Origin of the sequence: Microcoleus sp. D2_18a_D3 (assembly GCF_036702455.1) — a bacterium.
Taxonomy (GTDB): domain Bacteria; phylum Cyanobacteriota; class Cyanobacteriia; order Cyanobacteriales; family Microcoleaceae; genus Microcoleus.
This window is the reverse complement of the sequence record NZ_JAUBTK010000048.1, coordinates 1-55,933: the sequence shown is the minus strand read 5'-3', so window position 1 is coordinate 55,933 and position 55,933 is coordinate 1. Positions and strand designations below refer to the sequence as shown.

Below are 55,933 nucleotides of genomic sequence, written 5' to 3'. Positions count from 1 at the left end.
CTGGTGCTGGTGCTGGTGCTGGTGCTGGTGCTGGTGCTGGTGCTGGTGCTGGTGCTGGTGCTGGTGCTGGTGCTGGTTCCGGTGCTGGTGCTGGTGCTGGTGCTGGTGCTGGTGCTGGCGTTAGTGTTTGTAAAGGTGCTGGTGTTGGCGCGGGTGCGGGTGCTGGTGCCGGTGCGGGTGCTGGCGCGGGTGCGGGTGTTGGCGCGGGTGCGGGTGCTGGCGCGGGTGCTGGTGTTGGCGCGGGTGTCGGTGCTGGTGCCGGTGCTGGTGTTGGCGCGGGTGCGGGTGCTGGCGCGGGTGTCGGTGCTGGTGCCGGTGCGGGTGCTGGCGCGGGTGCTGGTGTTGGCGCGGGTGCTGGTGCTGGTGCGGGTGTTGGTGCGGGTGCGGGTGTTGGTGTTGGTGCGGGTGTTGGTGCGGGTGCGGGTGCAGGTGCGGGTGCAGGTGTTGGCGCGGGTGTTGGCGCGGGTGTTGGCGCGGGTGTTGGCGCGGGTGCTGGTGCTGGTGTTGGCGCGGGTGTTGGCGCGGGTGCTGGTGCTGGTGTCGGTGCTGGTGTCGGCGCGGGTGCTGGTGCTGGTGTCGGTGCTGGTGTCGGTGCTGGTGTCGGTGCTGGTGTCGGTGCTGGTGTCGGCGCGGGTGCTGGTGCTGGTGTCGGTGCTGGTGTCGGTGCTGGTGATACTGAAGAAGCCGTAATGTTAATTTGGGTCGGCTGTACTATCTGAGGGGTGGGGCTGAAATAACTTCCCTGTGTAATCACATTTTCCTTCTTTGGACCCCCAGTGGCAATGCTGCCAGCAGTACCGTTGAGTCTGTTATAGTCTGGCCCGACGGTGAAAGGAGTGTTCGAGGCTTCGCCACCCTGGCCAATGGTGATATTTCCACCATTAGCGCTACCAGTAGTGGATGCGGAAATGCTGCAAGCTTGCGACAAGCAGTTGTTATCGTTTGTGAAAGTGCCTGTAGCTCGGAAATGACGGCCGGCTGTAATGTAAATCTCTCCTCCGGCTGTTCGGCCTTCGGTGTTGATATGGGTTACTTCGATGTCGTTGCGGGCGTTGAGGGTGACTTCGCCGCCTTGTTTTTCTTCGGAGTTGGCGTCTATGAACCCTGTTTGAATGCTGCTTGAGGGTGCTGCAATACTAACGCCTCCGGCGTTGCTGGTTTTGTCGATCGAGCTGGCGTTGATATTGCCTGTTTCTACTTTTCCTGTACGGCTGGTGACGGTGATGTTGCCGCCTGCGGTGGTGTCGGAGTGAGAGTCGAGATCCGCAGTGCTAATGTCGCCACTAGCTTCTAGGGCGATTGGGCCACCTTGGGAAGTTGTCAGGTTTCCGCTGACTACAATGCTGTTGGCTGCTTGAATGTCGATAGCCCCAGCGTTTGCATCTTTTAGTGCCACGTCCCCGGCAGCTACTGCTTGGTTAGACGCCGTGAGTACCACTTCACCGCTGGCATTGACGCTGATGCCTGTAGCGTTTGTTTCACCGATGCCTGTGAGCAGTTCGGGTAAGGTTGCGATGGAGAATGTCGAAGCTGTGCTGGATGTTCCTGTGTTGCTAGTGGCTGAGGGCGCCTCGATTTCCAAACTCAGCAAATTGCCTCCCTGGCTGACACGCACTAATTTTGTCCCGGAGACTGATGCTACGGTAATTTGACCGCCTGGGGCCGAAAGGCTGCCGGTGCTGACAACGGTGCCGCCGAGCAAGGTTAAGTTCTGCCCTGACTTGACTGCTAAGTCTGCCGTGCTGATAATTGCCCCTGCTCGATCGGCCCCAAAAGCAAAGGAATTGGGCGCGCCTGTCAGAGATGTGTAAGTGCTACTACCGACAGCGTTAAACGAGTTTGAACCAAATCCAATAGCGGTGGCGGTGGTTGCTGTGAAAGAAGCCGGCACGTTTAAGCTGGCACTGTTGCCAAATATGATGCCGGATGGATTCATCAAAAACAAGTTAGAATTGCCGCCGGTTACTTGAATTAAGCCATTAATAATCGAGGGGTTGCCGCCGCCTATGCCCGCTAAAATGTTGCGAATGTTGGGGTTTGATATAAAGTTGGCAATCTGATTTTCCGACAAGCCGAATTCTGTAAACCTGTGGAATAGATTTTGTCGATCGCTCGATAATTGTCCGCCTTGAATATCGAAGCGACTTGGCTGGCCAGGAGTTCCGTTTTGCGCTGCGGGAGTGACGGTAGTGCCTGTTGCGTCCGCCGCTGGAACAATTGTTTGACCTGCGGCTTTGGCTTGCAGAAAGTAAATATTTATTAAGACTATTTGCAGAGCGAGTGTCAGTTTGCTGATTCTGGCTTTTGAGAGGAATTTAGACTTTTTTTGAATATTTTTGGCGGTTTTCATGGGTTTTTAATGGGTAAAATATATAAATCACAGAAATTAGGTAAAGAAACTGGCTTTATAGAAAGAAAAAACTTGATTGACGGCTGTGTGAATAAATATCTGCACATCCGTGCTATGTCTGGTCAATTTGCGTAGAAGATTGGAAATCTACCCCTCATTTGCCGAGGGGTATTTGTGAGCTATTCTGTCACTTTTATTACTAAGTAAGGCTTGCCTGGTAAATGTTCACGTTCCCTTGTTAGGAAAGCGATACCCTTGGCTATAAACCTGTTCACTCGTTCCTTAATCGCCTTCGACAGTGCATAATGCTGGCGTTTACATCAAGGTGTCATGACCTGATGAACGTAGTCAGTTAAGACGCTTGACTGCACGTTCCGATGTTGTACAGGTGCTGACTAGGAAGGCCAATATCTGCATAGGTTTTTCGGAACGGTTGAAGACGCTATATTTATGAAGCAACCGGGTTTCTGACTGCAAGTGCATTCAGGAGTCAATGGGTAGAATTTGCCTCTGCTTTGGCAATTGTCTCAGCGTATCTTTTCCACAATCTAAATATAACTCGAAATGCCTAGGCTCTGTATCTTCCGCATGACATATTAATAAAAAATAACAAAAACGACCTTCCTAGAGGTCCTCCGACGCCTAGAAACCCGGTTTTTTAACTATTATTGATAGTCTGAAGGAAGTATGGGGGTTCAAAAACTCGGTTTCTGCGTCCAATACTGACCGGGAAACATCCGAAAATATTTTATGCAAAACAAAAAAATCTATACACTTGCCGAAAATTCAAATTAGGGAAAGAAGAAATGAGAAGGAGTCAATCGATTTGAGATTTGAGATTTGAGATTTGAGATTTTAGGATTGAAGCATTGACCCCACGGATAAATTCGGGGGGCAAGTTTCATGGGATACAGGTTTTTTATTTCTGGACGGATGAATCCGGGGGCTTGTATCCTGGATGCTTTCGGTCAGAAGACAGAATTCTGAATTCAGAATCCCCCATGCCTGAAGTGAGGGTTAACGGTCACGGAAAGAATTTTTGGTGATCCACGATTAAAATCGGGGGCTTTAAACCTGGATTCTCGATCCTGTCGCACAGAATCCAGAATGGATTCTGGATTGTGAATGCTGAATTATTCTTCAGTAAGCCAAATTCTTAGGGTGTTCAGAAACCCGGTTTATTTAAAGAAAAAACCGGGTTTTTGGTTTTTTTTTGTGACTTTTTGTGAAGTAAAACTACTTGAATCCGGCTGTATTGCCCTCTTGTACTCAACTCCACTATTGCCGATTTCGATCGCCTGCTTTTCGGTTTTAATCGATCGCCCTGTTTGTGTTTAAGGGGGTGTGCAGGCGGATTTGTGGAAGGATTTAAGAGTTAATTGGGTGAAGTTTGGACAGTGGGCGAGGGACTGGGAGAAGCAGGGCGCGGTGAAGCAGGACGCGGTGAAGGATTTGCAGAAGGAGTGGATAGGGTGGATTTTTTGAGACCGACAAAAGCGTCATAACGGGTGGTACGATCGCCAATGACGGCAGCTGTAACGCCGATCGACCGCGTGGCGTCTATCCACATTTTTTGGTTGGGAGGAAACTCCGGCAAAGCTAGGTTTTTCGGGTTAAACGCACTCTCGGTGTCGATGAAGAAATTGCCATTGTGGGGTTGAAGTTGCGATCGGACAGTTTTCTGGAACAGTTCGCTGCTTAAAAGCGGACTTTTCGGTGCCGGAACGATCGCATCAACCACGGGAGCTCCTACTGTCATAAACACTACATCGTTCATCCAACCGCGAGTTACCGTAATCCCTCCAAACGGCGATGTCCATTTAATCGCCGGTTTGCCGCCGACTTGAATTTCCTCCACTCTAAACCCTTTAGTTTTCATCGTTTCATCAAGCTGTTTCAGGGATTTGTTAGCGGCGCCCTGGTTGTTTGTTTCCACCATAAATACAAATCCGGCAGCAAATTTGTCTCTGGGATTCTGGGCGGGGGCTGGTATTAATGATAGAGAAAATTCTCCCGCCATCCAGTTCATTAAGTCTTTATCTAAATCCATGCCGGTAGTGGATTTTAAACCTGTGCGTAAAACTTGAGGATTAATCGGGGAAATCGGGTTGGCATCGGCTCCCAATACGTAGTCTTGCCACAAACGCTGCAAGTTGCCGCCGGATACCATCATTATTGTATTGTTTGGGAGGCGGTTAACCATTTTTAGAGCATTGTTTTCTACTGCTATCCTTCTGGTAGAATCTGGTTTTAGCCAAGAGACTGATTTGAAGGCAATTCCTTCTTCTTCCAGCGTCGCTGTGGTGGCAAATCCCTGATTTTGTTGCAGTTTTTCGAGGTTTTCTGGCGAAATTTCACGGGCTGAGTTGGCGGCGGCATAGGCGGCGGCAACGGGCATATTGACGTAGATTTGACCGAAGGCGCCCGGACTTTTTATTTTGTCTATGGCGTCTGCATAGCCAGGGGTTTTTGCTAGGGAAGGTTCGCCTTTGTAGGTGTCGATTATTCTGTCTGTAGCGCTAGAATCTGTGGTGACTGCTAGATAGCTTGTGCCGAGTACCGCGACTGAGAAATTGCGATCGGGTACGCCTTGAGTTTCTGTGACTTGGACGCCTTTATAATTACGCTCAACTATTTTTCCTTGGCTGAGAGGCCTGGGTTTTGTTAATAATTCTTTGGCTTTGATCGGGTTGGCAATTGGCAGGATAATTGCCACTGACTGTTGAATTGGCGGAGATGGGGGCGCATTGGGTGCGGGCGGGGGGGCTGGTATAGCTATTTTGTTGCGGAGAAAAGCCACCATTGCGGTGTTACCCACCCAGGGTTGAATGTCTTGCTGGTAGGCGTAGCCGTTGCTTGTGAGGAGGCGATCGCGCATTTCGCTTAAAAACCTCTCAAACGAAGCTTTTGACTCCGGCGTGCCAAACTCTCGCAGTTTATTCCACTGCGATTCATCGGTGGTGATGGATAGGGCCATCATCGTATCTTGCGGGACAACGGTTGCCCCCGCCGGCAAATCTTTGGCGGGCCCACGGGAGAGGATGAGGTAGTAGGTGACAAAGCCTAAACCGATCAGAAGTGTGGCGGCTCCGATCGTAAACAGCAGGGAAGATTTATCTTTCTTAAACATTATTCGTAAGGTTCTGGTGCTCGCAACATGATAGATTATTTTCTTGACTCATGTAACAGATACATTAGCAGATACATATAACCGGGCCAATCTACGAAACTCGAATTTAGCCCTCCCGGCACAACCGGAAAAACAGTTTTTTTTTAAATCAGACAGCAGGTTAGGCTCGTGGAACGAAACCTAACACAAAAAATGTAGCAAGACTTTTCTGCCAGTTGACCTTAGTCCTGATTAATTGAATCAGTTTCTGGCCTTAAAGTCTTTAAAGATAGTTTGAAACGAGTACATCAGTCGATGGACATCGTTTGTGGCTGTAGGAAAAATGTTTAGTTCCCATTTTTTGCGAGCGGTAGTTAGCAGTTTGGCTACGGGTTGGGAGTAACTGTTAGAAATGAAATAGCTGCCACCTTCGTAGCGAATATCTGACGCTAAGCCGATAAAAGCACCAGCCATTTCTAGTTTAAGTTCTGAGGTGCTGTGTTCCGATTTTACTGCTAAAATTACCTGCGAGTGCCGGGGTTCGCGGTTGAGCAAGCGGCAGATATTTGCTTCTTTTTGGTACAAAATTAAAACGTTGCAGTTGTGCAGAACTCCGGCTCTACCTTGGACTTTTACTCCTAGGTGAACTTCCAGGGCGGGTTTGTCGGGAAATTCCACCACAGCATGAGTGTATGGATGTGCAGTGCCGTGGATTTTTCCCGCCGTTTTTCTAAATGTTAAATATTTCGGTGTTTCGTCGTCTAAAACATTGTTGTAATAAATAGTACCGCCTTCATTAGCCACTGCTTTTAGCAGAATAGTGAATAGGTAAGTGTCAAAAATTCTGGCTTGTTCTGCCGCTGTATTAAATTCGGGATCGATCGAGCTTTTTAATTTGCTTTTAATTTCGGAGTTGATGGCGTAGTTGCTGGGCCCGGAGGGGAGTTTTTCCAGCAAGTGCTTGAGGGCGATCGCCTGTTTGTGGCGGGGGGCTGTGACGCTGGAGGTAAACTCAATTGTTTTGGCAGTTTCGGCACCTGAATTGGCAAAGGTAATTTTTGTGCCGAGGGGAGAGGTTTCTGATTCTACTTTCAAGAAATAAGCAATTTCGTCTTCCATTTCGGAAGTGTTGACCGTCGCTTGTTCGACAGCATTAATTAACAGCAAAAGTTGTTCTTTTGCGGTATAATCTTCTATCTTGAGCAGGGGTGTTTTTCTTTTGAGCGATCGCTCTTCAATTACTTTGCCTATCTCGACAGTATCTGCTACTTGTTGAACTACCCAACCTAAATTAAACTCATTCAGAATTGCCGCCAGTTCCTGATAGAGTTTGGCGTACTCGATCTCGTCCATAATGGTTTCTGCACTGCACACTATTCTGATTATACAAGATAGTTTGATTTTTTGGTCAATGGCTGCTCAGCAACTGCGAATATTGCCTGTAATGGCTGAGTATCGGAGTGTTTGAGTGTCCGAGTGGGGAAAATCTTCCTCTTCCGTGAATCTCCTCGTCACATCGGTTAAATCCCTTACAGCATCGGTTGCCGAACTTGCTGCTGCTTGAGAGAGACAATTGGGAGTAAGCTATTCTACGACATTTGTAGCGATCGAACTATGGCAACTATCAACGACAATTACCTCAAACTCAAAGCCGGCTACCTGTTTCCCGAAATTGGGCGCAGGGTGAAAGCCTATGCAGAGGCGAATCCCCAAGCGCCCATCATCCGGCTGGGGATTGGCGACGTGACTGAACCGCTACCGGAAGCTTGTCGCCAAGCGATGGTGGCGGCGGTGGAAGAAATGGGTTCGCGGGATACCTTTAAAGGATACGGCCCGGAACAAGGTTATGAGTGGCTGCGGGAGAAAATTGCCGAGCACGATTTTAAGTCGCGGGGATGCGATGTTGATGCTTCGGAAATCTTTATTTCTGATGGTTCTAAGTGCGATTGTGGCAATATTCTCGATATCTTTGGCAACAATAACACGATCGCAGTTACAGATCCAGTTTATCCGGTGTATGTAGACACTAACGTGATGGCTGGACACACGGGAGATGCCAACGAAAATGGCGAATACGGCGGCTTAGTTTACCTGCCAATTACAGCGGAAAACAATTTTACTGCCCAAATTCCCACTGACAAAAAAGTCGATTTAATTTACTTGTGTTTTCCGAATAACCCGACCGGGGCAACTGCAACGAAGGAACACTTGCAAGCTTGGGTAAATTATGCTAAAGCTAACGGTTCGATTATTTTCTTCGATGCGGCCTACGAAGCGTATATTACCGATCCGAGTTTACCGCATTCTATCTACGAAATTGAAGGGGCGCGGGATTGTGCGATCGAATTTCGTTCTTTTTCCAAAAATGCTGGTTTTACGGGTACTCGCTGCGCGTTAACAGTTGTACCGAAGACTTTGACAGGAAAAGCAGCAGATGGTTCCGATGTCGAAATTTGGAAGTTGTGGAACCGCCGCCAATCTACTAAATTTAACGGAGTTTCTTACATCGTGCAACGCGGTGCAGAGGCGGTTTATTCGGAGGCTGGCAAGGCACAGATTCAGGAGTTAGTCAATTTTTACATGGAAAATGCTGCGATTATTCGTGAGAAATTGACAGCGGCGGGAATCGAGGTTTTTGGTGGCGAAAATGCACCTTATGTCTGGGTGAAAACGCCTCACGGTTTGTCGAGTTGGGATTTCTTTCAGAAGTTGCTGGAAACTTGCAATGTGGTGGGAACTCCGGGTTCTGGTTTTGGTGCGGCGGGCGAGGGTTATTTCCGCATTTCGGCGTTTAATAGTCGGGAGAATGTGGAGGAGGCGATGAGACGGATTGTGGAGAAGTTTAAGGTGTAAAAGGGCGAGAGATAAATCTTTTTGGGGCGGGCAAGATGCCCACCCCACAAGAAATTGATATGTTGTGGAACAGGCATCTTGCCTGTTCTTGAAAATGGTGTAAGATGTGAGTTATAATCTAAAATGATTGTGGCTCAGGGTTTCAATAAAAAATGCAAGCTAACACCAGGAGTTTTTATGCACTTGCTACGAGTTCAAGTTCCTGATTTTCGCGGTTTAAAGGACATTGACCTCACTTTTGAAAAAGATTTTTTTCCTAAGATTTTTCCGCTGGGCAGTCAAAATGGTGGCGGTAAAAGTACGCTGTTGCAGTTAATTTTTGTATTGTTACACTGTTCTGTTGATGACGATAAAAAACCATTTTTACAAAACTTGCTTCAAGGATTTAAAGTGGATGACGGAGAAGACAAAAAAAACTTAGCAATTATTGATATCTGGAATGGAGAAAAAATAGTTCAAATTGTTTTTTTTGTGTGCAAAAACTCTTTTCTCAAAAAGTCCCATTCTTTAAAGGTTAAAATCAAAAATACAGAAAGTATTACTTTTTATCCTGTAACACAATTTAAAGTAATGGAAAAGCAAATTGCAGATTTAGAAGCAATAAATAACAGCTTAACACTCAGTAGTCATCGATTAGATACAATCAAAAACATTGAAGACAATCAACAAAGGTTTGACACTGCTCAAAGAGAATTTAGGTTTCTTCAACAATTGGTATCAAATTCAAGAGTTTCAGCATTAATATCTGTTGTCAACTCAAAAAAAAATGTATCTATTAAAGAAATTGAAAGTGCTCAAAACGAAATCCAACACAGACTAGAAGAAGTTGAAAATAATTTAAATGATTTAAAAAATACGTATGCAAGCTGTGAGGAAGTTTGGGAAAATATCGTTGAATACTTAACAGAAAAAAATCTGACATATATATGTAATTATTCAAGTGAAAAAATCTCAAACAATCAGCAAAATGAAGCTTTACTCTGTCATTTAAATGATATAGATAGGAAAAAAACCAACGATTTTTTAAACATACTTTCAGATAAAATATTTTTAGCAGCTCCCTCCACACAAGTTTTTCTATTTCTCGATAGAGCTAGTAGAGAACTATTATTTAAAAGTCACAGTCAGACAAATGAGCATTATTTTGATAAAATTCAAAAAGCAAAATCTCAACTAAAAGGATTTTTTACTTATGACTTCCTGGATGTAGATTTACTCATTGAAGCCTTTAAAGCTGCTAGAGATAAGGATTTTAAAGAAGCTATAGAAACAGGTAAATATGGTAACAGCTATCAAACCTTAGTAAATGAATTAAGATTTTTATTTAGCTGTAAAACAATAAATATTGACAAAGACCTTTCGGCAGTAACTTTAAAATTAGATAAAAATGGTGAAACTATAGAACTATATCCAGAAGATTTAAGTCACGGCGAACTCAAAAGACTTAGCATTTATATATGGCTCAAGTCCCGGAACATAAAAGATGCTATTGTGTTGATGGATGAAATTGAAATTGCTTTTCACCCAGATTGGCAATATCAAATTATATCAGACCTCCAAGAGTGGGCTCCCAGCAATCAATATATACTGGCAACTCACTCCTACGCATTGTGTGAAGCTTTGACACCAGCTCACGTTAAAGAAATAGAGCCAAAACTGATTAAACAAGAATCTAATATTAGAAATGAGTCTTAGTCCAGAACAGCTAAAAAAACATTGTGAGGCAATTCTTCAATCTCGCAGAATTAAAAACAAAATTGTGGTATTGTGCGAAGGTGATATTCGGAAGACGCAGGGTAGAGAGTCACCTCAAGCTTATAAAGCAATGGAGCAAATGCCTGATGCTAACTTTTATAAGGCTTGCGTTCCGACATGGTGGAGACAGAAGCGACCGGAATTTTTCAACTGTGGCGATCGCAAAGATGTTCTAGATACCTACTTTACTCTTTCAATATTACATCAACAGGATAGCACTAATTCATATTTAGATCCCGATCGACTTTTTGCAATGATAGATTTAGACTTGCAACTGCAAACGATCGACAATTATATTTTTACAGATACAGAAGCAATTTTTCGGAATCTTTACGAAAAATCGCAGGTGAAAGAGCAAAACGCAGCAAAGCACCGGATCTGGATTACAGGTTTGATTCATAAAGAAGCATATTTTCTGACACCTGAACTTCAACCAATATTTGACAATTGTTGTAACGAGCCGATTTATAAGAGCAATCCTGCGGTACTCGCAAAGATTTATCTGGATATGGCTGATGGAATTTGTAGCGACTTGGATTTACAGAACAACCTACAGAGAGCGTTCGATCGCATTAGTTACTGTTCTGGATTAGATTGTACCGAAATTACAGCATTTCAGGCTTCGTGGAAAGAGCGGTTTCAAAATGCTGTAGATGAAACGCAGAGGAATCAGTCGATCGCAGTTTTGCTGACAATTAAAAAAGCTAAGGATTATTGGCATCAAATTAAGCCATCCGGTGACTTTAGCCGGGAAGATTGGGTATTTAGAGAACAACTCTCGTTAGAAATTGGGAGATTTTATTCAGACCAAAGTAGCGATGTTAAGTCTCATATCCCTTTTTTTTTCAAAACATTGTATGAGTTCGTTTAAATAAAAGGCCTCAATTATAATATTCCATTTTCTATCCATCAGCATCGCTAGGAAAACCAAATTGGTCTGGTAATTCATCGGAAGTAATTTGCAGAATCTCTAGCAACTTCTTGTATTGAACAGGCGTTAGCTTCGGTACGGATCGCCCGGATTCCCAGTTGCTTACCGTCGCTTCCGTAACGCCAAGTGCTTCTGCTAGCTGCTTTTGAGTCATAAACCGCTGAACTCTCAGTCGCATTAGGGGCGATCGATCGGCTCTTTCTGAGGTTTCCATAGGCTATTTGTTAAGTTATATTAAGTTATTTGGGTTTTGCCTAAAATAATTGACATTTACCCTAAATTAATTTAGATTTAACCTAATAGAGATTAGATAGCACCAGTTAAGCCACTTGTGCTGTAGGGGAATTGCTGTCTTTTCTTCAACTTGTTATTGTACGCGGTTTTACCGTTACAAAGCATCAACCCTATCCAAAATTATTAGTCAAAGCTATGTTGCAAGATTCATCATCGAACCAAACATCGCCCCAAGTTTTAACCAACCAAACCTTTGAGGCCGATCGCGAAGCAGTCCGTCACGTCATCATCGGTTCGCCGCTGGGGGTACGGCGAACTATCCACCAACTGCACGCATTGCGCTACGAGGAAGCTGTTCGTTGGACTCATCCCATCGCCATTCCCGACAATCGCATCATTATTACACCGGAACAGGGAGAAATCATGAGTCTGTTAGTCAAATTAATCCGGCTGCAATGAAGTCATAAATGTGCGATCGATGTTTCTAGAATTGAGTCAAAAGTGCTATTCACCAAACAGTAGACAAAAGTGGACAACGACTTCAAACACTGGAGAGATAGCCAGCCTAAGTTACAAACTACGTTTTCAAGGTGATGACACCTACAGGTGCTTTCCAGCTTGTAGCCCTGTCGTCAATCGTTAAACATCCCTATTTGGTTAAGGAAGTGCGATTGATATCACAAGCCCTGAAAACATTGGCGAGGAAAACATTACCCCGAAAGGGAGGACATCCATGTCTAATTTTGTATTTGTTGTGGATACCAATGGACAACCGCTTAACCCAGTACCGCCAGGACAAGCAAGGCGATTGCTAAAACAGAGGCTTGCCGCTATTTATCGGCGTTACCCATTTACGATCGTACTCAAATACACAGTATCCGTTCCAAAAATACAGCCCTATCAATTAAAAATCGATCCAGGCTCTAAGGTTAGTGGATTAGCCATTGTCCGAGATGACAAGGTAATCTGGGGTGCCGAATTAACCCACAGGGGACAACAAATTAAGAATGATTTAGAGTCGCGTCGTGCAATTCGTCGCCACCGTAGAAACCGGAAAACTAGGTATCGGCGAGCGCGGTTTTTAAACCGCAGCCGAAAACCGGGATGGTTGCCACCCAGTCTAGAATCAAGAGTAGAAAATATTCTGACTTGGGTGAACCGTATACGCCGATATGTTCCAATTACAGAAATATGTCAGGAGTTGGTTAAGTTTGATACCCAGGCAATGGAAAACCCTGAAATATCCGGTATTGAGTACCAACAAGGAGAACTGGCAGGCTACGAGATTAGAGAATATTTATTAGAAAAATGGGGGAGAAAATGTGCTTATTGCAACGCTCAAAATGTTCCCTTGGAAATTGAACATATTCATCCCTCTTCCAAAGGGGGAAGTTCAAGAGTTTCTAATTTGACAATTGCTTGCCGTCACTGCAACGAAGCCAAGGGAAATCAGGAGCTTAAAGATTTCTTAGCACAGAAACCAGAGTTGTTAAATCGGATAACACAACAAGCTAAAAAACCCTTGAAAGATGCAGCAGCAGTAAATAGTACGCGCTGGCAACTATTCAACAGACTAAAAGAAACATCATTACCAGTTGAAACAGGAACAGGTGGTAGAACCAAATACAATCGTACTCGATTGAAATTAGCAAAAACTCATTGGTTAGATGCAGCTTGTGTAGGAGTAGTGTCCCACTTAAAAATATTGACTTCACAGCCTTTGTCAATCGCAGCTAAAGGATGGGGAAGTCGTCAGATGTGCCAGCCTAATAAATATGGCTTTCCGATTAAACACAAGACGCGATGCAAGGAGTTTTTTGGTTGTAAAACTGGCGACATAGTACAAGCAACTCTGCCCACAGGAAAGTTTGCAGGTACTCATGTCGGTAGGCTAATTGTACGAGCAAGTGGAGTTTTTGAGATGATTTCGGCAACAGGAAAGGTGAGCCCAGTGCGTCACAAATACTGTAAAGCAATTCACCGTAATGATGGCTATATGTATGCATTGTCAACTTTTGTCCAGTAAATCGGCAATTAAAGGCGTAGCGATCGGCTAAACTCCTAGGATGCGTTACGCGCTTCGCCTCCGACAAGCTTTACCAACTGAGAGGTTTCAATTAGCCATCTCGTACCATCCAAACTAGCATTCCCAAAATTTCGTCCACCGGAGGCAAGGCATAGTCATTAAGATCGATCGATACAATTTTTTCCTCTAGTTTGAGAAATCGCCACTGCGTGCCGTTACTGACACTGCCATAAATAACTGAAATTGGTTTCCCCTTCGCTTCATTAAACTTCTGCATTGCCACCATTTCTGCAACGCACTGTCCAATTCCTGTCTTCAAATCGGCTTTTTTAGCCTCAACAACCGCCACTGCGGGTGCTTCAATCTCCAGCATTTCTGGAGAACGACTAATCAAATAATCACAAATCCCGTTTAGTCCACTTTCATAATCAACCGTAAAGTCTTCCCCCGAAAACAAGCTAATATTCTGCTGCAAAATCTTCCTAACTTCCAGCAGTACCGGAGTAATAATCATTTCCGATCGAGCTTTTTCGCTACCTGTCGCCACAGCTACGGGTAAACTATTCGCCAAAAAATCTGTCAGGGTTGCACTCGGAGCGATCGGACTTATTTGCGGTAGAAATCGCGGCCCTTCTACAGTTGTTAATCCAAAGGCTTGTTTAACTTTGATAATTGAGGTGAACTCGCTGTAAGGCATCGCTCAATTTATCCTACTACTTATTCCTGCCAAATTGTCAACCCCTAAAGGTCGATAAATTGTATCTCTTTGCTGATAACTCCGCCCCAAAGAACGAATCGCATTTTGCAAATCTTCCACAGATTGACAACTGCCGCCAACCGCACCAGCCATCGTTGTAATGTGCTCTTCCATCAATGTACCGCCGATGTCGTTGCAGCCCCATTTCAGCGCTTCTGTAGCTCCATCTAAACCTAATTTTACCCAACTCGGCTGGTGATTGGGAATCAAATTGCCTAAGAAGATTCTCGATACAGCGGTGAGTAACAACGTATCTGCTAAAATTGGTTGGTCGCGGCCGACTCGACTCCGCAAAGGTGCCGGTGCTTGCTGTCCGACAAATGGTAGTAAAATAAATTCTGTAATGCGTGCCCCATAGTTTTGGTCGATCGCAGTTTGTTGGAGCGCTCGCACTTTTTCTAAATGCAAAACCTGCTGTTCGGCTGTCTCAATATGCCCGCAAAGCATCGTACTCGTTGTCGGCAAACCCAGACGGTGAGCAGTTCCCACAATTTCCAGCCAAGTTGCCGAATTTAGTTTTTCCGGGCAAATCACCCGTCGCACAGAATCGTCGAGAACTTCTGCAGCGGTTCCCGGCATCGAACCGACTCCCGCATCCTGCAAAGCCGAAATTACATAGCTGAAACTAAGATTATCTCCTCTGGCAATAAATTCTATTTCTTGCGGCGAAAAAGCGTGCAAGTGCAACTGAGGAAACTTATCCTTAATAGTTTTCACCAATTGCAGATAATAAGGTAAAAATGCGCCGTTCAGCTTAGCTTGAAGATTTAAGCCCCCCTGCATACAAATTTCCGTAGCACCCCGCTGCACTGCATCAGTTGCCTTTTCCTGAATTTGAGCCGCATCTAACCAAAAAGCGCCCTCATCTCCCTCGTCGCGGCGGAATGCACAAAAACTGCAATGCTGCTGGCAAATGTTAGTAAAATTAATATTTCGATTGATAACGTAGGTGACTGTATCCCCTGATTGTTGGCGGCGGAGCAAATCAGCGGTTGCTTGAATAGAAGCTCGCGCATCGGGATCTCTTTGCTGCAAAAGTACCAATGCCTCTGCAGAAGAAATGTTATAACCTTGTAAAGCTCGATCGAGAATTGCATCCACAGTTTTTTTGTTAGCTAAGCTACTGAATTGCTGCCTGGAATTAAGGCGTTTTTATATTTTAACTAATCAATTATGGAGGAACGATCTTCTAAAATCTCAAGTCTTACAAAACCATCCTTTACTTTTTGGGAACTGAAATTATGGGCATAAACCAAGCCAATCACCTCTTGCCAGTGCCGTCTGGGCCTTTGCAAATTCCTGCTGTACAGACTTTCAATTCAACTTTTACAGATGCAGGCACACCGCCAATTTATTTTTCCCTGGTCATTCCCACCTACAACGAGTGCAAGAATGTCAAGAGTATTGTGGAAAAATTGAGCCACTTGCTCGATGGCAGTATTCCCGGCAACTATGAATTAATTGTAGTCGATGACAACAGCCCCGATCGCACCTGGGAAGTCGCCCTGTCCCTGACACCGGAATATCCGCAATTGCGGGTGATGCGCCGGGAACACGAGCGGGGACTTTCCACAGCGGTAATTCGCGGGTGGCAGGTCGCTCGGGGCGAGGTTTTGGGCGTCATCGATGCCGACTTGCAGCATCCCCCGGAGACGCTATTGCAGCTTTTAGCAGAAATTCAGCGGGGAGCAGATTTAGCTGCTGCGAGTCGTCACGTTGCCGAGGGTGGTGTGAGCGACTGGAGCGTTGTCAGGCGATTTTTATCGCGGGGCGCTCAGACTGTGGGGTTGGTGATCCTGCCGGGAGTGGTGGGCCGAGTTTCCGATCCGATGAGCGGGTATTTTATGGTGCGTCGCAGTTGCATTGCGGGCAAAACGCTAAATCCTGCTGGTTACAAAATTTTGATTGAAGTGCTCGGCAGGGGGGACATCCGCTGGATTGGAGAAGTTGGTTACGTGTTTCAGGAGCGGCAAGAAGGGGAGAGCAAAGTTACCTGGAAACAGTATATTGAGTATTTGCGACATTTGCTGAGGTTGCGGTTTGCCCGCTGGCCGATGGGCAAGTTTCTGCGGTTTGGCATTGTGGGTTTCAGCGGCGTGTTTGTGAATATGGGGGTTTTGTACGTGCTGCGGGATATCCTCAATTGGGAGCTGACTCGCAGTCTGATCGTTGCTGCTGAATTGGCAATTATCAGTAACTTTTTGTGGAATGATTTGTGGACTTTTGGCGATATTTCTAAGCGGCAGCCAGGAAAGCGCCAGCGATTGAAACGGCTGTTGAAATTTAATACCATTTGCTTGATGGGTTTGATTTTGAATGTGCTGCTGGTTAATTGGCTGTTTAATATTTTTGGGATGAATGAATATTTGGCTAATTTAATTGCGATCGCGGCTGTGACCCTGTGGAATTTCTGGATTAATATGAAGTTGAGCTGGCGGGTAACGGAAGTAGATAGGTAATTGGTAATGGGTAATGGGTAATTGGTAATTAGTAATTGATCATTGATAAAATGACTGATTACTGATGACTAATGGCTCTTCTTTCCTATGCCTTTGAATGACTGAATTAATGATAAAGAACAAACAACTGTTGTTGCTATTGCTGTGGACGGCGATCGCCTTTATTTTGCGATTTGCCAATTTAAACTCTAAACCCCTGTGGACAGACGAGTTTTCGACTCTAGTTTTTAGCTTGGGCAACAGTTTTCGAGGGGTGCATCTCGATCGCGCGATCGACCTTTCTACATTATTACAACCGCTACAATTTGGTTCCGATGCTGGCATTGCACATGTCTTAAACCATTTGCTGCTAGAAAGCAACCATCCACCAGTATATTTTATGCTCGCCCACTGGTGGATGCGACTGTTTGGGCCCACCGAGGATAGTTTAGTTTGGATTGGGCGATCGCTCCCTGCTTTATTGGGCGTGATTTCAGTTCCCGCTATCTACTTTTTAGGCAAGTTTGCTTTTAGTTCTCGTTTAGTCGGTCAATGTGCGGCCGCGATGATGGCAGTTTCTCCCTACGGCATTTATCTCGCTCAAGAAGCTCGCCATTACACTTTAGGAATCTTATTAGTTCTTGCCTCTCTTTTTTGCCTCGCCTTAGCTGCAAAAAAGCTGCAACAGCGAGCTCCCCTGCCTATTTGGGCGGTGCTGCTTTGGGTAGTTGTTAACTGTTTGGGAATTGCGGTTCACTACTTTTTTGTACTGACTTTGTGTGCGGAAGCAATAGCATTAATTGCTGTAATCTGGCAGCAGCTTAAGGGAAGGTTGCCAATTGACAACGGCCAGCAGTCTAATATTTGGCAATTTCAAATTCTCTGGCCGCTTTTCTCCGTAGCGATGGGTACTTTAGCAGGCGGTTTAGTTTGGCTGCCGGTATTTTTGTCAAATAAATACGGCAGCGAACTAACTAATTGGATTGTCAGCGGCGATCGCACATTTTTAAATTGGATCAATCCGATTTTTCAAGCTTTAGCTGGATGGATCACTGTCATGTCTCTACTGCCGGTGGAATCGCCCAATTTGGCAGTAGTAGTTGCATCGGCGATCGCAATGACAATATTTTTTATATTGGTGCTTCCCATCCTGTTTAGCGCTCTTAAAAATTCCTTAACAACGCCCGATACTCGTTTAGCTGCTGTTATTTTCGGCGGATTTGTGCTAGGAGCAATTTTCCTATTTTTCAGCTTTGCATATATTCTAGGGATTGACCTAACTCGCGGCGCTCGATACAATTTCGTCTACTTTCCGGGGGTGATATTGCTTTTAGGAGCAACCTTGGCGGTTATTTATAACACACATACAGCAAAAAGTCAATGGTTTAATTTACGGGCGATCGAAGTTCCGGGCAAAAAAGCAGTGGTGCTAATTTTAGTAATGGGTTTTTTTAGCGGTGTCACAGTAAATTCCAATCTCGGCTATCGCAAATATTACAAACCAGACCTTTTAATTCCGGTTATCCGCCAAGTATCGAAAGTTCCCGTGTTAATTGCCACTACTCAAAAGACTCATGTAGAAATAGGAGAGTTGATGGGGATAGGGTGGGAATGGGAAAGAAGTTCGGCAACGGATTTTGTAGCGGATGTAACGGATGTAACGGATGTTAGGAAGAAAGAAGAAGTTAAAGCCTTTGATTCTCCGCTGTTTCTTTTGGCTAATCAGAGAAGGGATGCACCAGGAATAGCGGCAGGGACACTTTATAAAACACTCAGTCAATTGGAACGCCCGCTTGATTTGTGGTTGGTGAACTTTCGCGAACCTGTTAATTTAGCAGCACAAAAATGTCAGGTTGAATCGCGCGATTTCCCTGCGGTAGATGGGTATGAATATCAAGTTTATCACTGTTCTAGGTCATAAGTAAGGGGCGATCGCCGAGGGATTGCCCCTACCAAGGCGGGAACTAGACCGTCACTAAGAGTCAGCAGCCAAATGTTTAATTAAGACGCTCATCACTTCACCGGGATTTTGAGTTGGGACAAGCGGACTCCAGTCAGAAACGCAGGCAAAATTATCGCGGTGAAAAGAATGAATGACGCGGGAAACAACAGGACGAGAACTGATAATGAAAAGTTTCAAGAGTTCTCGGTTAGCTGAAGTTGGCAAGTTTGGTTCTTTAGCAGGGGGCTGATTGAGTTCGGTAGTTTGATTTTCTGGCCCAACCTCGAAAGCAAGTATTAATTCGGTATTGGGTAGCATTTGCCGGATGACTTTCAGGGAAGATTCTGCTTCGCTGCGGCTGCGAAATTGTGCGACGGGTAAGCGCTGAAAGTTGGGCAGGAGTCGGTAAATAATCCAGGCGTTTGGAGTTTCTGGGGTGTTCATGGCTGTATTGTAAATTGGGTATGTTTGCCCATAGAAAAGTGACAGAATTGCACCTTTGATTTTTAGTGCAGTCTGTTTTGGCTATGGCTGTGCCACTAACCGCTTAATTTAAGCGCTTAAATTGAATAGTTAAATAATATGGTAAAAAAAAGGCAACGTCAACGGCAACCAGAAAATGAGTTGCCTTTTCGGAGACTGCGAGAGGACGCTAACTTGAGCCAAGAAGAGTTGGCTGTGCGGATGGGGGTGTCTGCTTCGTCGGTGCGGCGATGGGAAAAGGGAGACGAACCTACGATGACTGTTCGGCAAATGAGGGATTTTTGCCGTTTGGTGGGGGTATGTTTTGATGAGTTGCCGGATTATCTCAGTCGGCCAGTAGATGAGGAGGAGTCATAGGGGGATAGATCGATCGTAACTTTATACAAACAATTCAGTTCCAAATTCATGTAAGTTTTCAAACAACCTAATAAGAATTGTTGCCGCTAGATTGCCGCTCTTGACGCTCCACAATTAGAAAACTACAATATTGTATTATGCAATGTCTGCTCGATCGACCGTCAAAAAATTAGTTTCTCAAAAATTAGTTCGCAGTACGGACTTGGTGTCCGCTCCGAAATTACAGACACCAAGTCCGCACTACAAACAGTGGGAAGTTAATATCGTCTCAAACAATCTTTATTAAAAAAAACATTATGGCTGGCAAATTCGCTAAAACCACCGTTGCTGTTTTGAGTTTACTTGCGATCGGCGGCGCGGCAACATATCTGTACTCGGATGGTTATTTAGGAGCTGATAGTAAACCCCTAGATAATGCTAAACTGATTCCGAGTGACGCTTTAGTGGGCGGCACGATCGATCTCAACCCTGAGTCTTGGTCAAAGTTACAGAAATTTGGCACACCAGAAGCTAGGGAACTTTTCGATCGAGCTTGGAAAGAGTTTGAGAAAGAATTTGCTAAGGAAAGTCCTCAACTGAATTACGATCGAGATATCAAACCTTGGCTGGGTACTGTTGTCTGGGCTGCATTACCATCAGCTAAAACCCAAGGACAGCAATCGCCTACTCCTGAATTTATCGGGGTAATTACGATTAAAAATAAGCTGAGTATGTGGCAATTAAATCAAAAGCTCAGCAAGATTAATCCTGACGAAAAATTTAAAGAGATTGATTACAAAGGATTTAAAATACTGGAGTCTACTACTAACAAAGGCGATAAAAGCTACTGCGCGATCGTGAAGCGTTATCTTGTTTGCAGTGACAAGGAGCAAAATGTCCAAAAATCTATTGATATCTACAAAGGACAACCATCTTTAGCAAGCAAGGCAGAAGTTGCCAAAGTATTATCAAGCGATTTAAAAATTGACAATCCAGTAGCTCAATTTTATATTTTTGATAGTTTAGCCTTGATAAAGGAGAGTGTGGCAAATGCTCCTCAAACTCAAAATGCACCGCTGCTCGATCGACCGGAACTATATCCGATAAAGTCTTTAAGCGGCGGTATTGGCATTGATGATGCTGGGATTCGGATTAATACTGTTGCCAATTTACAGCCGAATGCCACCACTCAAACCAACTTTCAGCCCGCAACTGAAAAAATAATTAGTTATTTTACCCAGCAAACAGTTGCTTTATTTACAGGTAAAGGCATCAATAATAATTGGGGTAATTTTGTCAGCCAAACACAAAATATTCCCGAATTCAGCCAGGGAGTTACTCAATTAAGAGGAAATTTAGCATTATTAAATCTCGATTTAGATAAAGATATTTTTGGCTGGATGGATGGAGAATACGGGTTCGGAGTAATTTCACTGCCCGACGTATCTTTAGAAAGTGCGATCGGGGTAAAAATAGTAATTCAAACCAGCAATCCTGAAGCAGCTAAAAGCACGTTTGCTAAATTGAATGTGCTGGCCCGAGGTAATGGTATAGCCGTATCTGAAAAACAGATTGCCGATCGAGCTATAACTGAATGGCAAGCGCCCAGTCAAGACTTTGTATTGGGACACGGTTGGTTAAATGCAAATTCAGTATTTATCGCTGTAGGGAATGCCAAAACATTACCAGCGATCGCAGCTACATCAAATCCAACTTTAGCACAAAGCGAAAACTTTCAAACAATTACGAGTTCTTTACCAAAGCCTAACAGCGGCTACGGTTATTTCAATTTTGAACAAATTCTGACCCTGGTCAATTCTGCTGCATCTAAAAATTTCATCGAGTCATCTGTACCCAAAGAAAATATAGCAGAATTCGATCGGACGATCGCGGCTCTTAATTCTGTACGCGGCATAGCCATGACAACTGCAGAAGTAGATAAATCGACGCAGAGGTATGAGATGCTAATCGCACTCAAGCCAGCAACTGCCGGGGCATCACTACAAACTCCGTCAGCTAATTTACCTGCTACTCCGCCTGCTGTTTCACCAACTAATCCGCCGACAAATTTACCCGCGACTCCAACAGCAACTCCGTCTCCAATTGCCAACAAAACTACTCCACCGACAAACTTACCTGCGAATCGCACTCCCAGCAAAACTACTCCGCCGACAAATTTACCAGCGAATCCAAAAGTAACTCCGCCAGCAACTCCAACCAATGCTGACAATGATTTTCGGCAAGCAGTAAATCAAGCAACTCGTGCAGCTTCTTTAACTCAAACTGCCACAACAAAACAACAGTGGCAACAGGTGATTGTTGCCTGGGAACAAGCAATTGCTGGCATGAAAAAAATACCTGCTAATAGTCCTAAATACAAAATTAGCCAGCAAAAGATTGTAGAATATCAAAATAATTTGAAGTATGCGAAGCTGGCGGTCGATCGAGCAGAAGAATAAGTTATTCTGTTTATAAATCGGCGGTTGCAACCGCGTCTACACAAATTGATGCTTTAGTCATTCAAAATCAATTTTGGATAGTGGTAATTGAAAGTAAAGAATATGGTTTCAGTGTTTCGCGGGCGATTCCCCAGATTTTAGCATACATGATGGGAAATCCTTACCCCGAAAACTCTACTTTTGGGATGATAACTAACGGCGAAGAATATATTTTCCTGAAGCTGCTGCGCGGGGAAATAAATCAATATGCGCTGTCAGATTTATTTAGTATTTGCAATAGTCGCAATAATGGCTTAAATGAAGCTATGCGGGTTCTCAAGCAACTTGTTAGTTTGTCTGTAAAGAGATGAATGGTTATAATTTGCGATCGCATTACTCTTGCCTCACACTATCGGGTACGCCCACCGCCGAAATACCCGATATCGCCTTTAAGTTTTGACACCGAATCAACTCATTAAAATCCAAACTGCGCCCTTCAATTTGCGCCACAGCCTCGATCGCCCCTAGCAAATGTCCGGCCGCTTCCGCTTCGTTGTAACCACGCCTTCCCGCTACTCTAATCGCTCCTTCGTCAGCATCTAACTCTACTTGGGAACTGCGGTTGTCGCGCCAAATTCGAGTCATGGCCAGTCCCGTCAAACCGCCCGCGATCGCAGTGCCGATCGCATCTCCCTGCAACAATTCTACAACAGTCCCGACAATTCCCGCCAGAGCCGCACCTTGATAAATATCCGGTTTAAACCACTTAAAATTGCACAGAAAACTTACATTCCGCAATAGCAGTAAATCCCGCTGCGGCTTAGATAGCAGTCGCCACAAATCAAAATTAATATAAATCGGGCGAGATTGATTCCAAGGCAAAGGAAAATCGCAGTCAATTACCGTTGATTGTTGGGGCTTATTAATAATTTTACACATCATGCGGCCGGAAGCTGGCATCACATCTAACAGGCGGCGAATTTCAGGTTCGGGATTCATAAATTTTGGGATAATTGGTAATTGGTAAGGGGGAATTGCATCTGCATAAAAAACAATAATATCTATCAGCCGCTTGTAGGGGCGGGTTTTACCGACAATAATTGCCTAAAACCTACAATCTCGTAAACCCGCCCCCACCCCATCGCTAGTTTTACATACAATATTTGTCGATAATTGACAATCTTAGGACTTATGCACGGGTCGCCAGAAACCGGGTTTTTTGCGAGAATAATTCGTTACAGCCACAGATTTGGTGAAAAACCCGGTTTCTTGGGTCAGAGTGCGTCCATAACTGATTTTATCCAAATCAAAGTTGATGTAGGTTATTGGTTGTGTGGGGGCGGGTTTCTGTAGATTTTGGACGGGAGTTAAATATTGTTCGTAAAACCCGCCCCTACAAGTCCATAGAAGATAATTAAGGGTTTTTCTGGGATTCGGGAGAGGGAGATTATTGAGCTTTCGGAGTTGCTTTTTCACTCTTGGGCGAAGGCTTCGGACTGGCAATTGCTGGGGCAACTGACGGTTTTGAATTAGCGGCTGGGGATGGCAGTGGTTTGGGAGAATCAGGGGCTGCTAGCGGGGCAGCAGGGGCTGTTTTAGCGCCTAAAATGCTGGCGTCTCCGGTGTCGAAGGTGCCGGCGATGCAAGCGATCATCATTGTTGCTAAGGTGCCTACAAATAATGCTTTCCAACCGAGTTCGGAAATGTCTTTGCGACGGGATGGAATTAGGGCGATCGTACCGCCGACAAATATGCCGACGGAGGCTAAGTGGGCGAAGCCGGAAAGGGCGTAACTGACAATTAAAACTGTACGATCGCTCACCAGTCCTTTTGCCCCCGCTTCTGCTAAACTTTGATAGGGCGGAATGGCTGTTTCTAACAGCCTGCGACCGATAATTACTGATGCTTGCCAAGAGTCGTCAATGGAGACTCCTGTTAATAGCGTCAGGGGATAAAATAAAAATCCCATAATGTTCGCTAAGGTGACAACTTTGAACAAGTCACCAATGGGGCCGGGCAAAATTGCCAGCCAGCCAAAGAATTGATTGATTAAGGAAACTAAGCCTAAGATTAAAATCAAAACAGCGGCAATGGCTACCGCCATTTTTACACCGTCCAATGCACCAATTATCGCTGCATCCAAAGGGCTGACTCGTTCGATGGGTTCTCCCCCAACAGTCTCTTGTTTGAATTCTTCGCCCTCCATTTCGGAAATTTCTTCGCCCACAAACTCGCGGCCTTTAGGCTTCGGCTCTTCCTTGGGAATGCCGCCCATTGTCAGCGGCACGCCTGTTTCTGGTACTAAAATTTTGGAGAGGACAAAACAAGCGGGAATGGCGATAATTGAGGCTGAAACTAAATGCCCTAAAATATTGGGAAAAACTGCCTCGAGAAAACTGACGTAAATTGCTAAAGTTGAAGAAGCGGCCGTTCCAAAACAGCAAGAGAGGATTGCACAAAGTTCCGAACGAGTCATTTTCGGCAAATAAGGCTTGACGACTATTGCTGCTTCAATTCCTACGAAAATATTGGCGGCACCGCTGAGGGCTTCCGCGCCGCTCAACCGCATTGTCGTATAAAAGATTTTGGCAAAAAATTCGGTGATAATTTGAATCAAGCCGATGTTGTATAGCAAGGCCATGAGGCCAGAAAAAAAGATGACTGTCGGTAAAGCTCGAAAGGCAAAAATATATCCTAAATTAACTGCCGGAGCTTTACCAGGTATCGGTACAACATTGCTCCCGAATACAAATCTAGCTCCAGCGTCAGCAGCGGTGAATACTCCATCCAGCAACCTAGTAAACCCCTCTAAAGCGTAGCGAGTTGGGGGGAACAGGAATACTAAAAATCCTAAGACTAACTGCAAGCCAATGCCCCAGATGATGACGCGCCAGGGAATATACTTGGCCTGTCGGTTTTCGGAAAAAACCCAGGCGATCGCACACAAGCCAAAGATGCCCAGAAACGAGATAAGATTGTAGATAGACATGAGCCTAGTCCTTGAAATACTTAAGAATGCCGATCGACGGTTTGCACCACATCAGTTATACTATTCATCTGACGGCAAATGCTAAAAAAAATAACGGGCTGATGAATTACGCACTCAACAGCGTACTTATGTCATTGCTTAGGTCATTCCGAACTCTGCGGATCTTTAGCAACCCTTGATTTGCCGTAATTACCAGCAGTTTAGATAGAAACTCTAACACATGGAAGCTTTTGCTCCACATCCTCCTGAATGGACTGCGACGGCGGTTCACGCTAATGAGTTTTGCTGTCCCAAGTGCGGCGCTAGCTGCACGGATGCCGCTGAGGTCTGGATTAATCGCCGATCGCCAGTATACACCGAGTTCAACCGCCGCAAGTGGCAAGAATTTTACCGCTGCCAGTGCGATTGCGTGTGGTGGGCCTGGAGTAACGATAGGCCTCCTTCTGAACTTGTGCGTCGCGATCCGAGTTCGGATGAGGGCCCGGATGAGGGCCCCGATGATGATTTTTAGAACGGTGACAGAATTTTCGATTTTATAGCAGAAGGAAGAAGGAAGAAGGAAGAAGGAAAAAGCAGTAATAGCTATGGTTTCAGCGATTAAGAATGTCCTAACCGTCTTGGCGGTTGCTATATTTAAAATTAGGGTAAGGTGCGCGGCTCGGCGCACCCTACATTTAGATAGGTGATCGCCATTTCTAAACTAATCGAGCACGTCAAGTATTCCCTTGACTACGCCTTCCATGACTCTTTCAATTAAGCTCAATTCATTTTCTCCGATAGACTCATTTAAGAGCATTGACTGAATTCGCTGTCTGTCATCGCGAGTCAGTTCGCCTGACGAAAATATCTGCTCTACTATTTGTTCAGTTAGAAATGAGGAAGTTTGAGTTTGCATGGTTGGTCTCTAAAAGCATCAATATTTTGCTTTTAACTTTATTAGAGGAGCCAGTTATTGTGTGGGTTTTTACTGTCCCACCCAATCAGTGCTCCAATCCTAGGACTCTGGGGGGATTTTGTCAATACACTCGTTACAGATCGATATAAAATCTGCATTGTATTTCCGACATTCTGGCAACGGGTGGTTTGGGAGTGCGATCGACCCCGGCGGTGGCAGTGTTCGATCGACCTTTTTAAGTTTATTGGCACTTGGGCGGAACATTACAGCTCAAAAAAAATCAAAACGATAAGAGATTAGAATGGGGCATGGGGCATGGGGCATGGGGCATGGGGCATGGGGCATTGGTCATTGGAACCAACAAATAACAACAAATATAAGAAAAATAACCACTAACTAATGACTATTGAGTAATGACTATTGACAACTGACAACTGAGAACTGACAACTGACTAATGACCTATTTTCGTTCTGCTCTAATTTTGACATTAGGTTTTTGGCTGCTACCGCTAGCAGTGCGATCGCAATCTGTCGTTCCTGCAAATGACGGCACTAATACTGTTGTTAACTCCGAGCAAAACCGCACAGACATTAGTGGCGGACAACAGTCAGGAAACGGCGCAAATCTGTTTCACAGCTTCAGCCAATTTAATCTCAGCGAAGGTCAAATAGCTAATTTTCTAACTAATCCAAATATTCAAAATATTTTAGGGCGGATTTCCGGCAACAATGTTTCCATCATTAACGGTCTGATTTCTGTAACCGGCGGCAACTCAAATTTATTCTTAATGAATCCGGCGGGAATTGTCTTCGGTCAAAATGCTAGATTAAACGTGCCGGGGTCTTTTTTCGCGACAACTGCTACAGGTATTGGTTTCGGCGATCGCTGGTTCAATTCGGCGGGAATTAATGATTACAAAGCTTTACTGGGAAATCCCAATCAATTTAATTTTAATAACTCACAACTCGGTGCAATTGTCAATGCCGGAAAATTGGCAGTTGGCAGCGGGCAAAGTTTAACTTTGCTCGGTGGAACCGTTATTAATACAGGACAATTATCCGCTCCCAACGGTCAAATTACTGTGGCTGCTGTTCCGGGCCAAAATGCAGTTCGCATCAGTCAAGTTGGCAATTTATTAAGTTTAGAAATTACTCCGTCTTTGCAGTCAGAAAACTCGGCGATCGCCCCGGTTTCTTTGCCTCAGTTGCTGACGGGCTCCGGCGTAGTGTCAGCCACAGGTTTAACGACTAACGAACAAGGCCAATTGGTACTGACTGGCGGGCAAACTGTGGCCGCAGTTGCCGGAAGTGCGATCGTCTCCGGTTCTGTAAATGTCTTTGGCCCTTCTGGGAATGCTGGCGGCACAGTCAATATTTTAGGGGAAAAAGTCGGACTCTTCGGCGCAAATATCGATGCTTCCGGCACTGACGGCGGAGGTACTGTGCGCGTCGGAGGCGGTTTCCGGGGGATGGAACCAGTGCCAAACGCCCAGGTAACTTATGTTAGTCCTGATTCTACGATCGCAGCAAACGCGATCGACCGCGGCAATGGCGGCACTGCGGTAATTTGGTCAGACAATACAACTCGCTTCTTGGGCAATATTAGTGCTCGCGGGGGCATCGCCGCAGGTAACGGCGGCAGAGTCGAAGTTTCGGGCAAAAATGCTTTAACTTTCCAAGGACAGGTCGATACCCGCGCGACTAACGGTGCGATCGGCAATTTGTGGCTCGATCCGGCAAATATTACGATCGTCAGCGGTAACGGCGACAGCAGCGGGGGTTCGACAGGCGGGGAACTCGAATCGGAACCCGAACCCAATGAAACATCGATCTCAGAAGTGCAGTTGGAACAGATGGCCGCCGGCAGCAACGTGGTTCTAGATACCCCCGGCTATATCACCGTCCAAAACTTGCCCGATAACAAACTTTCCCTGCAAGCGAGAACGGGAGACACGGTAACATTTAGAGCGGGCGGAGTGTTTTTGGTCAATGACCCCAACGATTTAATCGAGACTCAAGGTGGCAACATCAACATTTTCGCCAGCAGCATCTCTCTGGGCGGACTCAATGCCAACGGCGGCAATATCGCTCTCACTGGTAACGGCATTGACTTGAGAGGCGGCAGCAATTCTGTCACCAGTGCGGGGGGAACAATTCGCTTGCAGCCCAACGATAGCCGAGCAATTCGGATCGGTGGCACCGGCGATATTTTGGGCCTTTTAGACTTGACGGCAACGGATCTCGGCGCTTTGGCGGGGGATTTCGGCTCGATCGCGATCGGGCGCGAAAACGGTAGCACCTCGTCGATCGCGATCGTCGCACCCATTACCTTCAACAGCCCGCTGATACTTCAAGGTAACTCGATCAGGATCGACAATCCCCTGAATACAAGCGGCAGCGCTAGCTTGACTCTCGACGCGCCTCAAACTGATCTCAACGCCAACATTGCGACATCCGGCGGCGAGCTCACTTTTACAGGAAACGCATCCCTCAATGCTGACGTGGCTTTGAGCACTCAAGCTAGCGGCAACATTCTGTTCTCCGGTAGCCTAGACGGATCTCGCGCCCTGAGACTAGACGCTGGGCGAGTGCTGTTCGGCGCTACAGTCGGTCAAGCTGCACCGCTGGCGAGTTTGACTGTTAACGCCGGCAGTACCGAGGTATCGGGCAATATTGCGACATCTGGCGACATGACTTTCAACAGTGCCGTCACAGTCGATCGCACCGCCGCCCTAACCACCACTACCGGCAATATCACTTTTGCCAATACCCTCGACAGCACGCCGGGCCGGGCTAATAATTTGACCCTGCGCGCTGGCGGCAACATTACTTTTGACGGCCTAGTCGGTCAAACTCAGAGGTTGGGCCAGCTCTCGGCCGATGCTGCTAGCGTGACGGCTGCTTCCACAATTACAGCGCGCATTTTGAGCGTTAACGCGCGAGATTCCGCTCGCTTCGGGGGGGACAGCACGGCCGTTTTGGGAGCCGATATCAAGGCAGAAAATGTCCTCTTAGAGGGTAATTTAAGGACGGATGGTGGCAGCGTGAACCTGCAAGGAAGCGGCGAGGTTCGGACTGGCAATATTACCTCGAATGGTGGGAGGATTCGGGTTGAGGGAAATACTGTTGCTGCAGGTGCGATCGACTCGTCATCGGCGGGAACAGGAGGCGCGATCGCTCTCCAAAGCAATGCCGGCCCTCTAACTGCGGGAGCTTTGAACGCTTCGGGGGCGATCGGCGGAAATATTGCTCTCACCTCGAAGGCGGGGATTTCGGCTCTAGATATCAACTCCAGCGGCACTTCAAACGGCAACGGCGGGGGCGTTTCCCTGAACGCGACTGGTGACATTCAGTTGGGCTTTATCAACGCTAGAGGCGGCACTGGTGGCACTGGCGGCAGCGTTGATGTGAGAACCCTCGGTTTGTTTCGATCGAACAATGTTTTCAACGATGATATATCGGGCAATATTTCCAGTATTTCTACTACCGGAGGTGCGGGGGCGGGGGCGATCGCAATTCGCCACGGAGGCAATAGCGATCGACCGTTTGTAGTTGGCGGCGCGATCGACAATGGAACCAGAGGAAGCATTAATGCTGGCGTGGGAAACGCCATTTTGCCCACTTTTTCTTTTGGACAAACTTACACCCAAGGAAGTTTACCAAATCAGATTTCCCTAATTACACCGGCCGCGCCCTCTACTCCTGCACCAGTTCCCGAACCAATTCCCGAACCAATTCCCGAACCAATTCCCGAACCAATTCCCGAACCAATTCCCGAACCAATTCCCGAACCGCCTCTAGAGTCCGTAAATCCCGATCCGGAGCAGTCATTTCCTTCATCTTTGCAAGTAGAATTGCGATCGCCCAATCGAGACCGAAATTCCCCAATTAGCCAGGATATTTTCGCTCCTTCTCGCAGATTAGATGCGGCAGGTTCGGGAGTTTTAGAATTTGAACAAACCTTTACTCGCGAGTACGAAAAATATCTGGATTTGCCGCCAAGAAAGCCGATTACTAATCTATCGGTGATTTACGAAACCCTTCGCAAAAACGAACAAATTACCGGGATAAAATCTGCAATTATTTATATGAATTGGCTCAGGAGATCGGATGCAGCCGCAGCCAAAGAAAATGGTTCTGTGCTGGTGGCAAGTCAGGATTTATCTAATCTATTGCCTGTGAGAAATAACCTCACCTCCGGGCCCGATCGCCCCTTAGAAGATAAGTTGGCCCAGAGGTTGTCGCCACTGAGCCAAGAAATTCCCGATGTTCCTAACGGGGAGCTTTTAGAATTAGTGTTAGTCACAGCTAACGCTCAACCGATGCGCGTTGTAGTTCCGGCGACAACGCGGTGGCAGGTGTTGCAATTGGCGGATGCCCTGCAAACCGAAATAACTAATCCCAGAAGAAGAAGCAGCATTAGTTATTTGGATTCGGCTCAAAAACTTTATCGCTGGTTAATTGCGCCAATGGCCCCAGAATTGGCCGCTTTAAAGATTGACAATTTAATTGTAATTCCGGCAGCAGGTTTGCGGAGTGTGCCCTTTGCTGCTCTTCACAATGGCAAACAATTTTTAGTTGAGCAATACAGTATTAGCGTGATGCCGAGTCTGAGTTTGACTGATATCGGCTACGACAATATTGCGGATGATGAAGTTTTGGCAATGGGGGCGTCGGTATTTGAAGATAAAGCGCCATTACCAGCGGTACCGGTGGAGTTAGAGTCGATCGCGCCGCCAAGTGAAGGAAAATTATTTTTGAATCAAGATTTTACTCTCGGAAATTTGCAAGCTCAGCGGGCAAATCGGCCTTTTGGAATCATTCACTTAGCAACTCACAGCGAATTCCTGCCTGGGGAACCGAAAAATTCTTACATTCAGTTGTGGGATACTAAATTACGTATCGATCAAATGGCACAGTTGCGGTGGAATGAACCGCCGGTGAATCTGTTAGTTTTAAGCGCGTGCAGTACCGCTTTGGGCGACGAAGAGGCGGAGTTGGGGTTTGCGGGTTTGGCGGTAGCTAGCGGTGCTAGATCCGCTTTAGCGAGTTTGTGGGAAGTCAGCGATGATGGGACTTTGGGGCTGATGACTGAGTTTTATCGGCAGTTGCGGGCCCCCAGAGGCGGTGGCAATTTGATGATTAAAGCGGAGGCTTTGCGGCGCGCGCAATTGGAGATGCTGCGGGGGCGCGTGCGGATTCAAGACGGAATGTTGCGAGCCGATGGGCTTTCTGGGGATCTAATTTTGCCTCCAGAAATTGCGGCGCGGGGCGATCGAGTGCTTTCGCATCCTTATTATTGGGCCGCCTTTACAATGATTGGCAATCCTTGGTAATTGGGATGTTGAAGGAACAAGGAAAAAGAGGCGCACCATTGTCAGCAACAGGCTTTCCGGCCTGTTCCACAAAAGATAAATTTTCTTGTGGAACAGGCCGGAAAGCCTGTTCCTAAAAACCTAATTGAGAATGGTGCAATATCTCAGATGCAACCGGAAACCCTCTCAAATGTCTCGAAACTATGACATCCTAATAGTTTTCCCACAAGTGTTACCGAATTTATTAGGGTGGTGTAATGAACTACCTTGATTCGTTAATTGCCCGAAAACCTATACGATTGACCTACATTTTTAGGCATTCCGGTTTCACAGTCTTGCTGTAACAAGGCGTGGGAGTCATAATCAGCGATCGATTGACAGCTACATTTGACACAAATGTGGTTCTGTTTTCCTTTTTTCTTAGTGTTTTTACGGATATGGGTTAATTTGCACTCGCTTTCATTGTATGGTGATTCCCCCTATTTATACTCTAATTATGCAAGGCCCAAATCTCCTATGAAGACTAACGGCGATCGCACTTCACTCTGTTTTGCCGGATTTTGCAGGAAACTGTAGAGCGATCGGACTCCTGACCGGAATGTTTAGCCCTCTTATTTTTAAGAAATGTTAATAAAAAATAACTTTTCTTTTTACACTGAAGTTTTTCTTAAATTTTAGGATATTATTATGTATTAGAGGATACATTTACTTAATTAATTAACAATTGCTAAAAAATAATTGAGTATTAATACTGACAAGAGGATGTAAGAATGATTAACTTACCGGGCTACGACATTACCAACCAAATCCATGAAAGTAATAATTCTTTAGTTTACCGGGGACTGAGGAAGCAAGACAAAAAACCGGTAATTATCAAATTTCTCAAACAAGATTATCCGATGCCAGCTTCGTTAGTCAGATACAAGCAGGAATACGAAATCACACACAATCTTAACCTAGAAAGTGTCCCTCAAACCTACAGCTTAGAAAGATACCATAACAGTTTGGCTATCATTTTCGAGGATTGTGGTGGAGACTCATTAAAGCTCTGGTTGGCTTCTCACCAACTTACCTTAGAAGAGTTTTTATTAACAGCTATTAAAACAACCAGGGCTTTAGGTGAAATTCATCGACATAAAATTATTCATAAAGATATCAATCCCAGCAATATTATTATCAACTCAAGCACAGGGCGAGTTCAAATTATAGATTTTGGCATCTCTACTGTTTTAAAGCGCGAAAATCCTAGCCTGAAAAATCCTAATGTTTTAGAAGGCACTCTGAGCTATATATCGCCGGAACAAACAGGCAGAATGAACCGAGCGATAGACTACCGCACTGATTTTTACTCATTAGGAGTCACTTTTTACGAAATGCTAACGGGGCAATTGCCCTGGGATTACAGCGATGCAATGGAATTAATCCACTGTCACATTGCCAAACAGGCAGTACCGCCCCACCAAATCAATCTAGAAATTCCTAAAGCTGTTTCTAATATTGTGATGAAGCTATTAGCGAAAACCGCTGAAGCCAGATATCAAAGCCCTTGGGGAATTATCGCTGACTTAGAAGAATGCCTAGAACAATTAAAAACTACGGGAGGAATTGCAGATTTTGCCATCGCCCAAAAAGATATTACAGATAAGTTTCAAATACCTCAAAAACTCTACGGCAGAGAAACAGAAGTTGAAACCTTATTAGCAGCCTTTGAGCGAGTCAGCAGAGGCAGCACCGAAATGATGCTAGTATCCGGTTACTCTGGCATAGGAAAATCCGCCTTAGTACAAGAAGTTTATAAACCAATTACTAAAGCGAGAGGTTATTTTATTGCCGGGAAATTCGACCAATTTCAACGAAATATCCCTTACGCCGCAGTTGTCAAAGCCTTTCAATCATTAGTCAAGCAACTCTTAACAGAAAGCGAAAATCAACTCAATACCTGGAAAGAAAAAATATTAGCTGCTGTTGGCGCTAATAGTCAAATCATTGTCGATGTCATTCCTGAAGTAGAATTAATCATTGGCCAACAGCCTGCCGTACAAGAATTAGGCGCTACAGAAGCACAAAACCGCTTTAATTTAGTATTTCAAAAATTCATCCGCGTCTTTTGTTCAGTTGACTATCCCTTAGTCATCTTTCTCGACGATTTACAATGGGCTGATGCCGCTACATTGAAATTGCTACAAGTAATGCTCGCAGATGAGCAAACCAACTATCTATTTCTAATTGGTGCTTATCGAGACAACGAAGTTAACCCATCTCATCCTTTAATGATGACTTTGGACGAGCTGCAAAATGAAGGTGCAAGAATCGAGCGAATTACTTTAGCTCCCTTACACCTTCACCACATAGTTAACTTAATTACTGATACCGTGCGTAAAGACCAAAAATCAGCGCTCCCCCTCGCCGAGTTAGTGGTCAGTAAAACTCAAGGCAATCCTTTTTTTGTCAATCAGTTTCTCAAAACTCTCTATCAAGAAAACCTGCTGAAATTCAATTTTCATGAAAGAAACTGGGATTGGAATATTTCCGAAATTGAATCCGTAGGTATTACTGATAACGTCATTGAATTGATGATTGGGAAATTGAAAAGACTTCCCCAATCAACTCAGCAAGTTTTGCGTTTGGCTGCTTGCGTGGGTAATAGTTTTGACTTAAACACTCTTTCAATTATTAATGAAAAATCTTGGGGAGCCACGTTTCAAGAACTATTGCCAGCCATCCAAGAGGGATTAATCTTAACTACTTCTGAGTTAGGTGCTACCGAATCAGAAATAATTAACTCCGACTTGGTAATTACTACTTATAGATTTTTGCACGACCGCGTGCAGCAGTCAGGTTACGCTTTAATTGACTCAAAACTGCAAACAGCAATTCACCTACAAATTGGTCGTCTGTTACTGGCAAATATTTCTCCTGAGCGACGAGCCGAAAGAATTTTTGAAATTGCCGATCATTTAAATTCGGGTCGGAATTTAATCATTGATGAAGGCGAGAAAACTGAACTAGCTATTTTAAATTTAACAGCCGCTCGCAAAGCCAAAGATGCAACGGCTTATGCTGCTGCCAGAGATTACTTAAAATTCGGTCTAGAACTTTTACCGGGCGATATTTGGCAACAATCCTACGAACTAGCTTTTACCTTTCATAAGGAGCTAGCCGAAGCCGAATATTTAAACGGCAATTTTGAAGAATCAGAAGCTTTAATAGAAGTGGCCTTTGCCCAGGCTAAATCTGATCTAGAAAAAGCCGAAATTTACAACATTTTGATCGTGCAGTACACTCTGCTAAGTAAATATCAAGAAGCAATTCAATCTGGATTAAAAGCCCTTCAATTGCTGGGCATAGACTTGGCTGAAGATAATTTAAGCGAGGCGGTTAATGCGGAAATGGCGGCAGCTAAAGCCAACTTGGCTAACCAAGAAATTGCTGCATTAATTAATGCCGAAAAGATGAAAGATCCGGCTCAACAAATGGCTATGAAATTATTGGGTAACATGGGGCCGCTAACGTTCTTTTCATCTCAAGAACTGTGGAAGTTGACTGTGATTAAAGCGATTAACCTTTCTCTCAAGTACGGTTTTGTAGCGGGAGGGTCTTACTGCTATTCATGTTATGGAATTATCCTGAATTCAATTTTAGGGGATTACCAATCGGCTTATGAGTTTGGCAGACTCGCTCTGACACTGAGCGAAAATTCAAATAACTTGTCTCAAAACTGCCAAGATAGTGTGATTTTTGCCAATTACTTAAACTGCTGGGTGAGACCGCTCAAAACTACGGCGGAAATTAATAACGAAGGTTATAAAGTTGGCTTGCAATCGGGCAATTTGCAATGGACGGGTTATAACCGGATGTTTCAAACCATTACCTATTTCTTCCAGGGTATGAATTTGAATAACCTTTTGGAAGATATTGGCAAGTCGCTCCATTTCTGCTATCACACTAAAAATTTGTGGGCTATTGATATTATTATTGCTAATAAAATAGCCCTTTTAAATTTGATGGGCGAAGAGGATGAAGTTAGCGAACAACAGCATTTAGAAAATTTTCAGGGCCGTAAAAGCATGGCAGCGCTGTGCGAGTTTTATGTTTTAAAAGCGCAGACTTTATATCTTTACGAACAGTATAGTGAGGCGCTAGAAGCATCTGAACGCGCGGCAGAGCTGATCGATTATTTGATGGGTCATATTTCTAGTGCTCACCATTATTTTTACCGTTGTCTGATCTTAACGGCTCTGTATTCAGAGGTTTCTGAATCGGAGCGAACAGATTACTGGCAGCAATTAGAAGCTAATCAGAAACAAATCAAAGTTTGGGCGGACAACTGCTCGGAAAGTTTTGCACATAAGTTCTCGCTGGTGGCGGCAGAAATGGCGAGAATTTCAGGTCGAGATTTGGAGGCGATGGATTTGTACGATCGCGCGATAGCTGAGGCTAGAGAGTATGATTTTATTCAGAATGAAGCGCTGGCGGCGGAACTGGCTGCTAAGTTCTGGTTGGGGAAAGACAAAGAAGAATTTGCCCACATCTACTTGACTAAAGCCCACTATGGCTACCAATACTGGGGGGCTAAACGTAAAGTTGAGAGTTTGGAGGAAAAATATCCCCAATTAATAGTGAGAACATCAGGAAAGACAACTACTCAAACAAAGGTTAACCGCACAACGACGGCGACTACTAGCAGTAATTTGGGTGAGACGCTAGATTTAGCTACGGTGATGAAAGCTTCTCAAGCGATTTCGGGTGAAATAGTTTTGAGTAGGTTGCTGGAAAGATTGATGAAAATTGCGATCGAGAATGCGGGGGCGCAAAAAGGTTTTTTGATTTTAGAAAAAGCGGGAAACTGGGCGATTGAGGCGGAAGGTTCGGTGCAGGAGGATGAAGTTAGTGTGCTGCAATCGCTTCCTCTCAATCCAACAGCAGCTTCTGGGGGTACTCCTTTGCTTGCAAGTGCGATCGCCAATTATGTGATTCGCACTCAGGAAAATGTGGTGTTAAATAATGCGGCTCAAGAGGGACAATTTACCCGCGATCCTTATATTGCAGCCACTCAACCGAAGTCTATTCTTTGCACTCCTCTGCTGCACCAAGGTAAGCTGACAGGCATTCTTTATTTGGAAAATAACCTGACTGAAGGGGCTTTTACTACCGATCGCCTAGAATTGTTAAAACTGTTATCTGCCCAAATTGCTATTTCCATTGAGAATGCTCAACTTTACAAAAATTTACAGGAGTTTAATCAAAACTTAGAGCAATTAGTGAGCGATCGGACTCAACAATTATCTAACACCCTAGAGGCTTTAAAAGCCACCCAAACTCAGCTAGTCGAATCTGAAAAAATGGCATCTCTGGGAGGATTAGTTGCTGGTGTTGCCCATGAAATTAATACACCCATCGGAGTGGGTGTCACTGTTGCTTCAGCTTTGGCAGAAAATACCACAGAATTTGCATCTCTTTATAAAAGTGGCAAAATGAAGCGATCGGATTTAGAAGAATTTGTCGATATTGCTACCCAAAGCAGTAAGGCACTTCTAATTAACCTAGAGCGCGCGGCAGCCTTGATTCAAAGCTTTAAGCAAGTAGCAGTCGATCGCTCTAGCGAAGAACGGCGTACTTTCCAGATCAGACCTTATCTTGATGAAATTTTATTACAATTAAAACCAAAGTTGAAAAATAGCCCACATTCGCTTAAAATTAAGGGAGATAGCAAAATTGCTATAGATTCTTATCCAGGAGCCTTGTCCCAAGTTGTGACAAACTTGCTAATCAATTCTCTGATTCATGCCTACGAACCAGGGATTTCTGGGGAACTAATCTTTGCTTGGGAGCAAGAAGGCAATCGGCTAAGGTTTGAATACGCCGATGAAGGTAAAGGTATTCCCCCAGAAAACTTAAGTAAAATTTTTGAGCCATTCTTTACCACTAAGCGTGGTCAAGGTGGCAGTGGGTTAGGGTTACATATTGTTTACAATTTAGTCACCCAAAAACTAAAAGGTGAAATTGAATGTCTAAGTGAGGTGGGAAGAGGAACCAAGTTTATTATTAAATTACCGATGCAACTTGATTCACCAATGTAGAGTTACAATTCCGATTTCCTGGCCAAGATAACTAAGTAAGTCCACCTCATTAAAAGTAAAATAAGGATGACTGAAAAGGTTGCTGTCTAACTCTTCTCCCTTCTGCCTTTTGCTTAACAGGTTTTCTAACTTCAAACCTACACATTAGTAAAAAATAAAGGTGTACAGCAATGAAAAGTGATTTTGACGATTTCTTAACTCCACCATCTCCAGAAACAGTATACTTTGCCGAAGTAATGGACTCGGATGACGAGATATTGTTTGCAGATGAAACCACAGAAGAAAAAGTGAGGGAAAGCTGGAAAATTTTAGTTGTAGATGATGAGGCTCAAGTTCACACCGCTACCGAAATTTCACTAAGGAAGTTTGTCTTTGAAAATAAATCTTTAACCTTCATTAATGCTTACTCCGCTCGTGAAGCTAGACAGCTAATCCAAGAAAACCCTGATGTTGCCATCATCTTACTTGATGTAATTATGGAAACAGATGATGCTGGCTTAAACTTTGTTAAATATGTCCGAGAAGTTTTAGGCAATCATTTAGTGCGAATTATTTTACGCACGGGTCAACCCGGACAAGTACCTGAAAAAAGCATTATTATCAATTACGATATTAATGACTATAAAACTAAAACTGAATTAACGACATCAAAGCTATACACTACGATTCTAACAGCTTTGAGAAGTTTTTCTCTGAGTCAGAGTTTGCAGGCTGAAATAGAGCGACGCGAACAAGTAGAGAAAGCACTCCGTCTCAGTGAAGAAAAAGAGCACCAAAAATCTGTTGCCTTAGATCATTTTGTCAAAGAACTCCAAGAAACACAACTCCAGCTAGTTCAAAGTGAAAAAATGTCTAGTCTCGGTCAATTAGTTGCAGGTGTCGCTCATGAAATTAACAATCCGGTTAACTTTATTTACGGCAATCTCTCCCACGCCAACGACTATATTAAAGAACTCATTAATATGGTGAATCTTTACCAAAGGTATTACCCGCAACCCGAAGCAGAAATTATCCATGAAATAGAAGATGGAGAGTTGCCATTTATCATAGATGATTTACCAAAATTGCTTTCTTCCATGCAGTTAGGGATCGAACGCATTCGCAATATTGTTCACTCTCTACGCAATTTTTCTCGGTTGGATGAAACTGAAATTAAATCAGTAGATATCCACGAAGGCATTAATAGCACTTTGATGATCTTACAACACCGACTAAAGGCTAAGTCCGATCGCCCTGCTATTAATGTGATCAAAGACTATGGTGCATTGCCGCTGGTGAACTGTTATGCCGGTCAGCTCAATCAGGTGTTTATGAACCTTTTAGCGAATGCTATAGATGCTTTAGAAGAGCGGCTAAGTAGAGAAAGAGGAGATGGTGCAGTTTTTCACCCCCAGATTTTGATTCGGACTGAAGTTGTACCAGGCAATTCCCATGACAACATTAGCTCGGATTCCCGCATCCTGATAACAATTGCGGATAATGGTTTGGGCATGACAGAAACAGTTCGGGCTAAACTTTTCACTCCCTTTTTTACTACTAAACCCATAGGAAAAGGTACAGGCATGGGATTGTCAATTAGCCGAAAAATTCTAATAGAAAAGCACTGTGGTCAATTGGAGTGTATTTCTCAGCCAGAGCAGGGAACGCAGTTTATTATTGAGCTGCCGACTATCTGTAAATGCACTAAGATCGCCGCCCTAGCGAATGCCTAGAAAACTCATCGGGCTGAATTGATCGTATACCGTTTTTCAGTTGCCTGAGAATAGGGTAATTGCTAATTGGTAATTGCTCATTAATCAAAATTATGACTGAATTTTTCCCCGCAGCAAGTCCTCCCTTTCTGGGGTCGGGATAGCCACTGCGGCTTTAGCCACATTCTTCTAACTTAGAGCAGATTACAGGTTTATGAAGTAAACCCCTGAGGGCTCAATCCCCGTAGGGGAATGGCATTGCCGTGTCTAAAGCTGCACTTCATCAAGCTGGGATACGCTGTAATTGTATTGGTTTTCAATATATAGCCTTTCTCAGTAACATGAGGTGCTCACGCGGGCATAGGGCATAGGGCATAGGGCATAGGGCATAGGGCATAGGGCATAGGGCATAGGGCATAGGACATAGCCCCCATACCTCACAACGCTTGAGAACCGCTATATTTTTTAACAATATGTTCGCAGACGTTACCAACTGTGTCGTAAAAATACAGCATATTCCATATACAGCGTATTCCACGTTTATGAAGTGCACCGCGCTCTCACGGGGTTTCTTTACAGTTCTCGTATCATTACTGATTCTGTTGCTCGAAACCCGGTTTCTCGCGATCTACATCTACATGGAATATGCTGTATCACAATAGTTGAGGGCGAAAATACAAGGTTAAGACATTATTTAGCTCGTGTGAAACCAAAAAATATTTGTTATTCTCACTCAGGCAACTTGTTGCTAAGACATTCCCTTCGATTTTTAATTCACTATCTAAAATCTGCCGCTCTTTCAATTCCATATCAAAATCAAAGAAATTATTTGGCTCCTATGCGATCGCCCGCGTTGCTTAGTGATACCCTAATTGAGCAACGGCTTTTTTTGTAATATCATCTGCTCAACGTTCTTCCCTCAGATGCAAATGTCGCCCTATTTCTTGATGACATACGTGCCAAAAATACAGTGTTAAATTCAGAAGGGCTAATAATTTAGTGCCATCTTCTAACATCGCGTGTACTCCTAGACTTTGAGACTCCAAACGATCCTCAAAGCGTGAGATAGCAAACAAGAGGAATGCTGCGACTAATGGCAGGTAAGGAGTGGTTTTGATGTATCGCCAAAACTTAACTCCGTAAAGGAAAACAGCACTACCATAACATAAATTAATTAATTTGCTAGATATTCCCAATCGAGAAAGAATCAAAGTCATCCGAAACCTGTCATCCAGGAAAAAGACTCCGAGTAGTAAAGCACTAAAAAATAAGAAGATCGCCGATCGACTCCGCGGCTCTTTTTGGCGCACCACTCCGAAAGTAAATGCACAAATTGCGACTGGGATGCACCATAGGACTTCGGAAACTCCGGTGAGAATGCCTTCGTAAGGGAACCAGAAATTAAAAGGATCGCTAAACAGGCGTTCAACTCCGTCTCCCTGGTTGTAGAGTTTGGCGTATACGCTCAGCGCGCCCAAAATCAGAACAGTCAGAATGTTAAAAGCAGCTAAAAACGGTACACCCAAAAAGTTCTTCTTGAAAACTTTTAAAGAATTTGAAAACTTGGAATTTTTATCAAATAAAGGTAGAGGCTTCATAAAAAATGTCTCTAAGCAATAGAGTTCGTTACTTATTCACGGGTAGCCAAACCACAAAGGTAGTGCCGCGATTGGTTGGATATAAATGAGTTTCCGCCGAGGGCAGCCATTCAGGATTGACTGGGGAAAATACTTCTATTTCTCCTTGCATTTGGCGGACTAAATCGCGGGCGATCGCCAAACCCAATCCTGTGCCGGGAATTTCTGTCTGCGCTTTTTCTCCCCGGTAGTGCCGCTCAAATAAATGCTCTAAATCTTGGGGGGGAATGCCGGAACCTGTGTCGCTGACGGCAACTGCTATGGCAGGCAATTGGCTGTATCCTGCCCGATCGCCATCCGCTGCTTTGTACCTTACTTTAATATAAATTTGGCGGCCTGCAGGGGTATATTTCAAAGCATTGTCAATTAAATTGCTCAAAACTTCGCGCAAAGCTCGATCGTTCGCGGAGACTGGTGGCAAATCCGCCTCAATGTCGGCTACCAATTTCAGATGCCTTTCGGATGCGATCGCCTCGGCGGAAATTAACAGCGGTTTTAAGACTTCTGCCACAAAACAACAGGATTCCTGCAAATTGGCCGCAGGTGACAGCGACAGAGGAGAATGCCGGATTGATTCCACATTGGACATTGCTTTTTCTGAAGTGCCAGATCGCAGTTTTAGATGTGCTTCGCCGGTGTCAACAGTTCGATCGAACTGGCCGAGCAACTCTTGCAGCCGATCGCTCTCTCGGACAATACTAAAAGCCACATTGCGGTTTTTGTCTTCGGGTACCAGCCGCCGTGCTAACAGCTTGCCAAAAGTTCGCAACGCTGTCAGCGGACTTTTGAACTGATGCAGCAAATTGTGCATCGTGTCGTAAACCTGAGCCTGGATTTGCCGACTCGTACCCAATTCCTGCTGCATCCACTGCGATCGCTGGTCTAAAATGCAGGCTAGGGCTAAGGTGCGAGCAATTTGTTGTATCTGAGCCTCCTCTCGCTCGTTCCAAGGCCTGTCTTGCCTACCGCTGACTAGAAGTCCCATTACAGCTCCCTCGTGTATCAGAGGCGTCACAATTTGCATCCGCTGCTGCCACACATTCTCCGGGCCTTGGCACTGATGGGAAGTGCGCTCCTTTCCCGGAAGTCGATCGGGTGCGATCGCCTCTACCGTTGATTCTTCCACAGACCCAACAGGCGGCGCCAGCAGTCGCGGTACCTGTTTCACTGTCGAGCTTTCGGAAGATTGCAACCTCAACCCCTGATTTTCTTCCGATTCGGCTGAGGTTTCTGGGTAAACGGAGATCGGCACCAACTTTGCTTCGCTGCCTTCTACCAACTCTTGTGTCAGGTATACCGCGCTGAATTTCGCTCCCAAACTAACGGCGATGGCTACCTGCGAGCGGCAAAGTTTGACAAATTCTGAACTGGCTGGCATTAACATGAGCGCCACATCATTAAGATATCTAACGGAATTCTAAGTAAATTACAAATGATCGGCCACCGATTACTGATGAGAGACTTCTATATTTCAGATTTATTCCCTTTGATAGAAGACAGCTATGTTGAAGGCATGGGGCTTTCATGAACCAAAATTGCCCCGCATCGCCGTCGGCGCAGCTTCCACCGATCCCCAAGCTTGGCTTTTGGCGGAACTTGCGGCCAACCATACCACAACCGCTACACTTTTGTCGATCGGCACGAATGTTAAGATTATGTCGATATATTAAAAACAGTTGATTTTTTGAGCTAGAACGGATATACTGGCCTCGGATTTGGTAGCTATCATTACAACCTGTCTGCTCATACTGTCTGCTCACAGAGGAGGTAAAGAAATTGGCCAGGAGACGCAAACGCAAGAGTCGCCGCCGACAAGAAGGACGCAGAATTTTAGAGTGTGTGCCTCAATATAGCATCGAGAGTGGCGAAGATAAACCCGTAACAGCGGCTCGCAAGTTCATCCATGCAGAAGGCATTGCTCCCCCAGCTTTGCTGTTAGTCAAGCGTAACGAGCATACCACTGACAGATACTTCTGGGCTGAAAAAGGTTTATTTGGAGCCCAATACGTAGAAGAAAACCATTTCTTGTTTCCCAGCTTAAAGGTGATGTTGGAAGCTACCACAGAAAAAATTCCTGTGGTGTCAGCCAGCCGCGCATAGCTCAAAATGTTTAGCTCAAAACATTGACGGCAATGTTTTTCTAAGTCTTTTAACAAAAGCGCGAGAGTTCTCATTGTCTGGAGAGTGCCAACTGAAATTTCTGCGAAAAGTCCTTATGAATTAGGGTATAAGGAGCCATCGCAACAGGCTTGATCGCAGCCCAAGGGCGATCGCCACAATTGGCACTTTCACGATAATGGTTTTTTTTGATTGACTGTTTTGTCTATCGAACAAGTGGATCAAAAAAACAGCCACGGGTTTATCAACGAGAAAGCCGCTCTTGAGTTATGGGTTTGTCAGCTAGAAGTCTAACTACGGCATCTAGCATATCAAAAAACGTTCCGCGTCAAACTTTTAATCGATCGGTTTCAAATCTAAAGCTTTTTGCATGGCTGCTAGTTCATCCCGGTGAGCTCTGACAGTAACAAAGCTCTTGGTTGGGCTTCCCGACTCAGCAACTGATTCGAGTTTGAGCGAGACTTGCTCAGAGCGTCCAGCTTTTTTCCAATAAAATACCCCCGCCAGCGGGGACAGCAGTACCAAAGCTAGGAAAATTTGACCTTGTTGGGGAACTAGCATTCCCAAAACCAGTCCCAAGCACAGAGCGCCGCCTGCACTCAGCAGAGTTAGAAAAATAGCTAGAAACCAACTCGGCCTGACAAAACCCTCAAACGTGACTTTATAGTTGGGGGCATCGACGGCTGCAACTCGGTAAGCTCTCTGGGCAAAATACTGTTGTAAGTCGGTTAACAGTGACTCTTGGGCGCTCTCGGAAGCCAGCTTGACTTGTTCGATTCGATCTTTGACTGAAGCCTTGATGAAGAAAAACAAGCCAACAGCCAGCAGTAGCGTCAGCACAAAGGTAGAAGGAAGAACAGCAGTATCCATCGGTAGAAGTTTGTGTAATTGAAATTATCTACTATTACTTTACAGAACTTTACATAAAAAAGCGATCGAGGACTTACGCAGACACTTTTTTACCAAAATTCGCAGAAAGCTTCTTCTGCAAGGCGTTTTGCTCTCCATCACCCAATTCCCCTATCTCCCCATCATCCCTAATTCTCAAGTGACCGTGCGTAAGTCCTGACGTTGTGTAGCTGCTTTAATCGGTGTGCGGCGGGCGATCGAGCAAAGCGAAGGCAATCAGGCAAATCGCTTTGCAAGTAGCGCCAGCATCTCCAGGGTTTAGGCATCCGATTCAAACTCGGTTAACCCGTCTGACCAGTTTCTAAGGCGCGGGAACGACGCTCTGACGCGCCGTTTCCCTGACCAATGTACTCGTGCCACAGACGAGCGAGGTCTTGAGCTTGGTGCCGCCACTCAGGGAGGATTTGATACATCCGGCGGGGGCGGCCTCGTCCTTCTACTTTTTTCCAGTAACCGGTAATTACACTTTCATCTTCGAGGAATTTCAAAGCGCTGTAGAGAACGGTATCAGAAAGTCGGTAGATGGGGAATTCCCTCTCTAGTTGGCCAATCAGTTCTGTACCGTAGGAATCTCCGCGCAATAACACGGAAAGAATGTAACACACCGCTAGTTCCTTGTTTAGATAAACAGGAGGGGGGTCTTGAAAAAATTGATAGATATGTTCAAACTTCATCTGTCTTGTCCGCTGGAAACTCTCGTGATACCGTCAGGTTAACGGGAGAGGAAAGCGGGGCGGGGTGTGCCGCTTCCTAATGATTAAGTGGGACACCGGGGAAACAGAGGTGCAGTATTTCCCCAGTGAATGTTGATAGCCCCAAACGCTTGTCCTGCACTTCGGTAATGTTTGCCTGCGGCTTGGTTGAGCAGCGCGGGCGTAACTAGCGCAATTTTTTTCCTCTTCCAATGTATCGCAGCGACTATTGTCAAGTGTGCGATCGCCTGCAAGAGTTGGCAGTTACTTTGGGAGTTAGTGTGTTAACTGAATTTGCAGTTGATGTTTGCGTTCAAGCGCAGGCTTTAAACCGAACTCAGGCCTAACATAGCCCGCAGTGTAAAAGTTAGAAAGACAAAAGTCGCTACAATCGAACTAATCAGGGCGATCGCAGTTGCCGGTCGATCGAGCAGGGGTTTGAGTCGCTCGAACAGGAAAAAGAAAATTCCCAGGCATATCGTAATGAAAAAGCGCGGGTAGCGAGAGACGTTATTAATAAAATCTTGCATGAGCTTGGTGGGGTAAAGTGTCACAGCACAATCTTTGACTGGTAACACTTGTGAGCGAGTTAGACAATTTTGGCACAGCCGGAGCTAAATCTGCCGATCGGGCGATCGGGCATTTTTGCCGGCGAGGCTGACATATATAATTCTAACGAAAACTTTTCGCCGATCGCTCCTGCACTCTCTGTTTAATGCCACGCGACCTCCGGTAACAACTTCAGAAGTATGTCTATTGAGTTGTAGTTGTGATAAATATTATAGGGCCGTTATTTCTAGATAAATGTCTGCTTCCGCACCTTCTTTCGTCTTGCCACGTCCCTTTCTGAAATGGGCAGGAGGCAAAACTCGGTTGATTGGACAATATCAACCTTATTTTCCTGAAAAGTTCACCACTTACTACGAGCCTTTTTTGGGGGGCGGAGCTGTATTTTTTTACTTAGCACAGCAGCACCCTGGTTTGCAAGCTGTTTTAACAGATATTAATCCTGAGTTGATTAATGCTTATCGCTGTGTCAGGGATAAAGTTGAGGAGCTGATTCTACTTTTAGAGGAGCATCACTTAGAACATACCAAGGCCAATAAAGATTATTATTACTGGGTGCGATCGCGCTCCTACAAAACAGATACAGAAAAAGCAGCACGCCTGATTTACCTAAATAAAACTTGTTACAACGGCCTCTACAGAGAAAACTCAAAAGGTGAATTTAATGTTCCCATAGGTCGATACAAAAATCCTAACATTTGTCAAGCAGATTTACTGCGATCGGTCTCATCTTTACTCGCGCCCGCTCAAATTGAAGTCAGAAAATTCGATGAAATTTTGGATTTTGCTACAAGCAGCGAAGACTTTGTTTATTTTGACCCGCCTTATTATCCAATCAGTGCGACCAGTAACTTCACGACTTACAGCCGGGATAATTTCAAAGAATCGGAACAGCTTAAACTGAGAGATATTTTTGCCCAACTAGCAGAACGGGGCGTGAAAGTTATGCTGTCTAATTCAAACTGCGATTTTATCGAAAAAATCTACAGCGATCCTCAACTTTTCCCAAATAAATCTCTGCCAAAACTCATTGAAATATCAGCATCTAGGGGAATTAATTCTAATAGTTTTAAGCGCGGAAAAATCAAAGAATTATTAATACGTTCATTTTAAATCTTACTTAAGCAAAGTCTCTAATTAAGCATATTTTGTAGGAGCAATACGTGGTTGCCCCACACGAGGCAAAGTTCCGTAAGTCCTGTTACAGATATTTGTTAGCCCAGGTAATGAAACCTTCGAGCTTGTGAACTGCCAACAGATTTTGATTGTCAGGAATTTGTTTTTTAAACCAGTCGATCGAACCTTGTCTCATACCATCACCGCCCACTATAACAATAGTTGGCACCCGATAACAATTTTTAATATTTAAATTTAGGTAAGGATACTTCTCGTCTACTGAACCTTTGTCTTCTTGCCACTTGCACTCAACAATTAGACCCAGAGGAAACAAACCGCAACCAACAATATAAAAATCGACATTTATTTCAGTTTCATAAATGCTAGACCCGATATAAACCTGTTTAGCATATCGCTTGGGATTTTCAGTAGAGATTAAGAGCCAATCTCGCTTGCGCTTTTTCGGCAACTGGGGACATATTTCGAGATATCCGTGGCCTCTCAACGTACCTTCTACAGTTGTTTCTAAAACAAAACCCGTTTTATTGGCTCTAAAACCCCTATTCATTTTGTTGCCTCCTGAATATAATTTGAATTAAGCCGATCGCACTTGAATCACCCCTCGGTCGAAAACCCGTTTGTCAGTACCGATAGAACTGACAAAAATCCGGTCTTCATAGACATCAAACGTCGCAAAACTCAGCCGGCTAGCAGAATACTCCGTCCACTCAGAACGACTCACCGGACGAGTGCCCGCGCCAGCACCGCAAATTAAATAAGTCGTACCGTTAATCGAGCGAGTGCGTTCGTAACTGTGCTCGTGTCCGTTGATATAAAGCTGCACGCCGTACTTTTGAAACAAAGGTGTCAAAGTCTTAATAAGAGATTGATCCGATCCGTACACGCCAGAGGAATAAATCGGGTGGTGGCCGAACACAACTTTCCAAGGTGCGGTGCTCTGACTCAACTCTTTTTCCAGCCAAACAAGCTGATTGTTCCAATCCGCATTGTGATTGGTATCTAAAGCAAAAAACTGTACTGGATCTCGCCGAAAAGTATAGTAGCGACCTTGCATATTAAAACCCGCATATTTAACTTGCGGATCGCCGTTAGCAGTGCGGATATCGTGATTTCCCAGACAAGCATAAAATTTTACACCTTGCTGTAATAAGGGCTGATAAGGTCGCTCGAAAACAGCATTAATTTTTTCAATTTCGCCGTTATTGTAGATATTGTCGCCGGCGAGAACAGTAACATTAAAAGGGTTTTCCCGGTGATATTGCGCCATCGCCTCAGCGACAGCATACTGACCTTCTGCGCCGGTACCGGTGTCGGCTACCGAAATAAAGCGTAAAATAGGCGGTGAGGCCGGCAAAGCGACGATCGTCCTTTCTGCCTCAACGTTAGAAGGCGCAGCAGCGTTGGCGTCTGTACCCCAGGCACTCCGAAGCTGAAACATTTTCCAGACTCCGGCCAAACCTAAGCTGCTGAGACTGCCTAAAATTAGAAAGTGACGGCGTTTGATGCTCATTTTGATTCAGTTACAACTAATGAAATGATAAATTAAGGTTGAGATGGCTCAACTAAAAATTTATCGCTTTTAGATATATTTGCAACGCCCCAAGGCAGAGAAAATGTCAGAAGAACAACTAAACCAGTCAACTCCAGAACCCTCTCAATCTCCGACACCGGAGGTTGATTCGGCCGCCAAGTCTGCCCCCACTGGCAGCAAAACTCAAAATGCCAGCAGCGCGGTTCCCAAAAATCAGAGAATCAAAACTTTGATGGCATCGATTGGGAACTTGGGAAAAAAAGGCCAAAAATTACCAGCCGAACCCCCCTTGCAGCAAGTAAAGCCGATCGCGCCCACCGCTTCTGACTCAGCAACAGTAACTCCTGCGGCTGTTGCTGCGGAAGTTAACAGCGTGCCACCAAAAGTTGCTGTAAAAGTTGATAAAAAGCCTGTATCCCAACGCAGGGAAGGGAGCTTTTTACAGAACGTCGGTGTACTTTGGCAAAGTATTGTGCGGCTAGTGCGATCGCTACTGCCACCATCTACGAACCAGAAGCTGTCCGATCCAATTTTAAACGCCGCCATAGCAGCAATTCTAATCGTTGCAGTCGGTTTAACTCTCAACAGTTTCTCCCCAAAACCGCCGGAGAAAGTAGCAAAAGTGCCTTTGCCAGCAGCGCAGCAGTCGCCGCAAACTTTTGATGATTTTCTGGCATCGGGAACGCCGAAATCCCCAGAGGCGATCGTACCATCTGAGCCAATCTCTGCTAACTTCAAAAGCAAGTTGCCCGATTTAGTGGCGCCGGAAAAACCGCAACCAGTAGAAATTATCCCACCGCCACCGCTGACGCCCGAACAATCTCTAATTGCTGCGATTCAAAATCAAGTTACTGACATTAAGAATCGACTGGGTGGTAGTTTAGTTGAGTCTGTTCAAGCTAATTTTGCCAGCAGCATTTTGACAGTAAAAGTCGCTGAAGATTGGTACAAACTCAGCGAAATTGAGCAAAATCAACTAGCAACGAAGATGTGGAAGGAGGCTAACTCACTCGATTTCAGCAAGCTAGAAATTGCGAATATGGAAGGCAAGTTAATAGCTAGAAGTCCCGTTGTTGGTTCGGAAATGATTATTTTAGACAGAGGGATTAATTAGAATTTAAATAGTCTGTATCTGTACACCATCTGACCAGCCTTACAGTCCAGGACGCAGCACCTAATTATGTAGGTGTGCAGTGCAGACCTTACCGCTGCTGATTTTTTTTAGGATATTGAACTTTTCTCAAATTCGACAGAATGCTACCATTAAATTAATTAACTTTGAGGAAAATTGAAAAATGACAATTTTAACTCAAGTCGAACAAGTAGAAATTGAATATCCCAGCAGCGACGGAGAGCCGATGGCTGAAAGCGACATCACGCGCGATTACATGACTTACAGCGTAGAAGCTGTCAAGCTTTATTTTCAAGAACGTTCTGATGTTTACGTGTCAGCTAATTCTTTCATTTATTATGAACAAGGGAACAACCAAGCGGTTGTTGCTCCGGATATTTATGTGGTGTTTGGAGTGACCAACCGCAAAAGGGATAATTATAAAGTTTGGGAAGAAGGGGGAATTACTCCCGATTTTGTGTTAGAAATTACTTCGGAAACAACTCAGACGAAAGACCAAGAAACTAAACCGGAAATTTATCGGGCTTTGGGAGTTAGGGAATATTTTCAGTACGATCCGTCGGGAGATTACCTAAATCCGATTTTACAGGGAGTACGTCTAATAAACAATCAGTATGAGCCGATTGCAGCCAACAATATCGCTTTCGATACGCTGTGGTTGTTCAGTGAAGTGCTGGGACTGGAATTGCATCTAATTTCAGGAGAATTGAGGTTTAGAGTTCCTGAAACGGGTGAGTTTTTGAAGACTCACAAGGAAGAAAACCTGGGACGACTGGCCGCGGAGTCAACATTGCGCCAGCTAGTAACTCAACTCTTAAATTCTGGAAGGAGTCTGGAACAGGTAGCGCAAATGATGAATTTATCGACCCTGGAAGTGAGACGATTGGTAGGGGAAAACTTTTGAGCGATCGCACTTTTCCCAGATATCTGGGAAAAGTGCGATCGAAGTATTGGACAAAATGTCAACAGTCAGCAGTCAACAGTCAGCAGTCAACAGTCAACAGTCAACTATTAACTCATGACTAGAAAGGCTTATTAGTAGGTTTAAAACCCTGCTTTTGAAAATAGGTTCGGAATACCTCTTGAGCAATTGGTGCCGCCGATACAGAACCAAATCCGCCGCCTTCAACTATAACTGCGATCGCAACTTCCGGTTTGTCAGCAGGAGCAAAACCCACATACATAGAATTGTCAGGATGACCGGGCATTTCCACCGTTCCTGTTTTGCCCGCACTTAAAGGAATAGTACCATCATTCAGGCGTTTGCCAGTACCTTTTTTTACCACGTCAATCAATCCCTGGCGAACTACATTCAAAGTTGCAGGCTTAATACCTGTGGGAACTTTTTTGGTAATAGGAGTGTTGGTTTGAGAAGCCAATAAATGCGGCTGAACTCGATAACCGCCATTAGCAACAGTTGACACCATCACAGCCAATTCTAAGGGAGTACAAAGTACCAAACCTTGACCGATCGACATTGTTACCGTATCGCCAACATACCAATCTTCCCCATACATTTTCTGTTTCTCTGCGGGTATCGGAACTTGACCGTGATTGGCGGATTCTAACCCCAAAAGCTCTAAATTAATAGTACCGCCAATGCCCATTTTTTTAGCTGCTTTAGCCATTTCTTCGGGGCCGGCAGCCATGCCTACTTGATAGAAAAACGTATTGCTGCTGTAGGCTAAAGCATCGCGGAAACCGATAACACCGTAACCGCCGCTGTGTTCGTTAAAAGAAATTCCGCCGATGTTAATTGAAGAAGAAGTGCCCAAAGTCGAGTCAGGAGAAAACTTGCCCGACTCCATCCCCGCTATAGCAGTGACAATTTTAAAAGTGCTACCGACTGGATAACCTTGAACGGCTCGATTTAAAAACGGTTTTTCTGGCCCTTGCAGCCGATCCCATTCTGTTTGAGTCACCTTGCGGGTGAAAATATTGGGGTCAAATGTCGGCCAACTAGCCATTGTTAAAAGAGCTCCGGTTTTTACGTCGATCGCCACAACTGCACCCAGGCGATCGCCCAAAGCTTTTTCCGCAGTTTTCTGCATATCTAAATCTAAAGTTAGCTGCACCGGTTTGCCGGGAATAGGGTCTTTTACACCTAAATCTTGGATTTCCTCGCCCTTAGCATTCACCTCGATTAAACGGTTTCCCCAAACGCCCTCTAAAGTTGAATTGGCTAATTTTTCAACTCCCATTTGACCGACGAGCATCCCCATCGGATATGCAGGATTAGCTTTTAATTGCTCTAAACTAGCTTCGCCGACGTATCCCAAAAGGTGAGCTGCTAATTGCTGGTGGGGATTGTCACGGCTCGATTCTACGCGAATTTCAACTCCCCGCAAAGTATTAGCTTGTTCTCCCAACGCGACGAAAGTACCGACATCGATATCTTTACTAATTCGCACTGGCAGGGCTGATCTGTAGCCAGCTCCATCGATTTTTTTGATAATTTCGGCCGCGGGGACTTTGACGATCGGGCCCAGTGTAGCGGCGATCTCTTGCCACTCCTTGGCCGATCGCTCTTTTGGCCACACATAGACCGATCGAGATACGCGGCTGGCCGCAAAAATTTTGCCGTTGCGGTCTAAAATTTGACCCCGAGTAGCTGGGACTGAAACAGGGCGAATGCGGTTATTTTCCGCCCGCTGTCGGTTGTAGGCTCCCTGTATCAGTTGCAATTCGGCTAGACGAAATATTGGTAGCGCCATCAAGGTAGTGACGATCAGCATAAAAATCATAACTTGGAGCGATCGGCTGCGTTGCCGTGAAGCATTGTCCAAGCCATTTTTGTCGAATCGGATTTTAGAGTTAAAAGAAAAATCGCCAGCCATATTAATTAATCTGCTCTTTTTATTCAACTAACAGGTTGATACGGTTCCCATCCGGATTATTTTGCCGATGATACACCGATTATAACTTCTCACTCTTTAGTGACAGACATAAATTCGGCCCGTTGGTAGACGAATCAGCCGGATTGCTTGATTAAGGTAGATATTAAATATCAGGTTTTTTTGACAATTCAACTGTTAAGGAGGTACGAGCGCTGTGGAACCGATCGATTTTTTGATTGCTTGGCTGGTGACGGGCAGCAGCTTGCTGCTAATTTCTCAACTGCCGATCGGCGTACAAATTGACAGCACACCGAAAGCAGTAATTTCCGCTGCGGTTTTGGGAATGTTGAATGTTTTAATTTTGCCAATTCTGAAAGCAGTTTTTTTCGTGCCGAACCTACTGACGCTGGGGTTGCTTTCCGGCGTGTTTGCTTTTGTAATGAACGTGATTGTTTTTGCCTCGGCTGCGAAGTTAGTTGAAGGATTTAGTTTGCGGATGGGCCTTTGGAGCGCGGTACTGGGGGCGATCGCCTTGGCTGTAGTTAGCAGCTTTATCAACGGCGCACTGATTTAGCAACTTCCCCTGATAAAGGGCGATGGAAATCGCCCGATATTTCCCATCCTTAGCTGGCGCGTTTCGTGTGCTTACAAGCGATTGAAATCGCCGAATATTTCTTCTCCCTTCTTCCTTCTATCCGTTACATCCGTTACATCCGTTAAACAATCCGTTACATCCGTTACATCCGTTACATCCGTTAAAAAATCCGTTGCCGAACTGCCTTCTATCCGTTACATCCGTTAAAAAATCCGTTGCCGAACTGCCTTCTATCCGTTACATCCGTTACATCCGTTGCCGAACTGCCTTCTATCCGTTACATCCGTTAAAAAATCCGTTGCCGAACTGCCTTCTATCCGTTACATCCGTTATAACAATCCGTTGCCGAACTTACTTCCCCATCAGCGACTTATAGGCTGTCACCTTAATATCAATCCCAGTAATATCTGTCCCCACAACAACAGCCACCGCTCCTAAATCCAAGGCTTTTTTAGCCATTTCCGGCCCAGCGATCCCGCCTTCGCAGATAACGGGAACCTTAAGCTTTTCTACCATTTCCGCAAGCAAATCAAATCCGGGCGGCGAGAAATTTTTCGTCTGAGCAGTGTAGCCAAAAAGAGTAGTTGCTACAGTATCTGCACCAGCTTCGGCTGCCGCGATCGCAGCTTCTATTGTATCTACATCCGCCATCACTAATTTGCCCAATTCGCTGTGAATGCGCGCGATTAATGTCTTTAAGTCTTCGCCGCCAGCAGGACGGTTTCTCAAAGTAGCGTCAACGGCGATAATATCGGCTCCAGAATCGGCGATCGCCCGCGCGTCTTCAAACCGAGGAGTAATGTAAATCTCGCATCCCGGCAATTCCTGCTTCCAAATCCCAATTATGGGAGCGGATATCTGTTTTCGCACCGCTGCAATGTGAGCCGGAGTGTCAATCCGCACGCCCGATGCACCTCGATTGATGGCGGCTTGAGCCATTGCCGCAATTACGATCGGATCGTGCAGCGGCGAATCAGCAGGTGCTTGACAAGAAACAATTAATCCTGTAGGAATTTGACAATTAATCATAGCGAATTGGGGATGGGGAATTGGTAATTGGGAATTACAAATTATACCAGTTCAAAAAAAAGTATGTAACTGTAGACCAGATCCCAACCCATATCCAATGAGTCATTCCAAAATCTAAAATCTAAAATCTAAAATCTAAAATTGTATTACCCATTACCAGTACCGGCCATTAAAGAAATAATTTTGTCAAGCAATTGCTCAGGATGAATCGGTTTAGTCAAACAATCGTTAGCTCCCGCCGTCACGAAAGATATCTGAGCTGGCGGAATTTCATTAGCGCTTAAAGCCAGAATTTTGATATTTTCAGTAGCGGGTTTTTGGCGCAGTTGGTGAATTATTTCGCAGCCATTCATACCGGGCAAACGCATAGCGACGATCACAGCATTGGGCTGCAAAAGTTCAATTTGTTCCACCGCCGCCGAACCTTCAATCATCCACACCACTTGCATTCCTGCGACTGTCAGGATATCGCAAATCAGCATGGCAGTTTCTTCATCTTCTTCGACGAGCACGAGGCTGCCCCGCAAGGAGGAAGAATGCAGCGGTAAAGATGAATTAGATTTTTCATAGGTGAATTTGGTGGATTCATCTTTGGTTATACTTTGGATGGGTATAAAAACGGTAAAAGTAGAGCCGACATCAACTTTAGAGTTGACTTCGATCGCACCGCCGTGAAGCTCTACTAACTGTTTAGTTAAAGCCAATCCTAGACCGGTGCCGCCGTATTCGCGGCGGTAGGGGGAATCCAACTGCTGGAATTTTTGAAACAACAGCGATCGCTGATTTTCGGGAATTCCAATGCCGGTATCTTTGATTTGAAAAACAGCGGTACTGCCAGCAGGTGCAGTACCGGGCTGCCGCACTGCAGGCGTTCGATTTTTATCTTCTGTCACCCAAACTCGCAGGATGACTTGCCCACCTTCGGGAGTAAATTTAATCGCATTTCCTAAAAGATTGAAGAGAATTTGTCTCAAGCGGCGCGGGTCAGCGATGAAGCGATCGCACTCTTGTTTTATCCGCTGTTCTTGCAGCAGTTCCACGCCTTTAGCCACAGCTTTTTCTTTGAGGGCGTGCAGGCTCTGAGAAGCTAATTTAGAAAGTGAAAATTCACTAATTTTTAATACTGCTTTTCCAGCTTCTACTTGCGATAAATCTAAAATATCGTTGATTAATTCTAATAAGTGGTCGCCGCTGTCTCGGATAGTTTGCAGGTACTGCCGCTGCTTTTCCACTGGAACTTCTTTACTGCCAACTTTGCCGTAAGACCACCGCAGCAGCGTGTCGGAAATGCCGATGACGCAAGTGAGAGGAGTCCGCAATTCGTGGCTCATAGCTGCCAAAAATTCGCTCTTGGCGAGGCTGGCAGACTGGGCGGCAACCAGTGCATCGCGCAGTTCTCGCGTGCGCTCTATTACGCGCTGTTCTGAGGTGCGCTTTTGCTGCTGGACTTGTGCATAAAGTTCGGCTTGGTAAATGGCGATCGCCAAATGTTCTGCTATTTGTCGCAAAAATGTTTTTTTGCTTTCTTCCCAATCGCGAAAAGTACACTGGTGGGCAATTAGCAGCCCCCACAAGTCGTCTTGAACTACGATCGGCACTAGCAACTTGGCCCGCACCTTCGCCCGCCGCATCAACTCTAAAAAACAAGGCTGCGAAGAGTAAGTTGTTTCCACATCCGCGACGCACAAAGCCAAACCTTTGTGATATTTCTCTCGGTCAATGACTCCCTGGGTAAAACACTGCGCGTCTTCACTAAAATTTAGTACAGACGAGATAGCATCGTTGGCTAAAGCTTCGTAGGTAACGCGACCTAAATACAAGTAAGACCCGGATTTTTCTGGGATTTCGCCAGACCCCGAAACCGCCGCAGGTATTTCTTTAGCTAACTCGCCCTTGTGCGGCGCTGGCACTTTTTCAAATTGATAAATTAACAGGCGATCGACCTCCAAAAACTCTCGCACTTGCTCGACTGCTTTTGACAAAATTACAGGCAATTCTAAACTCTGGCGGATTTGAGTTGTCACCTGATTCAAAAGTCGCTCTTGTTCGAGCTGCTGCTGCAAAGCATCTTCCACTGGCTGACAAAATGAAATGCAGGGAGTGGCAATTTGTAATTGATTGACTGCTTCGGCAATCTGGCTCTGTAGCGTTTCTGGATCTATAACTTTGGGCGCCGATTTTCCCTCTATTTCTGTTTGGCTGTGTAGGGGCAGGCGATTATTTGGGCTGGCATGGGCAGCGAGAATATCCAGCAAATTTAGGGTGAATTCGCTTTGAAGAACGGCCGAGTTGGGCTGTATATTTTTAATTGCTTGTTTGAGGGCGGGAATGTCAATTTGCCACGAGGGTGCGGCCGTTATTTCTGCGAGTTTGTCTGCGAGGGGAGACAGGAAATTGGCGATCGCCCCGGGGTCGAAAGTCAACTGCACATTCAATTGCGAATCGAGATTTTTTTGGCTGTGCTTGTGTCCGTTGGTTGCGAACTCATCTAATAGATTGCCCTGCAGCAGCGCGCTAAAATGCTCTGATACCACTGCTGCAAACCTTTCCGACGAATTTTCCAGATTTTGAGAATCAGCGATCGCATCGTCGGTGAGCCAAATCGCCCCTGGGATTTCAGCCATTTGCTGTAACAACTGGTAAGCAGCCTCAAAGCTTGCTAGCGGCAAAGTCCGATTTAAGGTTTTTGGTTTCAATCTAGATATTTTCCCGGTTGTTGTGAACTAACCTGACGGTCAACGGAGTACCGTTAGACCGCAGGCTTCTTTTTCCTTTTTTGCAAAGGCTTTTTTGAGTGACGGAGTTCCCCCGCCACTTTCGTAACTCAAACCAATCTTCCTTATAAGTTTAGCTGAATTCTCATCTCGATCTAAAGATTCCCCACATTGACAGGAATGCCACCGCTCCGATAATTCTTTTGGGACTTTATTGAGGCAGTTCCAGCAATGCTGGGAAGTTCCTTTCGGGTCAACAAACAAAACACTTTTACCTAATTTCCAAGCGACATATTTCAGAACGTTGCCGAATTGCCCGTGAGCAGCATCAAGCATAGGTAAGGATTCAGGTCTGAGAGTGGGGAATTAAAGAAGGCATAAATAAGTCACAAGAATGGGCAGATATAGCATCA

Annotated in this window: 44 protein-coding genes and 1 pseudogene; 24 read left to right on the top strand and 21 right to left on the bottom strand. The window is 45.1% G+C overall.

The window, feature by feature from the left end:
* The 3 genes from QUB06_RS20985 to QUB06_RS20975 form a co-directional block, all read right to left on the bottom strand.
* The coding region (locus QUB06_RS20985; RefSeq protein WP_333436893.1) for a two-partner secretion domain-containing protein at positions 1-2,350 on the bottom strand (2,350 nt) is incomplete at its 3' end.
* Between the two features lie 1,375 nt (positions 2,351-3,725).
* A complete protein-coding gene (locus QUB06_RS20980) occupies positions 3,726-5,480 on the bottom strand; it encodes a DUF3352 domain-containing protein (RefSeq protein WP_333436892.1) in 1,755 nt (584 codons plus the stop codon).
* Positions 5,481-5,720: 240 nt separating this feature from the next.
* A complete protein-coding gene (locus tag QUB06_RS20975; protein WP_333436891.1) occupies positions 5,721-6,812 on the bottom strand; it encodes a hypothetical protein in 1,092 nt (363 codons plus the stop codon).
* A 261-nt stretch (positions 6,813-7,073) separates the two neighbouring features.
* Here QUB06_RS20975 and QUB06_RS20970 point away from each other — a divergent pair, with 261 nt between their 5' ends.
* From QUB06_RS20970 to QUB06_RS20960, 3 genes are all read left to right on the top strand, one after another.
* Positions 7,074-8,312, top strand: a complete 1,239-nt coding sequence (locus QUB06_RS20970; RefSeq protein ID WP_333436890.1) for an LL-diaminopimelate aminotransferase — start codon at positions 7,074-7,076, stop codon at positions 8,310-8,312.
* A 123-nt stretch (positions 8,313-8,435) separates the two neighbouring features.
* Entirely contained in the window at positions 8,436-10,007 is a 1,572-nt protein-coding gene (locus QUB06_RS20965; RefSeq protein ID WP_333436889.1) for an AAA family ATPase, read from the top strand.
* Complete coding sequence (locus QUB06_RS20960) at positions 9,997-10,938, top strand: hypothetical protein (RefSeq protein WP_333436888.1); 942 nt, start codon at positions 9,997-9,999, stop codon at positions 10,936-10,938. The genes QUB06_RS20965 and QUB06_RS20960 overlap by 11 nt, the downstream gene beginning before the upstream one ends.
* Positions 10,939-10,969: 31 nt before the next feature.
* Here the strand turns inward: QUB06_RS20960 and QUB06_RS20955 are convergent, their stop codons facing one another.
* On the bottom strand, positions 10,970-11,212 hold the full coding sequence (locus QUB06_RS20955; RefSeq protein WP_333436887.1) for a helix-turn-helix transcriptional regulator: 243 nt from the start codon (positions 11,210-11,212) through the stop codon (positions 10,970-10,972).
* Between the two features lie 215 nt (positions 11,213-11,427).
* Here QUB06_RS20955 and QUB06_RS20950 point away from each other — a divergent pair, with 215 nt between their 5' ends.
* Positions 11,428-11,691: a hypothetical protein gene (locus QUB06_RS20950; protein ID WP_333436886.1), complete on the top strand. Its 264-nt coding sequence runs from the start codon at positions 11,428-11,430 to the stop codon at positions 11,689-11,691.
* Between the two features lie 274 nt (positions 11,692-11,965).
* Complete coding sequence (gene iscB, locus QUB06_RS20945) at positions 11,966-13,258, top strand: RNA-guided endonuclease IscB (protein ID WP_333436885.1); 1,293 nt, start codon at positions 11,966-11,968, stop codon at positions 13,256-13,258.
* 91 nt (positions 13,259-13,349) lie between these two features.
* Here the strand turns inward: iscB and QUB06_RS20940 are convergent, their stop codons facing one another.
* Positions 13,350-13,955 (bottom strand): hypothetical protein, encoded by a 606-nt coding sequence (locus QUB06_RS20940; RefSeq protein WP_333436884.1) that lies wholly within the window; start codon positions 13,953-13,955, stop codon positions 13,350-13,352.
* Positions 13,956-13,958: 3 nt separating this feature from the next.
* Complete coding sequence (cofH, locus tag QUB06_RS20935) at positions 13,959-15,116, bottom strand: 7,8-didemethyl-8-hydroxy-5-deazariboflavin synthase subunit CofH (RefSeq protein ID WP_333436883.1); 1,158 nt, start codon at positions 15,114-15,116, stop codon at positions 13,959-13,961.
* A gap of 140 nt (positions 15,117-15,256) precedes the next feature.
* Between cofH and QUB06_RS20930 the strand changes: the two genes are divergently transcribed.
* Positions 15,257-16,474, top strand: a complete 1,218-nt coding sequence (locus QUB06_RS20930; protein ID WP_333436882.1) for a glycosyltransferase — start codon at positions 15,257-15,259, stop codon at positions 16,472-16,474.
* Positions 16,475-16,583: 109 nt separating this feature from the next.
* Positions 16,584-18,374 (top strand): glycosyltransferase family 39 protein, encoded by a 1,791-nt coding sequence (locus QUB06_RS20925; protein ID WP_333436881.1) that lies wholly within the window; start codon positions 16,584-16,586, stop codon positions 18,372-18,374.
* Positions 18,375-18,428: 54 nt separating this feature from the next.
* Here QUB06_RS20925 and QUB06_RS20920 read toward each other — a convergent pair whose 3' ends face one another.
* Positions 18,429-18,839 carry a hypothetical protein gene (locus QUB06_RS20920; RefSeq protein ID WP_333436880.1) on the bottom strand — a complete coding sequence of 137 codons (411 nt, stop codon included), beginning with the start codon at positions 18,837-18,839 and terminating at the stop codon, positions 18,429-18,431.
* Positions 18,840-18,977: 138 nt separating this feature from the next.
* Here QUB06_RS20920 and QUB06_RS20915 point away from each other — a divergent pair, with 138 nt between their 5' ends.
* The 4 genes from QUB06_RS20915 (at position 18,978) to QUB06_RS20900 (ending at position 22,023) form a co-directional block, all read left to right on the top strand.
* The gene (locus QUB06_RS20915; RefSeq protein WP_333436879.1) at positions 18,978-19,235 is read left to right on the top strand and encodes a helix-turn-helix transcriptional regulator; all 258 of its coding nucleotides are present in this window, start codon (positions 18,978-18,980) and stop codon (positions 19,233-19,235) included.
* A gap of 142 nt (positions 19,236-19,377) precedes the next feature.
* On the top strand, positions 19,378-19,521 hold the full coding sequence (locus tag QUB06_RS20910) for a hypothetical protein (RefSeq protein ID WP_333436878.1): 144 nt from the start codon (positions 19,378-19,380) through the stop codon (positions 19,519-19,521).
* A 10-nt stretch (positions 19,522-19,531) separates the two neighbouring features.
* Complete coding sequence (locus QUB06_RS20905) at positions 19,532-21,673, top strand: DUF3352 domain-containing protein (RefSeq protein ID WP_333436877.1); 2,142 nt, start codon at positions 19,532-19,534, stop codon at positions 21,671-21,673.
* Positions 21,670-22,023 (top strand): type I restriction endonuclease, encoded by a 354-nt coding sequence (locus QUB06_RS20900; RefSeq protein ID WP_333436894.1) that lies wholly within the window; start codon positions 21,670-21,672, stop codon positions 22,021-22,023. The genes QUB06_RS20905 and QUB06_RS20900 overlap by 4 nt, the downstream gene beginning before the upstream one ends.
* 22 nt (positions 22,024-22,045) lie before the next feature.
* Here the strand turns inward: QUB06_RS20900 and QUB06_RS20895 are convergent, their stop codons facing one another.
* Both QUB06_RS20895 and QUB06_RS20890 read right to left on the bottom strand, forming a co-directional pair.
* The gene (locus tag QUB06_RS20895; RefSeq protein WP_333436876.1) at positions 22,046-22,651 is read right to left on the bottom strand and encodes a DUF3318 domain-containing protein; all 606 of its coding nucleotides are present in this window, start codon (positions 22,649-22,651) and stop codon (positions 22,046-22,048) included.
* A gap of 448 nt (positions 22,652-23,099) precedes the next feature.
* Entirely contained in the window at positions 23,100-24,641 is a 1,542-nt protein-coding gene (locus QUB06_RS20890; RefSeq protein ID WP_333436875.1) for a nucleoside transporter C-terminal domain-containing protein, read from the bottom strand.
* Positions 24,642-24,861: 220 nt separating this feature from the next.
* Here QUB06_RS20890 and QUB06_RS20885 point away from each other — a divergent pair, with 220 nt between their 5' ends.
* On the top strand, positions 24,862-25,152 hold the full coding sequence (locus QUB06_RS20885) for a hypothetical protein (RefSeq protein WP_333436874.1): 291 nt from the start codon (positions 24,862-24,864) through the stop codon (positions 25,150-25,152).
* Between the two features lie 189 nt (positions 25,153-25,341).
* Here QUB06_RS20885 and QUB06_RS20880 read toward each other — a convergent pair whose 3' ends face one another.
* Positions 25,342-25,536: a hypothetical protein gene (locus QUB06_RS20880; RefSeq protein WP_333225289.1), complete on the bottom strand. Its 195-nt coding sequence runs from the start codon at positions 25,534-25,536 to the stop codon at positions 25,342-25,344.
* A gap of 455 nt (positions 25,537-25,991) precedes the next feature.
* On the opposite strand from QUB06_RS20880, the gene QUB06_RS20875 reads away from it, so the two are divergent.
* The 4 genes and pseudogenes from QUB06_RS20875 to QUB06_RS20860 form a co-directional block, all read left to right on the top strand.
* Positions 25,992-30,872 carry a CHAT domain-containing protein gene (locus tag QUB06_RS20875; protein WP_333436873.1) on the top strand — a complete coding sequence of 1,627 codons (4,881 nt, stop codon included), beginning with the start codon at positions 25,992-25,994 and terminating at the stop codon, positions 30,870-30,872.
* Positions 30,873-31,621: 749 nt separating this feature from the next.
* A complete protein-coding gene (locus tag QUB06_RS20870) occupies positions 31,622-36,931 on the top strand; it encodes an ATP-binding sensor histidine kinase (protein ID WP_333436872.1) in 5,310 nt (1,769 codons plus the stop codon).
* Between the two features lie 170 nt (positions 36,932-37,101).
* Complete coding sequence (locus QUB06_RS20865; protein WP_333436871.1) at positions 37,102-38,643, top strand: ATP-binding protein; 1,542 nt, start codon at positions 37,102-37,104, stop codon at positions 38,641-38,643.
* A 631-nt stretch (positions 38,644-39,274) separates the two neighbouring features.
* Positions 39,275-39,517: pseudogene (locus tag QUB06_RS20860) on the top strand (hypothetical protein); the annotation flags it as partial.
* 10 nt (positions 39,518-39,527) lie between these two features.
* Here the strand turns inward: QUB06_RS20860 and QUB06_RS20855 are convergent.
* Both QUB06_RS20855 and QUB06_RS20850 read right to left on the bottom strand, forming a co-directional pair.
* Positions 39,528-40,220, bottom strand: coding sequence for a hypothetical protein (locus QUB06_RS20855; protein WP_333436870.1), 693 nt, complete (start codon positions 40,218-40,220; stop codon positions 39,528-39,530).
* A gap of 28 nt (positions 40,221-40,248) precedes the next feature.
* On the bottom strand, positions 40,249-41,643 hold the full coding sequence (locus tag QUB06_RS20850; protein ID WP_333436869.1) for a sensor histidine kinase: 1,395 nt from the start codon (positions 41,641-41,643) through the stop codon (positions 40,249-40,251).
* A gap of 118 nt (positions 41,644-41,761) precedes the next feature.
* Between QUB06_RS20850 and QUB06_RS20845 the strand changes: the two genes are divergently transcribed.
* Together QUB06_RS20845 and QUB06_RS20840 are read left to right on the top strand one after the other, a co-directional pair.
* Entirely contained in the window at positions 41,762-41,929 is a 168-nt protein-coding gene (locus tag QUB06_RS20845) for a hypothetical protein (RefSeq protein ID WP_333436868.1), read from the top strand.
* 106 nt (positions 41,930-42,035) lie between these two features.
* The gene (locus tag QUB06_RS20840; RefSeq protein ID WP_006635576.1) at positions 42,036-42,359 is read left to right on the top strand and encodes a DUF3155 domain-containing protein; all 324 of its coding nucleotides are present in this window, start codon (positions 42,036-42,038) and stop codon (positions 42,357-42,359) included.
* A gap of 354 nt (positions 42,360-42,713) precedes the next feature.
* Here QUB06_RS20840 and QUB06_RS20835 read toward each other — a convergent pair whose 3' ends face one another.
* Together QUB06_RS20835 and QUB06_RS20830 are read right to left on the bottom strand one after the other, a co-directional pair.
* The gene (locus QUB06_RS20835) at positions 42,714-43,247 is read right to left on the bottom strand and encodes a cofactor assembly of complex C subunit B (RefSeq protein ID WP_333139608.1); all 534 of its coding nucleotides are present in this window, start codon (positions 43,245-43,247) and stop codon (positions 42,714-42,716) included.
* Positions 43,248-43,567: 320 nt separating this feature from the next.
* Complete coding sequence (locus QUB06_RS20830) at positions 43,568-43,960, bottom strand: PadR family transcriptional regulator (RefSeq protein WP_333436867.1); 393 nt, start codon at positions 43,958-43,960, stop codon at positions 43,568-43,570.
* Between the two features lie 230 nt (positions 43,961-44,190).
* Here QUB06_RS20830 and QUB06_RS20825 point away from each other — a divergent pair, with 230 nt between their 5' ends.
* Positions 44,191-44,325 carry a hypothetical protein gene (locus QUB06_RS20825; protein ID WP_333319966.1) on the top strand — a complete coding sequence of 45 codons (135 nt, stop codon included), beginning with the start codon at positions 44,191-44,193 and terminating at the stop codon, positions 44,323-44,325.
* Here the strand turns inward: QUB06_RS20825 and QUB06_RS20820 are convergent.
* Positions 44,305-44,508, bottom strand: coding sequence for a DUF751 family protein (locus QUB06_RS20820; RefSeq protein ID WP_190657763.1), 204 nt, complete (start codon positions 44,506-44,508; stop codon positions 44,305-44,307). The genes QUB06_RS20825 and QUB06_RS20820 overlap by 21 nt on opposite strands.
* A 274-nt stretch (positions 44,509-44,782) precedes the next feature.
* On the opposite strand from QUB06_RS20820, the gene QUB06_RS20815 reads away from it, so the two are divergent.
* Positions 44,783-45,658, top strand: a complete 876-nt coding sequence (locus tag QUB06_RS20815) for a DNA adenine methylase (protein WP_333436866.1) — start codon at positions 44,783-44,785, stop codon at positions 45,656-45,658.
* Between the two features lie 88 nt (positions 45,659-45,746).
* Here the strand turns inward: QUB06_RS20815 and QUB06_RS20810 are convergent, their stop codons facing one another.
* Complete coding sequence (locus QUB06_RS20810; RefSeq protein ID WP_333139600.1) at positions 45,747-46,229, bottom strand: PD-(D/E)XK nuclease superfamily protein; 483 nt, start codon at positions 46,227-46,229, stop codon at positions 45,747-45,749.
* A gap of 27 nt (positions 46,230-46,256) precedes the next feature.
* A complete protein-coding gene (locus QUB06_RS20805) occupies positions 46,257-47,192 on the bottom strand; it encodes a metallophosphoesterase (RefSeq protein ID WP_333436865.1) in 936 nt (311 codons plus the stop codon).
* A gap of 103 nt (positions 47,193-47,295) precedes the next feature.
* Here QUB06_RS20805 and QUB06_RS20800 point away from each other — a divergent pair, with 103 nt between their 5' ends.
* The 3 genes from QUB06_RS20800 (at position 47,296) to QUB06_RS20790 (ending at position 49,371) form a co-directional block, all read left to right on the top strand.
* Positions 47,296-48,327, top strand: a complete 1,032-nt coding sequence (locus QUB06_RS20800) for a hypothetical protein (RefSeq protein ID WP_333436864.1) — start codon at positions 47,296-47,298, stop codon at positions 48,325-48,327.
* 181 nt (positions 48,328-48,508) lie between these two features.
* Positions 48,509-49,249, top strand: coding sequence for a Uma2 family endonuclease (locus QUB06_RS20795; RefSeq protein WP_333436863.1), 741 nt, complete (start codon positions 48,509-48,511; stop codon positions 49,247-49,249).
* On the top strand, positions 49,246-49,371 hold the full coding sequence (locus QUB06_RS20790; RefSeq protein WP_333436862.1) for a hypothetical protein: 126 nt from the start codon (positions 49,246-49,248) through the stop codon (positions 49,369-49,371). The genes QUB06_RS20795 and QUB06_RS20790 overlap by 4 nt, the downstream gene beginning before the upstream one ends.
* Here the strand turns inward: QUB06_RS20790 and mrdA are convergent.
* The gene (gene mrdA / locus QUB06_RS20785) at positions 49,368-51,182 is read right to left on the bottom strand and encodes a penicillin-binding protein 2 (protein WP_333436861.1); all 1,815 of its coding nucleotides are present in this window, start codon (positions 51,180-51,182) and stop codon (positions 49,368-49,370) included. The two genes, QUB06_RS20790 and mrdA, sit on opposite strands and share 4 nt — an antisense overlap.
* A gap of 214 nt (positions 51,183-51,396) precedes the next feature.
* Between mrdA and QUB06_RS20780 the strand changes: the two genes are divergently transcribed.
* Positions 51,397-51,756: a phage holin family protein gene (locus tag QUB06_RS20780; RefSeq protein WP_333436860.1), complete on the top strand. Its 360-nt coding sequence runs from the start codon at positions 51,397-51,399 to the stop codon at positions 51,754-51,756.
* A gap of 372 nt (positions 51,757-52,128) precedes the next feature.
* Here the strand turns inward: QUB06_RS20780 and QUB06_RS20775 are convergent, their stop codons facing one another.
* The 3 genes from QUB06_RS20775 to QUB06_RS20765 form a co-directional block, all read right to left on the bottom strand.
* The gene (locus QUB06_RS20775; protein ID WP_333436859.1) at positions 52,129-52,806 is read right to left on the bottom strand and encodes an N-acetylmannosamine-6-phosphate 2-epimerase; all 678 of its coding nucleotides are present in this window, start codon (positions 52,804-52,806) and stop codon (positions 52,129-52,131) included.
* A 146-nt stretch (positions 52,807-52,952) separates the two neighbouring features.
* The gene (locus tag QUB06_RS20770) at positions 52,953-55,502 is read right to left on the bottom strand and encodes an ATP-binding protein (RefSeq protein ID WP_333436858.1); all 2,550 of its coding nucleotides are present in this window, start codon (positions 55,500-55,502) and stop codon (positions 52,953-52,955) included.
* A 39-nt stretch (positions 55,503-55,541) separates the two neighbouring features.
* On the bottom strand, positions 55,542-55,856 hold the full coding sequence (locus QUB06_RS20765; protein WP_333436857.1) for a zinc ribbon domain-containing protein: 315 nt from the start codon (positions 55,854-55,856) through the stop codon (positions 55,542-55,544).
* Between the last annotated feature and the right edge of the window lie 77 nt (positions 55,857-55,933).

What these genes read in the sequence shown, in the direction of transcription:
- QUB06_RS20980 (WP_333436892.1), bottom strand. Translation starts at nt 5,480, where the DNA reads ATGTTTAAGAAAGATAAATCTTCCCTGCTGTTTACGATCGGAGCCGCC.
- QUB06_RS20975 (WP_333436891.1), bottom strand. Translation starts at nt 6,812, where the DNA reads ATGGACGAGATCGAGTACGCCAAACTCTATCAGGAACTGGCGGCAATT.
- QUB06_RS20970 (WP_333436890.1), top strand. Translation starts at nt 7,074, where the DNA reads ATGGCAACTATCAACGACAATTACCTCAAACTCAAAGCCGGCTACCTG.
- QUB06_RS20965 (WP_333436889.1), top strand. Translation starts at nt 8,436, where the DNA reads ATGATTGTGGCTCAGGGTTTCAATAAAAAATGCAAGCTAACACCAGGA.
- QUB06_RS20960 (WP_333436888.1), top strand. Translation starts at nt 9,997, where the DNA reads ATGAGTCTTAGTCCAGAACAGCTAAAAAAACATTGTGAGGCAATTCTT.
- QUB06_RS20955 (WP_333436887.1), bottom strand. Translation starts at nt 11,212, where the DNA reads ATGGAAACCTCAGAAAGAGCCGATCGATCGCCCCTAATGCGACTGAGA.
- QUB06_RS20950 (WP_333436886.1), top strand. Translation starts at nt 11,428, where the DNA reads ATGTTGCAAGATTCATCATCGAACCAAACATCGCCCCAAGTTTTAACC.
- iscB (WP_333436885.1), top strand. Translation starts at nt 11,966, where the DNA reads ATGTCTAATTTTGTATTTGTTGTGGATACCAATGGACAACCGCTTAAC.
- QUB06_RS20940 (WP_333436884.1), bottom strand. Translation starts at nt 13,955, where the DNA reads ATGCCTTACAGCGAGTTCACCTCAATTATCAAAGTTAAACAAGCCTTT.
- QUB06_RS20930 (WP_333436882.1), top strand. Translation starts at nt 15,257, where the DNA reads ATGGGCATAAACCAAGCCAATCACCTCTTGCCAGTGCCGTCTGGGCCT.
- QUB06_RS20925 (WP_333436881.1), top strand. Translation starts at nt 16,584, where the DNA reads ATGATAAAGAACAAACAACTGTTGTTGCTATTGCTGTGGACGGCGATC.
- QUB06_RS20920 (WP_333436880.1), bottom strand. Translation starts at nt 18,839, where the DNA reads ATGAACACCCCAGAAACTCCAAACGCCTGGATTATTTACCGACTCCTG.
- QUB06_RS20915 (WP_333436879.1), top strand. Translation starts at nt 18,978, where the DNA reads ATGGTAAAAAAAAGGCAACGTCAACGGCAACCAGAAAATGAGTTGCCT.
- QUB06_RS20910 (WP_333436878.1), top strand. Translation starts at nt 19,378, where the DNA reads ATGTCTGCTCGATCGACCGTCAAAAAATTAGTTTCTCAAAAATTAGTT.
- QUB06_RS20905 (WP_333436877.1), top strand. Translation starts at nt 19,532, where the DNA reads ATGGCTGGCAAATTCGCTAAAACCACCGTTGCTGTTTTGAGTTTACTT.
- QUB06_RS20895 (WP_333436876.1), bottom strand. Translation starts at nt 22,651, where the DNA reads ATGAATCCCGAACCTGAAATTCGCCGCCTGTTAGATGTGATGCCAGCT.
- QUB06_RS20890 (WP_333436875.1), bottom strand. Translation starts at nt 24,641, where the DNA reads ATGTCTATCTACAATCTTATCTCGTTTCTGGGCATCTTTGGCTTGTGT.
- QUB06_RS20885 (WP_333436874.1), top strand. Translation starts at nt 24,862, where the DNA reads ATGGAAGCTTTTGCTCCACATCCTCCTGAATGGACTGCGACGGCGGTT.
- QUB06_RS20880 (WP_333225289.1), bottom strand. Translation starts at nt 25,536, where the DNA reads ATGCAAACTCAAACTTCCTCATTTCTAACTGAACAAATAGTAGAGCAG.
- QUB06_RS20875 (WP_333436873.1), top strand. Translation starts at nt 25,992, where the DNA reads ATGACCTATTTTCGTTCTGCTCTAATTTTGACATTAGGTTTTTGGCTG.
- QUB06_RS20870 (WP_333436872.1), top strand. Translation starts at nt 31,622, where the DNA reads ATGATTAACTTACCGGGCTACGACATTACCAACCAAATCCATGAAAGT.
- QUB06_RS20865 (WP_333436871.1), top strand. Translation starts at nt 37,102, where the DNA reads ATGAAAAGTGATTTTGACGATTTCTTAACTCCACCATCTCCAGAAACA.
- QUB06_RS20855 (WP_333436870.1), bottom strand. Translation starts at nt 40,220, where the DNA reads ATGAAGCCTCTACCTTTATTTGATAAAAATTCCAAGTTTTCAAATTCT.
- QUB06_RS20850 (WP_333436869.1), bottom strand. Translation starts at nt 41,643, where the DNA reads ATGTTAATGCCAGCCAGTTCAGAATTTGTCAAACTTTGCCGCTCGCAG.
- QUB06_RS20845 (WP_333436868.1), top strand. Translation starts at nt 41,762, where the DNA reads ATGTTGAAGGCATGGGGCTTTCATGAACCAAAATTGCCCCGCATCGCC.
- QUB06_RS20835 (WP_333139608.1), bottom strand. Translation starts at nt 43,247, where the DNA reads ATGGATACTGCTGTTCTTCCTTCTACCTTTGTGCTGACGCTACTGCTG.
- QUB06_RS20830 (WP_333436867.1), bottom strand. Translation starts at nt 43,960, where the DNA reads ATGAAGTTTGAACATATCTATCAATTTTTTCAAGACCCCCCTCCTGTT.
- QUB06_RS20825 (WP_333319966.1), top strand. Translation starts at nt 44,191, where the DNA reads ATGTATCGCAGCGACTATTGTCAAGTGTGCGATCGCCTGCAAGAGTTG.
- QUB06_RS20820 (WP_190657763.1), bottom strand. Translation starts at nt 44,508, where the DNA reads ATGCAAGATTTTATTAATAACGTCTCTCGCTACCCGCGCTTTTTCATT.
- QUB06_RS20815 (WP_333436866.1), top strand. Translation starts at nt 44,783, where the DNA reads ATGTCTGCTTCCGCACCTTCTTTCGTCTTGCCACGTCCCTTTCTGAAA.
- QUB06_RS20810 (WP_333139600.1), bottom strand. Translation starts at nt 46,229, where the DNA reads ATGAATAGGGGTTTTAGAGCCAATAAAACGGGTTTTGTTTTAGAAACA.
- QUB06_RS20805 (WP_333436865.1), bottom strand. Translation starts at nt 47,192, where the DNA reads ATGAGCATCAAACGCCGTCACTTTCTAATTTTAGGCAGTCTCAGCAGC.
- QUB06_RS20800 (WP_333436864.1), top strand. Translation starts at nt 47,296, where the DNA reads ATGTCAGAAGAACAACTAAACCAGTCAACTCCAGAACCCTCTCAATCT.
- QUB06_RS20795 (WP_333436863.1), top strand. Translation starts at nt 48,509, where the DNA reads ATGACAATTTTAACTCAAGTCGAACAAGTAGAAATTGAATATCCCAGC.
- mrdA (WP_333436861.1), bottom strand. Translation starts at nt 51,182, where the DNA reads ATGGCTGGCGATTTTTCTTTTAACTCTAAAATCCGATTCGACAAAAAT.
- QUB06_RS20775 (WP_333436859.1), bottom strand. Translation starts at nt 52,806, where the DNA reads ATGATTAATTGTCAAATTCCTACAGGATTAATTGTTTCTTGTCAAGCA.
- QUB06_RS20765 (WP_333436857.1), bottom strand. Translation starts at nt 55,856, where the DNA reads ATGCTTGATGCTGCTCACGGGCAATTCGGCAACGTTCTGAAATATGTC.